55 protein-coding genes, 3 tRNA genes and 2 pseudogenes (1 of these 60 running past the window's edge) are annotated in these 56,960 nt (G+C 66.4%); 31 read left to right on the top strand and 29 right to left on the bottom strand.

Features of this window, described 5'->3' with window-relative positions:
* The first annotated feature begins 281 nt into the window (after positions 1-281).
* The 14 genes and pseudogenes from QF050_RS09655 to QF050_RS09590 all read left to right on the top strand — a co-directional run bounded on the left by QF050_RS09655 (position 282) and on the right by QF050_RS09590 (position 13,476).
* Positions 282-980, top strand: a complete 699-nt coding sequence (locus tag QF050_RS09655; RefSeq protein WP_308930255.1) for a response regulator transcription factor — start codon at positions 282-284, stop codon at positions 978-980.
* Positions 981-1,013: 33 nt separating this feature from the next.
* Positions 1,014-1,982, top strand: coding sequence for a mycothiol synthase (mshD, locus tag QF050_RS09650; protein WP_308930254.1), 969 nt, complete (start codon positions 1,014-1,016; stop codon positions 1,980-1,982).
* A gap of 132 nt (positions 1,983-2,114) precedes the next feature.
* A pseudogene (locus tag QF050_RS09645) lies at positions 2,115-4,366 on the top strand (RNA degradosome polyphosphate kinase).
* An 8-nt stretch (positions 4,367-4,374) separates the two neighbouring features.
* Positions 4,375-5,343 (top strand): NUDIX hydrolase, encoded by a 969-nt coding sequence (locus QF050_RS09640; protein WP_308930253.1) that lies wholly within the window; start codon positions 4,375-4,377, stop codon positions 5,341-5,343.
* Positions 5,344-5,415: 72 nt separating this feature from the next.
* The gene (locus tag QF050_RS09635) at positions 5,416-6,339 is read left to right on the top strand and encodes a hypothetical protein (RefSeq protein ID WP_308930252.1); all 924 of its coding nucleotides are present in this window, start codon (positions 5,416-5,418) and stop codon (positions 6,337-6,339) included.
* A gap of 103 nt (positions 6,340-6,442) precedes the next feature.
* Positions 6,443-7,246 (top strand): thymidylate synthase, encoded by an 804-nt coding sequence (locus tag QF050_RS09630; protein ID WP_308930251.1) that lies wholly within the window; start codon positions 6,443-6,445, stop codon positions 7,244-7,246.
* Entirely contained in the window at positions 7,243-7,827 is a 585-nt protein-coding gene (locus tag QF050_RS09625; RefSeq protein ID WP_308930250.1) for a dihydrofolate reductase, read from the top strand. The genes QF050_RS09630 and QF050_RS09625 overlap by 4 nt, the downstream gene beginning before the upstream one ends.
* 4 nt (positions 7,828-7,831) lie before the next feature.
* Positions 7,832-8,050, top strand: coding sequence for an NF038396 family protein (locus tag QF050_RS09620; protein ID WP_308930249.1), 219 nt, complete (start codon positions 7,832-7,834; stop codon positions 8,048-8,050).
* Between the two features lie 112 nt (positions 8,051-8,162).
* A complete protein-coding gene (locus QF050_RS09615; protein ID WP_308930248.1) occupies positions 8,163-9,119 on the top strand; it encodes a hypothetical protein in 957 nt (318 codons plus the stop codon).
* The gene (locus QF050_RS09610) at positions 9,107-9,790 is read left to right on the top strand and encodes a hypothetical protein (protein WP_308930247.1); all 684 of its coding nucleotides are present in this window, start codon (positions 9,107-9,109) and stop codon (positions 9,788-9,790) included. The genes QF050_RS09615 and QF050_RS09610 overlap by 13 nt, the downstream gene beginning before the upstream one ends.
* A gap of 8 nt (positions 9,791-9,798) precedes the next feature.
* Positions 9,799-10,185, top strand: a complete 387-nt coding sequence (locus QF050_RS09605) for a hypothetical protein (protein WP_308930246.1) — start codon at positions 9,799-9,801, stop codon at positions 10,183-10,185.
* Between the two features lie 383 nt (positions 10,186-10,568).
* Positions 10,569-10,988 carry a hypothetical protein gene (locus QF050_RS09600; protein ID WP_308930245.1) on the top strand — a complete coding sequence of 140 codons (420 nt, stop codon included), beginning with the start codon at positions 10,569-10,571 and terminating at the stop codon, positions 10,986-10,988.
* A 165-nt stretch (positions 10,989-11,153) separates the two neighbouring features.
* Positions 11,154-12,285: pseudogene (gene asd / locus QF050_RS09595) on the top strand (aspartate-semialdehyde dehydrogenase).
* 30 nt (positions 12,286-12,315) lie between these two features.
* Positions 12,316-13,476, top strand: a complete 1,161-nt coding sequence (locus tag QF050_RS09590; protein ID WP_308930244.1) for a cation:proton antiporter — start codon at positions 12,316-12,318, stop codon at positions 13,474-13,476.
* On the opposite strand, the gene QF050_RS09585 is transcribed toward QF050_RS09590, so the two are convergent.
* Together QF050_RS09585 and QF050_RS09580 are read right to left on the bottom strand one after the other, a co-directional pair.
* Entirely contained in the window at positions 13,473-14,573 is a 1,101-nt protein-coding gene (locus QF050_RS09585) for a winged helix DNA-binding domain-containing protein (RefSeq protein WP_308930243.1), read from the bottom strand. The genes QF050_RS09590 and QF050_RS09585 overlap by 4 nt on opposite strands.
* Before the next feature lie 52 nt (positions 14,574-14,625).
* Positions 14,626-15,693 carry a UDP-N-acetylmuramate dehydrogenase gene (locus QF050_RS09580; RefSeq protein WP_308930242.1) on the bottom strand — a complete coding sequence of 356 codons (1,068 nt, stop codon included), beginning with the start codon at positions 15,691-15,693 and terminating at the stop codon, positions 14,626-14,628.
* A 186-nt stretch (positions 15,694-15,879) separates the two neighbouring features.
* On the opposite strand from QF050_RS09580, the gene QF050_RS09575 reads away from it, so the two are divergent.
* A complete protein-coding gene (locus tag QF050_RS09575) occupies positions 15,880-16,863 on the top strand; it encodes a hypothetical protein (protein WP_308930241.1) in 984 nt (327 codons plus the stop codon).
* A gap of 106 nt (positions 16,864-16,969) precedes the next feature.
* On the opposite strand, the gene QF050_RS09570 is transcribed toward QF050_RS09575, so the two are convergent.
* A complete protein-coding gene (locus QF050_RS09570) occupies positions 16,970-17,407 on the bottom strand; it encodes a MaoC family dehydratase (protein ID WP_308930240.1) in 438 nt (145 codons plus the stop codon).
* A gap of 2 nt (positions 17,408-17,409) precedes the next feature.
* On the bottom strand, positions 17,410-17,871 hold the full coding sequence (locus tag QF050_RS09565; protein ID WP_308930239.1) for a MaoC family dehydratase N-terminal domain-containing protein: 462 nt from the start codon (positions 17,869-17,871) through the stop codon (positions 17,410-17,412).
* 96 nt (positions 17,872-17,967) lie between these two features.
* Here QF050_RS09565 and QF050_RS09560 point away from each other — a divergent pair, with 96 nt between their 5' ends.
* Together QF050_RS09560 and QF050_RS09555 are read left to right on the top strand one after the other, a co-directional pair.
* A complete protein-coding gene (locus QF050_RS09560; RefSeq protein WP_308930238.1) occupies positions 17,968-18,348 on the top strand; it encodes a metalloregulator ArsR/SmtB family transcription factor in 381 nt (126 codons plus the stop codon).
* Positions 18,345-20,036 (top strand): SulP family inorganic anion transporter, encoded by a 1,692-nt coding sequence (locus tag QF050_RS09555; protein ID WP_308930237.1) that lies wholly within the window; start codon positions 18,345-18,347, stop codon positions 20,034-20,036. The genes QF050_RS09560 and QF050_RS09555 overlap by 4 nt, the downstream gene beginning before the upstream one ends.
* Here the strand turns inward: QF050_RS09555 and QF050_RS09550 are convergent.
* The 5 genes from QF050_RS09550 to QF050_RS09530 form a co-directional block, all read right to left on the bottom strand.
* Positions 20,026-20,250 (bottom strand): DUF3188 domain-containing protein, encoded by a 225-nt coding sequence (locus QF050_RS09550; protein WP_308930236.1) that lies wholly within the window; start codon positions 20,248-20,250, stop codon positions 20,026-20,028. The two genes, QF050_RS09555 and QF050_RS09550, sit on opposite strands and share 11 nt — an antisense overlap.
* A 43-nt stretch (positions 20,251-20,293) precedes the next feature.
* A complete protein-coding gene (locus QF050_RS09545) occupies positions 20,294-21,250 on the bottom strand; it encodes a DUF2797 domain-containing protein (RefSeq protein ID WP_308930235.1) in 957 nt (318 codons plus the stop codon).
* A 27-nt stretch (positions 21,251-21,277) separates the two neighbouring features.
* Positions 21,278-22,141 (bottom strand): CoA ester lyase, encoded by an 864-nt coding sequence (locus tag QF050_RS09540; RefSeq protein WP_308930234.1) that lies wholly within the window; start codon positions 22,139-22,141, stop codon positions 21,278-21,280.
* 155 nt (positions 22,142-22,296) lie between these two features.
* A complete protein-coding gene (locus QF050_RS09535; RefSeq protein WP_308930233.1) occupies positions 22,297-23,238 on the bottom strand; it encodes an aldo/keto reductase in 942 nt (313 codons plus the stop codon).
* Between the two features lie 37 nt (positions 23,239-23,275).
* The gene (locus tag QF050_RS09530; RefSeq protein WP_308930232.1) at positions 23,276-24,988 is read right to left on the bottom strand and encodes a glycoside hydrolase family 13 protein; all 1,713 of its coding nucleotides are present in this window, start codon (positions 24,986-24,988) and stop codon (positions 23,276-23,278) included.
* 96 nt (positions 24,989-25,084) lie between these two features.
* Between QF050_RS09530 and QF050_RS09525 the strand changes: the two genes are divergently transcribed.
* Entirely contained in the window at positions 25,085-26,293 is a 1,209-nt protein-coding gene (locus QF050_RS09525; RefSeq protein ID WP_308930231.1) for an ROK family transcriptional regulator, read from the top strand.
* 298 nt (positions 26,294-26,591) lie between these two features.
* Here QF050_RS09525 and QF050_RS09520 read toward each other — a convergent pair whose 3' ends face one another.
* From QF050_RS09520 to QF050_RS09490, 7 genes are all read right to left on the bottom strand, one after another.
* A complete protein-coding gene (locus QF050_RS09520; RefSeq protein WP_308930230.1) occupies positions 26,592-27,248 on the bottom strand; it encodes an SDR family oxidoreductase in 657 nt (218 codons plus the stop codon).
* A 5-nt stretch (positions 27,249-27,253) separates the two neighbouring features.
* Complete coding sequence (locus QF050_RS09515; protein ID WP_308930229.1) at positions 27,254-27,823, bottom strand: dihydrofolate reductase family protein; 570 nt, start codon at positions 27,821-27,823, stop codon at positions 27,254-27,256.
* Between the two features lie 22 nt (positions 27,824-27,845).
* Complete coding sequence (gene yidC, locus QF050_RS09510; RefSeq protein ID WP_308930228.1) at positions 27,846-28,643, bottom strand: membrane protein insertase YidC; 798 nt, start codon at positions 28,641-28,643, stop codon at positions 27,846-27,848.
* 94 nt (positions 28,644-28,737) lie between these two features.
* Positions 28,738-28,811: transfer RNA gene (locus QF050_RS09505), tRNA-Met, on the bottom strand.
* A 61-nt stretch (positions 28,812-28,872) separates the two neighbouring features.
* Positions 28,873-28,944, bottom strand: a tRNA-Thr gene (locus QF050_RS09500).
* A 302-nt stretch (positions 28,945-29,246) separates the two neighbouring features.
* On the bottom strand, positions 29,247-31,358 hold the full coding sequence (locus QF050_RS09495) for a DEAD/DEAH box helicase (protein ID WP_308930227.1): 2,112 nt from the start codon (positions 31,356-31,358) through the stop codon (positions 29,247-29,249).
* 409 nt (positions 31,359-31,767) lie between these two features.
* The gene (locus QF050_RS09490) at positions 31,768-32,421 is read right to left on the bottom strand and encodes an MOSC domain-containing protein (protein ID WP_308930226.1); all 654 of its coding nucleotides are present in this window, start codon (positions 32,419-32,421) and stop codon (positions 31,768-31,770) included.
* Between the two features lie 134 nt (positions 32,422-32,555).
* Here QF050_RS09490 and QF050_RS09485 point away from each other — a divergent pair, with 134 nt between their 5' ends.
* From QF050_RS09485 to QF050_RS09470, 4 genes are read left to right on the top strand one after another with little or no spacing between them, the layout of a single operon-like run.
* The gene (locus tag QF050_RS09485) at positions 32,556-33,146 is read left to right on the top strand and encodes a Tat pathway signal protein (protein ID WP_308930225.1); all 591 of its coding nucleotides are present in this window, start codon (positions 32,556-32,558) and stop codon (positions 33,144-33,146) included.
* Between the two features lie 12 nt (positions 33,147-33,158).
* Positions 33,159-34,361 (top strand): glutathionylspermidine synthase family protein, encoded by a 1,203-nt coding sequence (locus QF050_RS09480; protein ID WP_374121516.1) that lies wholly within the window; start codon positions 33,159-33,161, stop codon positions 34,359-34,361.
* Between the two features lie 13 nt (positions 34,362-34,374).
* Entirely contained in the window at positions 34,375-35,868 is a 1,494-nt protein-coding gene (locus tag QF050_RS09475) for an APC family permease (RefSeq protein ID WP_308930223.1), read from the top strand.
* Positions 35,865-37,040, top strand: coding sequence for an acyl-CoA dehydrogenase family protein (locus QF050_RS09470; protein WP_308930222.1), 1,176 nt, complete (start codon positions 35,865-35,867; stop codon positions 37,038-37,040). The genes QF050_RS09475 and QF050_RS09470 overlap by 4 nt, the downstream gene beginning before the upstream one ends.
* Before the next feature lie 45 nt (positions 37,041-37,085).
* On the opposite strand, the gene QF050_RS09465 is transcribed toward QF050_RS09470, so the two are convergent.
* From QF050_RS09465 to QF050_RS09445, 5 genes are read right to left on the bottom strand one after another with little or no spacing between them, the layout of a single operon-like run.
* Entirely contained in the window at positions 37,086-37,856 is a 771-nt protein-coding gene (locus QF050_RS09465) for an SDR family oxidoreductase (protein WP_308930221.1), read from the bottom strand.
* 35 nt (positions 37,857-37,891) lie between these two features.
* Positions 37,892-39,262, bottom strand: a complete 1,371-nt coding sequence (locus tag QF050_RS09460) for an MFS transporter (protein ID WP_374121515.1) — start codon at positions 39,260-39,262, stop codon at positions 37,892-37,894.
* On the bottom strand, positions 39,259-39,765 hold the full coding sequence (locus QF050_RS09455) for a helix-turn-helix domain-containing protein (protein ID WP_308930220.1): 507 nt from the start codon (positions 39,763-39,765) through the stop codon (positions 39,259-39,261). Before QF050_RS09455 ends, QF050_RS09460 begins: the two co-directional genes overlap by 4 nt.
* 52 nt (positions 39,766-39,817) lie before the next feature.
* The gene (locus QF050_RS09450; protein ID WP_308930219.1) at positions 39,818-40,981 is read right to left on the bottom strand and encodes a cystathionine gamma-synthase; all 1,164 of its coding nucleotides are present in this window, start codon (positions 40,979-40,981) and stop codon (positions 39,818-39,820) included.
* A gap of 11 nt (positions 40,982-40,992) precedes the next feature.
* Entirely contained in the window at positions 40,993-42,378 is a 1,386-nt protein-coding gene (locus tag QF050_RS09445) for a cystathionine beta-synthase (RefSeq protein WP_308930218.1), read from the bottom strand.
* 59 nt (positions 42,379-42,437) lie between these two features.
* On the opposite strand from QF050_RS09445, the gene QF050_RS09440 reads away from it, so the two are divergent.
* The 5 genes from QF050_RS09440 (at position 42,438) to QF050_RS09420 (ending at position 47,435) form a co-directional block, all read left to right on the top strand.
* On the top strand, positions 42,438-43,625 hold the full coding sequence (locus tag QF050_RS09440; RefSeq protein ID WP_308930217.1) for an SLC13 family permease: 1,188 nt from the start codon (positions 42,438-42,440) through the stop codon (positions 43,623-43,625).
* Positions 43,626-43,760: 135 nt separating this feature from the next.
* The gene (locus QF050_RS09435) at positions 43,761-44,744 is read left to right on the top strand and encodes a 3-methyladenine DNA glycosylase (RefSeq protein ID WP_308930216.1); all 984 of its coding nucleotides are present in this window, start codon (positions 43,761-43,763) and stop codon (positions 44,742-44,744) included.
* A 107-nt stretch (positions 44,745-44,851) separates the two neighbouring features.
* Positions 44,852-45,445 carry a hypothetical protein gene (locus tag QF050_RS09430; RefSeq protein ID WP_308930215.1) on the top strand — a complete coding sequence of 198 codons (594 nt, stop codon included), beginning with the start codon at positions 44,852-44,854 and terminating at the stop codon, positions 45,443-45,445.
* 76 nt (positions 45,446-45,521) lie between these two features.
* Positions 45,522-46,898 carry a C2 family cysteine protease gene (locus QF050_RS09425; protein WP_308930214.1) on the top strand — a complete coding sequence of 459 codons (1,377 nt, stop codon included), beginning with the start codon at positions 45,522-45,524 and terminating at the stop codon, positions 46,896-46,898.
* A gap of 105 nt (positions 46,899-47,003) precedes the next feature.
* Positions 47,004-47,435, top strand: a complete 432-nt coding sequence (locus tag QF050_RS09420; RefSeq protein WP_308930213.1) for a hypothetical protein — start codon at positions 47,004-47,006, stop codon at positions 47,433-47,435.
* A 14-nt stretch (positions 47,436-47,449) separates the two neighbouring features.
* Here the strand turns inward: QF050_RS09420 and QF050_RS09415 are convergent, their stop codons facing one another.
* Positions 47,450-49,126 carry an AMP-binding protein gene (locus QF050_RS09415; RefSeq protein WP_308930212.1) on the bottom strand — a complete coding sequence of 559 codons (1,677 nt, stop codon included), beginning with the start codon at positions 49,124-49,126 and terminating at the stop codon, positions 47,450-47,452.
* 103 nt (positions 49,127-49,229) lie between these two features.
* On the opposite strand from QF050_RS09415, the gene QF050_RS09410 reads away from it, so the two are divergent.
* A complete protein-coding gene (locus tag QF050_RS09410) occupies positions 49,230-49,508 on the top strand; it encodes a putative quinol monooxygenase (protein ID WP_308930211.1) in 279 nt (92 codons plus the stop codon).
* Between the two features lie 65 nt (positions 49,509-49,573).
* Here QF050_RS09410 and QF050_RS09405 read toward each other — a convergent pair whose 3' ends face one another.
* Positions 49,574-50,011, bottom strand: a complete 438-nt coding sequence (locus QF050_RS09405) for a thioredoxin family protein (RefSeq protein WP_308930210.1) — start codon at positions 50,009-50,011, stop codon at positions 49,574-49,576.
* Between the two features lie 93 nt (positions 50,012-50,104).
* Positions 50,105-50,659 carry an acyl-CoA thioesterase gene (locus tag QF050_RS09400; RefSeq protein ID WP_308930209.1) on the bottom strand — a complete coding sequence of 185 codons (555 nt, stop codon included), beginning with the start codon at positions 50,657-50,659 and terminating at the stop codon, positions 50,105-50,107.
* Positions 50,660-50,731: 72 nt separating this feature from the next.
* On the opposite strand from QF050_RS09400, the gene QF050_RS09395 reads away from it, so the two are divergent.
* Entirely contained in the window at positions 50,732-51,466 is a 735-nt protein-coding gene (locus tag QF050_RS09395; RefSeq protein WP_308930208.1) for a potassium channel family protein, read from the top strand.
* Positions 51,467-51,809: 343 nt separating this feature from the next.
* Positions 51,810-52,775 (top strand): LysM domain-containing protein, encoded by a 966-nt coding sequence (locus tag QF050_RS09390; protein ID WP_308930207.1) that lies wholly within the window; start codon positions 51,810-51,812, stop codon positions 52,773-52,775.
* Between the two features lie 88 nt (positions 52,776-52,863).
* Here the strand turns inward: QF050_RS09390 and QF050_RS09385 are convergent, their stop codons facing one another.
* From QF050_RS09385 to QF050_RS09375, 3 genes are all read right to left on the bottom strand, one after another.
* Positions 52,864-53,289 carry a CBS domain-containing protein gene (locus QF050_RS09385; protein WP_308930206.1) on the bottom strand — a complete coding sequence of 142 codons (426 nt, stop codon included), beginning with the start codon at positions 53,287-53,289 and terminating at the stop codon, positions 52,864-52,866.
* A 186-nt stretch (positions 53,290-53,475) separates the two neighbouring features.
* Positions 53,476-53,557 (bottom strand) — tRNA-Tyr (locus tag QF050_RS09380).
* A gap of 167 nt (positions 53,558-53,724) precedes the next feature.
* Positions 53,725-53,979, bottom strand: coding sequence for a hypothetical protein (locus tag QF050_RS09375; protein WP_308930205.1), 255 nt, complete (start codon positions 53,977-53,979; stop codon positions 53,725-53,727).
* A gap of 186 nt (positions 53,980-54,165) precedes the next feature.
* Between QF050_RS09375 and QF050_RS09370 the strand changes: the two genes are divergently transcribed.
* Positions 54,166-54,657, top strand: a complete 492-nt coding sequence (locus QF050_RS09370) for a YajQ family cyclic di-GMP-binding protein (protein WP_308930204.1) — start codon at positions 54,166-54,168, stop codon at positions 54,655-54,657.
* A gap of 216 nt (positions 54,658-54,873) precedes the next feature.
* On the opposite strand, the gene htpX is transcribed toward QF050_RS09370, so the two are convergent.
* Both htpX and QF050_RS09360 read right to left on the bottom strand, forming a co-directional pair.
* Positions 54,874-55,740: a zinc metalloprotease HtpX gene (htpX, locus tag QF050_RS09365; protein WP_308930203.1), complete on the bottom strand. Its 867-nt coding sequence runs from the start codon at positions 55,738-55,740 to the stop codon at positions 54,874-54,876.
* A 28-nt stretch (positions 55,741-55,768) separates the two neighbouring features.
* On the bottom strand, positions 55,769-56,960 hold the 3' portion of the coding sequence (locus QF050_RS09360) for an MFS transporter (RefSeq protein WP_308930202.1). The gene runs 80 nt beyond the window's last position; 1,192 of the gene's 1,272 nt are visible here — the last part of the coding sequence; its start codon lies beyond the right edge, outside the window; its stop codon occupies positions 55,769-55,771.

Below are 56,960 nucleotides of genomic sequence, written 5' to 3'. Positions count from 1 at the left end.
TCGGTTGGAAGGCTGGTCCGCCCCCTCATGGCAGGGCTGGTCCGCCCTGGTCCAATCCTGCCCTATGTGAACGGCTTATGTCGCAAAACGTACCTGTCCAAGGCCCGAATCTGTGGCTTGGACAGGGGTGCCGGGTATACTCAAGGTTCAGCTACGCTCCCTGCTGAGGTGGCTGGCCGGCGGCGTGCTGACGGACCAAAACCTCCCGCAGGAAGCCAGTACCGGCCGGTGAGAATCCGGTTCAGTCGCCCAATGATGCGCGGACGGCCCTTGGAGGAACAATGTCGCACATCCTGTTACTGACGAACAGCACCGGTTCTTCGGTGGACATCCTGCCTGCCTTGGAGCTGCTGAACCACCGGGTCCATATCCTGCCTGCGGAACCCACTGCCCTCCTGGAAACGGACCCGTGCGACATCGTCCTGCTGGATGCCCGCAAGGACCTGGTAGGTGCACGTTCCCTCACCCAGCTCCTGAAGGCCACCGGACTCAGTGCGCCGCTTGTTCTTATCCTCACCGAGGGCGGCATGGCAGCGGTTTCCTCGGCGTGGGCCGTTGACGACATCGTCCTTGATTCCGCCGGTCCCGCCGAGGTTGAAGCCCGCATCCGGTTGTCCGTTGCCCGGGCCGTGCCGGAGCAGGACGACGCGCCCAGCGAAATCCGGGCCGCCGGTGTGATTATCGACGAAGCAAGCTATACGGCACGGGTCAACGGCGCACCGCTGAACCTTACCTTCAAGGAATTCGAGCTCCTGAAATACCTGGCGCAGCATCCCGGCCGCGTCTTCACCCGCCAGCAGTTGCTCACGGAAGTCTGGGGCTACGACTACTACGGCGGCACCCGTACCGTTGACGTCCACGTCCGCCGGCTTCGGGCCAAGCTCGGTGCGGACCACGAGAACCTGATCAGCACGGTCAGGAACGTGGGTTACCGCCTCACCCTGGTCAGGCAGCAGGAAGACGAACTCACCGAAGCCTGAGCCTGGCGCGCCATCGCCGTATAGCCTTGGCTCATGACTCCAGCGCATCCGCAGAAGTGGCCCGTCCAAGTTGTCCGGGGCGGGGTTGACCAGCAGCTCCTGAAAGATTGCCGCGACCTCCTGTCCGCGGCCGAGGAATCGGACGGCAATCCTTCGATCTCCGAACAGACCCTGGTCACTATGCGCGCCGGCGACTCCGGGGAGCAAACCCTGCTGACCTTGGCCCTGTACGCACCCGACGAGGATTCCGACCCCGCCACCGGCCAGGACCTGGCCGGATTTGCCGTCGTGGTGGACGAAGCGGATGGCAACGGTGTCCTGGAAATCGCCGTGCATCCCTCCTACCGGAACCAGGGCGTGGCCGACCGACTGCTGGGCGCGCTCAAGGAGGTGCGGGGCTTCGACGGCCTGAAGGCCTGGTCCCACGGGAACCACGAGGCCGCCGCGGACCTCGCCGCCCGCTACGGCTATGCGCCGGTGCGTGAGTTGTGGAAGATGCGGATGACGACGGCGGGAGTGGACCTGCCCGACGCCGGCCTGCCGGACGGCGTGACCATCCGCGCCTTCGTGCCGGGCACGGATGAGGACGCGTGGCTGGCTGCCAACCGGGCGGCGTTCGCGCACCATCCTGAGCAAGGGAACCTGACCCGGGCGGACTTGAATGCCCGGATGGCGGAGGACTGGTTCGATCCTGCGGGGTTCTTCCTGGCCGAGGACCGGGAGGGCCGGTTGCTGGGCTACCACTGGACCAAGGTCCACCCGCGTCACGGCGAGCATCCTGCAATCGGCGAAGTGTATGTGGTGGGCGTGGCGCCGGAGGCACAGGGCCTCGGGCTGGGCAAGGCCCTGACCATCGCCGGCATCAAGCACTTGCGTGACGCCGGCCTGAACGGGGTCATGCTGTACGTGGATGCGGACAATACTGCGGCCGTTGCCCTGTACCGGCGGCTGGGGTTCACCCGTTGGGACATGGACGTCATGTATGGCCCGGTTGCGGGCTAGGTTCAGCGGGCCGGAACAAAGCCCGTCGGCGCGTTAAACACGGCCGTGGGGCCGGTGAATGCTTGTAAGGTTGGAAGGGAGCCGCGCAGGGCGGAAGCGCCGGCTTCACAGCGTCAGCCATAAGGAGAAGCCATGAACCCGGAACCCTCCGGAACAGCCACGTCCCAGGATGTTGCACTGCCTGCGCGGGCCCGTTTTGGCTCCTCCGAGGTCCCCGCGGCAAGGGCAACCCAGGACCGCATCGACATCCCGGAATTCGCACCAAACCTTCAGCCCGAAGGCGACATCCGGCCGGACCGTTTCCTGGACCGCGAACTGAGTTGGCTCGCATTCAATTCCAGGGTGCTGGAACTGGCCGAGGACCCCACCCTGCACCTGCTGGAACGCGTCAGCTTCCTGTCCATCTTCGCCTCCAACCTGGACGAGTTCTTCATGGTCCGCGTGGCCGGCCTCAAGCGCCGCATCGCCACCGGGCTCGCCGTCCCCTCCCCCGCCGGCCTGAGCCCGGTGGAGGTGCTGGAGCGGATCAGCGAGGAAGCCCACCGGCTGCAGGAGCGGCACGCGCAGGTTTTCGCCGACCAGATCCGCCCCGCGCTGGCCTACGAACACATCCACCTCATGCACTGGCAAGAACTGGACGACGCCGCCAAGCAGCAGCTCAGCGTCATGTTCGCGGAAAAAGTCTTCCCCATCTTGACCCCGCTGGCCGTTGATCCGGCCCACCCCTTCCCCTACATTTCCGGGCTCTCGCTGAACCTTGCCGTGGTGGTCCGGAACCCGGTCAGCGACAAGGAACTCTTCGCCCGCCTGAAGGTGCCGGACCAGCTGCCCCGGCTGATCTCCATCGACGGCCCCCGGGCCGGTGCTGTGCCCGGGCGGGTGGCCCGGTTCATCGCGCTGGAGGAAGTCATCGCCGTCCACCTGGACAAGCTCTTCCCGGGCATGGAGGTGCTCGAGCACCACACCTTCCGCGTCACCCGCAACGAGGACCTGGAGGTGGAGGAGGACGACGCCGAGAACCTCCTGCAGGCCCTGGAGAAGGAACTGCTGCGCCGCCGCTTCGGCCCGCCCGTCCGGCTCGAAGTAGCCAACGACATCAACCCCAACATCAGGGCGCTGCTGATCCGCGAGCTGGGCGTTGAGGAGTCCGAGGTGTACTCGGTCCCTGCTCCGCGCTGGACCTGCGAGGCCTGTCGGTGATTGCCGGAATCGACCGCGCCGACCTTCATTACCCCAAGCACATGCCGCACACGTCGCGGTACCTGAACGAATCCGAAACGTCCAAGGCCGCCAACGTTTTCGCCGCCATGCGCCGCCGGGACATCCTGCTGCACCACCCGTATGATTCTTTCTCCACGTCGGTGCAGGCGTTCCTGGAGCAGGCGGCGTCGGACCCGAAGGTCCAGGCGATCAAGCAAACCCTCTACCGCACATCCGGTGACTCCCCCATCGTGGACGCCCTGATCGACGCAGCCGAGGCAGGCAAGCAGGTCCTGGCCCTGGTGGAAATCAAGGCACGCTTCGACGAGCAGGCCAACATCTCCTGGGCCCGGAAACTGGAGCAGGCAGGCGTGCACGTGGTCTACGGCATCGTGGGCCTGAAAACGCACTGCAAGCTTTCGCTGGTGGTCCGCCAGGAGGTTGACGGGCTGCGCCGCTACTGCCACATCGGCACCGGCAACTACCACCCCCGGACCGCCCGCTACTACGAGGACCTGGGCCTCCTGACCGCGAACGACCAGGTGGGCGAGGACCTCTCCAAGCTGTTCAACCAGCTCTCCGGCTACGCCCCCAAGTCCACGTTCAAGCGCCTCCTCGTGGCGCCCCGGTCCGTGCGGTCGGGACTTATCGACCGGATCGAGACGGAGATCCGCAACGCGAGGGCGGGCGTGCCCGGCCAGGTACAGATCAAGGTGAACTCGATGGTGGACGAGGCCATCATCGATTCGCTGTACCGCGCCTCGCAGGCCGGAGTGAAGGTGGACGTCATTGTCCGCGGCATCTGCTCGCTGCGACCCGGCGTCCCGGGACTGAGCGAGAACATCACGGTGCGCTCCATCCTGGGCAGGTTCCTTGAGCACTCGCGGGTATTCGCCTTTGCCAACGGCGGTGACCCGGTGGTGTACATCGGCTCCGCGGACATGATGCACCGCAACCTGGACCGCCGCGTGGAAGCACTGGTCCAGCTGAGCAGTGCCGACGACATCACCTATGTCCTGGATCTACTGCGGCGCTACATGGACCCGGAAACGTCCAGCTGGCACTTGGACAACGAAGGCCGCTGGATACGGCACCACCTTTCCGAGGACGGCAAGCCGCTTGAAGATGTCCAGTCCTGGCTGCTGGCGTCCCGGCCGCGGCAGCGCAGCCTGAGCCGGCGCTAGGCAGCGCATTGTCAAGCGATGCACTCGTAGCTGACCAGACTGACCACCCGGGGGAACCCGTAGCCGTAACGGCTGCGGGCGCCATCCCGTGGCGGGTCAACAAGGACCGGCTGGAAGTCCTGTTGATCCACCGGCCGCGCTATGACGACTGGTCATGGCCGAAGGGAAAGATTGACGACGGCGAGACGGTTCCCGAATGCGCGGTTCGCGAGGTGCGCGAGGAGATCGGCCTCGAGGCACCGCTGGGAATCCCCTTGCCGCCTATCCATTACCACGTCGCTTCGGGCCTCAAGAAGGTCCACTACTGGGCGGTCAAGGTCAACGGCAACGGCCTTGTTCCGGACGGCAAGGAGGTGGACAGCGTGATGTGGTGCGGCCCGGACAAGGCGGCCCGGCTGCTGTCCAACCCGTCCGACGTCGGCCCTTTGGAGTACCTGCGGGACGCGCATGAGCGCGGCAGCCTGGACACGTGGCCCCTGGTGGTGCTCCGCCACGCCAAGGCCAAGCCGCGCTCGTCGTGGAGCAAGGCGGAGGGCGAGCGCCCGCTGGCTGCGACCGGGACCCGGCAGGCGCAGGCCGTGGGAAGGCTCCTGCAGGCATGGAAGCCGATGCGGGTGGTGACCAGCCCGTGGCTGCGCTGCGTTGCCACCGTCGCCCCTTACGCACGGGCCACGGGGGCGAAGGTGAAGCTCGCCGAAGGCCTGACCGAACACAAGCACCAGCGCAACCCCCGAAAGACCGCCGCCGTCATCGAATCCCTCTTTGACAAGCAGCGGCCCGTGGTTGCCTGCACCCACCGGCCGGCCCTGCCGACAGTCCTCAAGCAGCTCGCCGGCCACATGCCTTCACACCTGGCGAAACTATTGCCTGCGGACGAGCCCTTCCTCTCCCCCGGCGAGCTTGTGGTGTGCCATGTAACCCATGGCGGGAAGAAGCGGGTTGTGGCGGTGGAACAGTTCAAGCCGTTTGACGACTAGCCAAACTCCTGCTTGACCCCAGGCCCTTATCCGCTTTGACTGGGTGGACCACGCACTGTTCTGGGGGATAACGTGCACGCTGCCACGATCGCTGTTGTCGACGACGTTCCACGATTGGCCATACTCTGGCCGCTCCTATTAGCCGGCGCTGTGTACTGGCTGCTCTCCCGGGTAATCCGGGGATCCAGGGACAGCCAGCGGACTTCAGCAGCCCGGCACGCGCTCCTGACAGGGCTGATCGGGTGGCTTGCCAGTTCCCTGGCGCCTGCCGCGAATGCAGGAATCATCCCGCTGCCTCAGTCAACGACCGTTCCGGTGGATACCCTTTCTGCCCTTGCATGGCCGGTCCTCGGTTGCCTGACAGTGCATGTCCTCGGCCAGCTGAGCTATCCCAGGCGCCGGTGGACAACAGACACTTCCCGCGGAGAGCGGCGGCGCGCGCGGGACGTCGTTCCGCGCCGCCTTGCCTGGGTGGTCCTGGGCATCTTCGCAGGAGCAGCAGCGCAGATCGGCTGGATGTCCACTTTGCCGGGCTTCTCCCCGCACGCACATGAGGCACGGCCTGACGGTCACGGCGGCTACACCAGTTTTGGCGGGGAAGGCCGCATACCCGGCCAGGATCTGGCACCGTATCTGGGCGGCGCCCTGGTCTTCCTGGCGGCGGGAACACTGCTGGTCCTGGTGCTGATTGCCCGCCGGCCGCCGCTGAGCGGACTCTCGCCCACAGAAGACGGCCTTCTGCGGACCATTACCAGCAACCGCCTTCTCCGAACGGTGGCAACTGTCGCGTCCGGTCTGGGGGCCATCGCCGGAAACCACGCAGCGAGGCCTGATCCGGCGGCCGGAATGAGCAGCTGGATCAACCCTTCCGGGGCCCTGAACCTGGCTGTCCTGCTGGTGATGCTCCTGTGGCCCCCTCCCAGACTGGCGGCCCCGCAGCCACACCCCGGAGACAGCCTCCGCCTCGGGTCTGGCTCAAAGCGGCTGCAGCGGTGACCGCCGTGGAACCCTGTCAAAGCAATCCCAGTGAAGGGCAATGGCTCCCGGCGCGGCGGCGTATCACCGCCGGCCGAACTTCTTCAGACAGTAGACTTGGGGCGTGAGCATCCCTACGCCTTATGAAGACCTTCTGCGCGATGTCCTGGCCTCCGGCACCCATAAATCGGACCGCACCGGCACCGGAACCACCAGCGTTTTCGGCCGCCAGATGCGCTTTGACCTGGCCAAGGGCTTCCCGCTGATCACCACCAAGCGGGTCCATTTCAAGTCCGTGGCGGTGGAACTGCTGTGGTTCCTGCGCGGCGAGACCAACATCAAGTGGATGACGGACCAGGGCGTCACCATCTGGAACGAATGGGCCGATGCAGACGGCGACCTTGGCCCGGTCTACGGCGTGCAGTGGCGGAGTTGGCCCACCCCCGACGGCGGCCACATCGACCAGATCGCCGAACTTATCGAAAACCTGAAGTCCACACCGGACTCGCGCCGGCACATCGTCTCGGCCTGGAATGTCTCCGAACTCGACGACATGGCGCTGCCGCCGTGCCACGCGTTCTTCCAGTTCTACGTGGCCAACGGCAAGCTCTCCTGCCAGCTCTACCAGCGCTCCGCCGACATGTTCCTGGGCGTGCCGTTCAACATCGCCTCCTACGCGCTGCTCACCTGCATGGTGGCCCAGCAGGTGGGGCTCGAACCCGGCGAGTTCGTATGGACCGGCGGGGACGTCCACATCTATGAGAACCACATGGACCAGGTCCTCAAGCAGTTGGAACGCGAGCCGTACGAGTACCCGCAGTTGAAGATCACCCGCAAGCCGGCGTCGATCTTCGACTACACGCTCGAGGACTTCGAAGTGGTGGGCTACCAGCACCACCCCACCATCAAGGCACCGATCGCCGTATGAGCACCGAAAACTTCACCGATCCCCAGTCCTTCACGGAGGAACTGGCTGCCTCCGTCACCGGAGTTGGTCTCGTGTGGGCCCAAACCTCCGACGGCGTCATCGGCAAAGCCGGGGACATGCCCTGGCACCTGCCCGAGGACCTCAAGCACTTCACCCGGCTCACCACCGGGCACCCGGTCATCATGGGCCGCAAGACCTGGCTCTCCTTTCCGGACAAGTACCGTCCCCTGCCCGGCCGCACGAACATCGTCATCACCAGGCAGAAAAGCTGGGCCAATACGCCTGAGGCGGAGGGAGCCGTCGTGGTTCCTTCCCTGGACGACGCGCTCCTTGAGTCGCAGTTTGTCGACGGCGGCGAGACGGTGTGGATCCTGGGCGGCGGCGACGTTTTCCGCCAGTCCACGGATCTCGCCAACGTCGCCGTGGTCACCACTATCGACGTGAAGGCCGACGGCGACACGTTCGCTCCCGAGCTTGGCCCCAGTTGGGAGGCGTCCGCCTCTGTCCCGCCGGACGGGTGGCTGACCGCCGTCAACGGCACGCGCTACCGATTCACCAAATGGTCACGGACCGAGGGCTAGGAACATGCTGAAGAAACCCGAAACCCTGTTCGTCCTGGGCTACATGCTGCTTCCCTTGCTCGCGCTGCTGTCCGCGATCGTGGGGCTGACCATGATCCTGGGCGGCAACAAGATCGCCGGTGCCATCGTGCTGGTGGTGGTCACACAGGTTTTCACCTTCGGCGCATTCTTTGCGCTGCGCGCGCGCAAGGCGGCCGTGCTGGAGGAGTCCAAGCGGAGCTAGTTAGCGGGAGTGCATGGGGAGGCCACCCCATCGCGCCCGTCGATATCCTGTTCTAGGCTGGGCACGCCCATCACGCCGGGGGCTGATGGATGAATATTGGGGGGAGATCCTGGTGGCAGGAACTTTGTGGGGTGCCGACGTCGATCAACTGCGCCCCCTCGCACAGCAGTTCAGCAAGACCGCGGACCTGCTGCAGCAGCAGTCGACGCAGCTGAGCAGCCAAATCAACAACAATCCGGCCTGGAAGGGCGCGGACGCCCAGCGCTTCCGCTCTGACTGGAACAGCAACCACCGGACGCTCCTTCAGCAGACGGTCACGAGGCTGCAGCAGGAGTCGAAAGCTCTCCTCAAGAATGCCGAGGAGCAGGAAAAGGCCAGTACCGCAGGTACCGGCGGGCAAGTGGCTGGAGGGTATGGCCCGGCAACGCAAACAGGGGACGCCACTGCCGTTCCCGTCACTGGCGGTCCTGGCCGGGATCCCTACTTTTGGGAGCACGAAAAAGATGACACTTGGTGGGATTCCTACGTTTCAACGCCATGGGATGTCTATAAAGCAGTGCCCGATACGCTGAGAACGGTTGAGCTGCCTTTTAGAGCGGGTACGGAATTCACTCGCTGGCACAATGAGTTCAGTTTCGCCGGAACCGGTAGCAAATATTTGGACGTGCTCGAGTCTCCGCAATTCACCCAGACGGCCAGGGCGCTCGACAATGCAGCAACCCTCGCCGAGGGTGGCGATAAAGTGTTCGCTGCGCTGAAGGGTCTCAAGACTTTCGGAAACGTGCTTGGTGGTGTGGGGGCAGTTATCGATGCCGGCAGCGCCATCAATAGTTTGGCCAAGGGCGATGAGGAGGCAGCGCTGTGGAGCGGAGGAAAGGCAATTCTCGGTGCAGCTGCACTTTTTCCTGGTCCCCAGCAACCTTTCCTCATAGCTGCAAACGTCGGCATTGCAGTGTGGGAGAACCGGGAAAAGATCGCGGACGGCGCTGACTGGGTAGCTGACAGAGTAAACGAGGGGGTGAGTGCCGTGGTGAAGGATCCTGCGAAGCTCCTCCCTTGGAATTGGTAGAAAATGGCGTCGACAGGAAGATTAGATGCACCATGACCACAGGGATAACCGAAGACACTGGCCCTTCGGCAGCAGGCTTTGGAATTGCGGAGCTGTTGTACCTGCTTGGCTGCTACAACACCCCGAGCACAGCCAAGACGGCGGATTTTCTGATGCTGCCTTGGCCGTCCACGAGCGATGACATGCGAGTTGCCGCTACATCGTCGTTGATGGCCAGGGACCAGCTTAAGCTCAGCGATGACGAACTTGTACCTACCGGGCTGGCTCTAGCGCTGGCATATGCCTTCGGGCACGCCGTTCGTTGGATCAACGTCTCTTTCCTTTCCGACGACGCGCCTCAAGCGGCGGTCTTCCTCCAGGCGCCGGATCTGGCGGCGTTCCTCCAGCCTCGTGGATTGGGCGGCTGGTTTGCACAGATCCAGATGCCAGATCACAGCATGGCTGCGACGCTGGCTCATTTGGCTGCCCAGCACTGCTCCCAATCCGGAAATTCCAAGGTAGTGCTTTCGTCCGTTGCCGACGGTTCCCCCGCCCGGAACGTCGTTCTCCGACCTGCAGGGAAGAATTGGGAAGCGGCATTGAGCAACGGCGATGATCGCGCCGTACCGCTGGCCAGCACTCTTACCACTGAGGAAGTGGAAGCAATGCTTAACGAACAACTGCTGGGATAGGAAAACTCGTGGAACCCGAACGCCCCGTCTTTCGCCGCGCTGACGGCGCACCTTATGACCCGAACCCTGTCAACGTGCGCCAATACGAGGAAGAGTACGGTCCCGGGGGCGTGCCCGAGGGATATTCGATGGCCGCCACCACGCCCTTGCAAAACCCTGGGGCAATCATCGGCGCCGGGATTTTCGTGGTAGCGGTATCGGGTTTCATGTTCCTGCTTGCATTCACAGCAGCGGGTTCAGGATCGGCACCCCACGTCCCCGTCGTGGCTACCATAGTTGGCGTGTTGGGACTGCTCAGTGCCGCCTGGGCTTTTGTTATCGCTGGGCGTCGCCGCCGCTGGTTGCGTGACAGGGCAAAAGGTTCCGAAGGACAGGCACAAACAAAGATTCGGTGACCAGACCTGAGGCGTGACATCTCCATGGTTGGTTCCCCGATGGCCTGTCGCTTACGCCCCCGCGCCAGGTGCCGTCAAGCCCATCAATTCCGCGGGCGGTCTGCTGTTCCTGGCCATCCTTATCACTCTGATCATGACTGTCGTGGCAGCATTCCTCGTCAAGTTGTTCCTCGATGGGACGGAGGACCCTGACCGGGGCCAAATCCTGTTCGTAGTCGCCTTCGGACTGTGGATCATCCCCACCAGTTGGGCTTACTACTTCAAGGAGCGCAAAGCAGCGCGGTTGAGAAAGGGGCTGGAAAGACACTTGAACCTCCTACGCGCCGCTCGAGAATCCAGGACTGGTAGCAATGCCGAACCCTAAAGGACCGGATAGTCGGCGAATGAAAAGTTACAACGTCGAGCGAGAGCGGGGCAACGATGACGTGTACGCCGAGCACAAGGCCGCCCTCGCCCGGGGCGAAAAGCGGGTGCTGCGCCAGACTGATACCGGCGAACTGCATAGCTATCCCACCGAAGAAATTGGATTCTCCCCGGGCCGTGGACACGTGCAGGTGCAAACTTGGTGGGGTATGGGTATCCTCACGGGAGCCATGGTGCTCTTGGTCATTCTTTCCCTTGGAATACTCCTGAGGCCCCTACCTGACGGCGGCCAGCCGTTCTGGGGCGCCTTGGTCCTAACCGCGTTGGGCGTTTTTGGAGCCTGGTACACGTTCGGCATGGCCAGGGACGAGTGCCGAGCCAAAAAGCTGCGCAAGGAACGGCACGCCCCCGAACCAGGAGCCGGACATGTCAACCAGTGATTCAACGTAGGAACCTGTAGTTGCGGTGAAAGCTGCGCGGTCCAGGAACCTCCCGCGGACCTGCCAATAGCGCCTCAGGTGCTGGCCGTCGTCGTACTTCCCTTAACCTTTGAGCCGTGACGTAACCGACTGCGCCCTGCCGGATGCGAAGTCTAAACTGGACGAATGACTACAGCAGCTACCCCTTCCGTCGGCCTGGTCGGATGGCGCGGCATGGTCGGTTCCGTCCTCATGCAGCGCATGCAGGACGAGGGCGACTTCGCCAACATCAACCCGGTGTTCTTCTCCACGTCCAACGCGGGAGGTGCCGCGCCTTCCTTCGCTGAAGGCGCAGGCAAGCTCGAGGACGCGTTCGACGTCGACACGCTGGCCAAGCTGCCAATTATCGTCACCGCCCAGGGCGGCGACTACACCAAGCAGGTCCACGGCGAACTGCGCAGCCGCGGCTGGGACGGCCTCTGGATCGACGCCGCCTCCACCCTGCGCATGAGCGACGATTCCATCATCGTGCTGGACCCCATCAACCGCGACGTCATCGACAAGGGCCTCGTCAACGGCACCAAGGACTTCATCGGCGGCAACTGCACCGTGTCCTGCATGCTCATGGGCCTCGGCGGCCTGTTCAAGAACAACCTGGTGGAGTGGGGTACCTCCATGACCTACCAGGCGCGCCTCCGGCGGCGGCGCCCGGCACATGCGTGAGCTCCTCAGCCAGTTCGGCACGCTCAACGCCGAGGTCAGCACGGAACTGGATGACCCGGCGTCGGCCATCCTGGACATCGACCGCAAGGTCCTGGCCCACCAGCGCACGGACATCGACGCCACCCAGTTCGGCGTCCCCCTGGCCGGCTCCCTGATCCCCTGGATCGATGCCGACCTGGGGAACGGACAGTCCAAGGAAGAGTGGAAAGCCGGGGTGGAGACCAACAAGATCCTGGGCACCTCCGAGGAAAGCCGCGTGATCATGGATGGCCTCTGCGTCCGCATTGGCGCTATGCGTTCCCACTCCCAGGCTCTGACCCTCAAGCTCCGCGAGGACCTCTCCGTCGCCGAGATCGAGAAGCTGCTGGACGAGGACAACGAGTGGGCCAAGGTGGTTCCGAACACCAAGGAAGCCTCCATGGCGGAGCTGACCCCGGTGGCCGCTTCCGGCACCCTGGACATCCCGGTGGGCCGTATCCGCAAGATGGAGATGGGCCCGCAGTACATCAGCGCCTTCACCGTGGGCGACCAGCTCCTCTGGGGCGCCGCCGAGCCGCTGCGCCGCATGCTCAACATCGCCACCGGCAACCTGTAACATCCGGCCCGGCCGCCGCGCAGGCAGATCATGGCATTCCTGGCCCTCGCCCTGATCACCGTGGTTGCCATGGCCGGCCCGCTGCTGGCGTTGCCCGCCAAATGGCGGGTGCCAGTGGTGGCCGGCGAGTTGTTCGCCGGCGTCGCCATTGGCCGGAGCGGGCTGAACCTGATCGACCCCTCCGATCCCACGCTGAGGCTCCTTTCGGACGTCGGCTTTGCCCTGCTGATGTTCGTCGTAGGTACCCATGTGCCCGTACGGGACGCCCGGCTCCGTTCAGCCTTGGGCCACGGTGCCGTGCAGGCCGTGGTGGCAGCGGCCTTGGCTGCCGCCACCGGCGTTGCCGTGGCGGCCGCCTTCGGTACCGGCCACGCCCCGCTCTACGCGGTCCTGCTCGCGTCCTCGTCAGCGGCGATGGTCCTGCCAATTATTGACTCACTGCACCTCAGCGGCCCTCCCGTGCTGGCCATGACGGCGCAGGTAGCCATCGCGGACGTAGCCTGCATCGTGGCACTCCCCCTTGCCCTGGATCCCGTGAACGCCGGCCGGGCGGCGGTGGGATCCCTCGCAGTCGCGCTCTGTGCCGCCGTGCTGTTCCTGCTGCTGCGACGCGCTGAGCAGTCAGGAGCCCGGGCCAGGCTGCACAAACTTTCGGAAAACCGGAGGTTCGCCCTGGAGCTCCGCATCCAGCTGGCAATCCTCTTCGCCCTGGCCGGGCTGGCCGTCCTCAACAACGTGTCCATCATGCTGGCCGGCTTCGCCTTCGGCCTGGTGGTGGCTGCGGTGGGTGAGCCCCGGCGCCTCGCCCACCAGTTGTTCGCGGTCAGCGACGGGTTCCTGGGCCCCGTCTTCTTTGTCTGCCTCGGTGCCTCGCTTAACCTGAGCGAGCTGGCGGCGCACCCGGGCATGATCCTGCTGGGGCTGTGCCTCGGAGGCGGATCCCTTCTCATCCATGCGATCCTTCGCATCCTCGGCGTGCCGGCCACCCTCGGCGTCCTGTCGGCGGCCCAGCTTGGCATCCCGGTGGCTGCGGCCAGCATCGGAGCCCGGACGGGGGTCCTGCTCCCCGGTGAGGGCGCCGCAGTGCTCCTCGGAGCCCTGGTCACGATCGCCGCGAGTGCCTTTGCAGGGCAGCGGGCCGCCCGGCGGTGGACACCGCCCGCGGCCGTCAAGCCACTCCCGAAAACCTAGCGGCCCAGAAACTTCAGATACTCCTCGGCGGCCTTCGCGAGCGCTTTTTGGGCGGCCGGGCCAAGGGGCGAGGTTGCGTCGAACATTTCGGGTACGACGACTGCGCTGCGGCCCGTGCCCTGGACAACCCAGGTGCCGGCAACCTTTCCCGCGGCCACGACGGTTTTCTTGAAGACGCCGTTGCCGCCCGGAACGATCAGGTCGAAGTGCTCCGGTGCCAGGACGGGCGTGCGGTCAGTGTAGCCGAGGACGAATTCGTCAAAACCGGGCAGCAGGTGCACGGAGCGGGCGCCCGGCAGGCCGGTATCGAGGAGGGCCGCCGTCTCGGGCGACATCCAGTACGTGGTGCCCTCAAACTCCACATCCTCCAGCTGCCCGCACACCTCCTGGAGCGCGGCCCTCACCTCGGTCAGCGGCAGCTGCGTCCACCAGGCGAAGTCCCGGAGGGTGGCCGGCCCGTGGCTGCGGAGGTAGCGCAGCAGGAATTCCGCGACTGCCTCTTCCCGTCCCAGGCTGCGGGATGAGGGTATCCACTGGTCGAAGGCGGCGATCAGCTGCTGGTTCCCGGCCAAGGGGCCGAGCACCAGCCAGCCGTGCCGGCAGAGCGAGCCGAGGAGGTGGATGCCCCGCTGCCCGGTGGTTGGCTGGCCGCCGGCGTCGAAAACCCGGAACAATTCGGGGCGGCTGACGGGGCCCTCCGCCAGAATCCGGTCGAGGGCGATGTCCCGCGCCTTCTCAACGTCCGCCCACGCGATGTCCAGCTGGCGGTGCCGGGCAGCGATGCTGCGGGTAAGCCGCTCGGCGGTCAGATCGAGCATCCAGCGCAAGTCCTCGGGGGCCACCAGATGCAGCGTTCCGCGCATCGGCCACGACCGTACCACCGTGCCGTTGTCGATGGCAGCCCGCACATCGGTGATTCCGGCGCCCTGTACCCGCACCCCCACCGCCCACAGCGCGGCGGGCAGGTCCTGGGCCTGCATGGCAGTCATCCACCGGACCAGTTCCGGCACGGAGCCGCCGCCGACCGCAAGCCGTTGCGACGCGAGCCGGAGCCTGCCTATCATCCTGCGGTCGCGCAGGGCACCTCGTGCAGCCATGGCCCCATCCTAGGCCGGGTGACGGCTGCTGCCGGGCCCGCACACCCGTCGGCTAGAGTTCCAGCCCGATGAGCAGCGGCTCGGGGTGCAGCTGGATGCCAAATTGGCGTTCGACGCCGGCCCGCACCTCCCGCGCCACGGCCACCATGTCCGCCGCGCTGGCCGAGCCGCGGTTGGTGACGGCGAGCGTGTGCTTGGTGGACAGCGAGGCACGGCCAGCCGATACGCTTCCCTGTTCCAGCCCGAATCCCTTGCCGAACCCGGCCTGGTCGATCAGCCACGCTGCGGAGAGTTTCACCAGCCCATCGCCGCCGGCCGGGTAGCGGGGAGCTGATTCCGGCAGCGTATCGGCAACGTCGGCCGGAACGATCGGGTTGGTGAAGAACGAGCCGGTGGAATAGGTATCCCTGTCAGCGGCGTCCCATACCATCCCCTTGGACGCGCGCAGCCGCAGCACCTCCCGGCGGACGTCGTTGGCGTACGCGCGCTTGCCCACGTCCACGCCGAGGGAACGGGCAAGTTCGGCGTACCGGATGGGCGCGCTCATGCGCCCCAGCGGCAGCTGGAATTCAACGGTGAGGACCACGTACCGGGGGGAACCGTGAACGGTGGTCCGCTTAAGGACGGAGTCCCGGTATCCGAATTCCAGTTCGGAACTGGTGAACGTCTGCACGGCGTTCCGCTCCCGGTCCCATGTGCGGACGGCGGCGATGGTCTGGGACACTTCGGCGCCGTAGGCACCCACGTTTTGGACGGGGGTGGCGCCCGTTGAACCTGGGATACCGGATAACGCCTCAATCCCGGACCAGGCATGGCGTACGGCGTACTCCACCAGCCGGTCCCAGTTGTGGCCTGCCTGAACCACAACGGCCACCCCGCCGCAGGAGTCCTCCGCGTTCACGGTGAAGCCCTCCGAGGCGATCCTGACGACGGTCCCGGGGAATCCGTCGTCGGACACCAGGAGGTTGGAGCCGCCGCTGATGATCAGGAGCCGATCCCCTGCGGCGTCCGCCGACCTGACGGCGTCGATGATCTCCTCCTCGGTCCGGGCCTCGATGAAGGTGCCGGCGGGGCCGCCGACGGCGGACGTGGTCAGCTGGGAAAGCATGGTGGAAGTCACCCGTCAACAATACTCGGGAACACCACAGGCTCCCCGGCGTCGCAGTGCCCGGCCCCCCAGTAACAGATTCATCAGTTAACTAACAAGTTCAGTGTTGGATATTTACAAATCTGTCATATATGCGTATTTTCGAGCCAGCGGATCACAGACCTGGGTCCGCTTTCCCCGAAACCGCATAGGACAGCTATGACTTTTACCAGGACTCTGGCCACGAGCCTCATGAGCCTATCGACAGCCGCATTGTTCGCCTTTTCATCGGCCGGAGGCGTCGCCACAGCGGCACCCTCTGCCCCAGGAAACGACGCGGCTCCCGGGATCAGCAGCAACAGGACCGAGGGCGGCAGCGCGGACTACTGGACTCCAGAGCGCATGCGGGCGGCAGTGCCGGGCGATGTTCTTGCCAAGAAGGCGCTGCAGCGGCACAAGGGCAATGCTGCCCCGGCCGGGGAAGCCGTCGGCAAGGGAACGGAAACCAAAATCAAGGGGTCGGATCCGGCGGTCCAGCCGTTGGCGAACGCCAGCGAAAACCCCGTCCCGCACATCGGCAAGGTGTTCTTTACCCTGGGCGGAACAGACTACGTGTGCTCGGCCAACTCGGTAGCTTCCACGAACCGAAGCACTGTCTCCACGGCGGGCCACTGCCTCAATGAAGGTCCCGGCGCCTTCGCAACGCGGTTCACATTCGTCCCTGCCTACCTCAACGGGGCAGCGCCCTACGGCAAGTGGACGGCCCGCGCCCTCTACGCACCAACCGAGTGGAGCTCATCAGGCAACATGCAGTACGACACCGGGTTCGCCGTGATGTCGCCGCTGAACGGGCGCAACCTCGCAGACGTCGTGGGCGCCTCCGGGGTACGGTTCAACGCCGCCCGAGGCCTCAGCTACAAGGCGTTCGGTTACCCGGCCGCGCCACCCTTCAACGGAGAATCCCTCAAGAGTTGCTCGGGGACCGCCGCCAACGATCCCTACAACCCGCAGTTCAACACCCAAGGCATTCCCTGCAACATGACCGGTGGTTCCTCCGGCGGTCCCTGGTTCATTGGCACCTCCTCGGGCGGATACCAGAACTCGGTCAACAGCTATGGCTACGGAAGCAATTCCACCACCATGTACGGCCCGTACTGGGGTTCGGTCATCCAGTCGGCCTACAACGCTGCCGCGGCTTCCTGACCCATACGTGCCATAAACGGTTGAGGGAGGATGCCCGCGGGGGCGCCCTCCCTCAACCGTGTCAAAAACCCAAGGCCGACAGTCGGACCATGGTGCCAGCGGGGCGTCAGGCCAGCTTGACCACTGCCTGCGCCTTAATCAGCACTTTCTGCCCGGCGGCGACGACGGTGAGGTCGATCCGCGCCGTGTTGGCCTCGGCGTCGAGCTTTCCGATCATGCCGCTGACCTCGATCGTGGCGCCGGGCTCAGCGATGCCGGTGGTATCGGCGACCAGGACGGGCTTGGTGAAGCGGGTCTGGAAATCGACGACGGCGGCGGGGTCGCCTGCCCAGTCCGTGACAACCTGCACGGCAGAACCCATGGTGAACATCCCGTGCGCGATGACGCCGGGCAGCTCCACACTGGTGGCGAAGGCCTCGTTCCAGTGGATCGGGTTGAAGTCGCCGGATGCGCCGGCGTATTTGACCAGGTCGGTGCGGGTGACCGCGATGGTGCGGCTGCCGATCTCCTGGCCCGGGCTGAGTTCGTGGATGCTTGGGCTCATGGCTACTGTCCCTCTCCGCGGACCAGGATGGATGACGTGGTGGTGGTGACCTGCTCGCGGGAGTCCCCGTCGCCAAGGGCGAAGATCTCCGAACGGGTGGTGATCATGGCGCCACCGCCCATGGCCCGGACACCGTCAACGTGGAGTTCCGCGACGAGACGGTCTCCAGCCACGATGGCGCGGTGGTGGATGAAGCGCTGGTCGGCGTGGACCACACGGGAGAAGTCGATACCGGCTTCCGGATCCTCGATGAGCTGGGCATCGGCACGCTGGGCGATGATGATGGCGAACGTTGGCGGGGCTACGAGATCGCGGTGGCCCAGGGCCTTCGCTGCCTCGACGTCGAAGTGCGCAGCGTGGGTGGCCTTGACGGCGCGGGCGAACTCGCGGATTTTCTCCCGGCCAACGTCATACACCTCTGCGGCAGGGTAGCTTCGGCCCTGCAGATCCGGATTGATAGTCATGGATTCCAGCCTATCGCTGGCCTGAGCTGAACAAGTTGCGCAACCCGCTGGTATGATGGATTCATCATTCCATCAATCCGCTAGGAGTTCCCTCCTTTGCTGTCTTCAGCCCAAGCCCCGCTGTACGAGATCAAGGCAAACCTCTTCAAGGGCCTGGCGCACCCGGCTCGTATCCGGATCCTTGAACTTCTTGCGGCAGCTCCGGAAGAAACCGCGGCGGTCAGTTACCTCCTGGCCGAGACCGGCCTCGAAGCCTCGCACCTCTCCCAGCACCTTGCCACGCTTCGCAGGCACAGGGTGGTGACCTCCGTACGCACCGCCAACGCCGTGACTTACCAACTGGCGCACCCAGGGGTTTCGCAGCTGCTCGCCATCGCCCGGACCTTCCTCCTGGACAGCCTGTCCGAATCGAACGAACAGCTCCGGCTGGCACAGCAGCTGCCGGCGGAGCACCTGTCCCGCGGATCAGCCTCGTGACGGCCACCGCCGCCACCCGCCGCGCCACTGCCAGGGCCGCCCAGAGTCTTACCCGGTTCCTCCCGTCCCGGCAGGATTACGCCGGTCTCCACTCATCGTGGCGCACAGACCTGCTGGCCGGCATTACCGTGGGCATTGTGGCCCTGCCGCTGGCCCTCGCATTCGGGGTCAGCTCCGGGGTGGGCGCCGAGGCCGGACTTATCACCGCCATCGTGGCCGGCATGGTGGCAGCCCTCATGGGCGGGTCATCAGTGCAGGTTTCTGGGCCCACCGGCGCCATGGTGGTGGTCCTGGCACCCGTCGTGGCCGTCCACGGCCCCGGCAGCGTAGCCCCGCTGTCACTGATGGCAGGGTTGCTGGTCTGCATTATGGGATTCAGCGGCTTGGGCCGGGCAGTAGCCTTCATCCCCTGGCCGGTGGTGGAGGGCTTCACACTGGGGATCGCGGCCATTATCTTCCTCCAGCAGGTTCCGCTCGCAACGGGCACGTCCGGCGTCCCGGGACACAACACCGTTGTCGCCGCCATCGAAGCAGCCTCAGCCGCGCAGGCGCCCACAGTCCTGCTGACGCTGGCGCTCGTGGTGATGGTTGCCGTCGTGATGGTCCTGCTGCAAAAGCTGTTCCGGGCCATCCCGGCAAGCCTGGTGGCGGTCCTCCTGGCCACGGCGTCGGCCGAACTCCTGCAGCTGGATGTCCCGCGGATCGGTGCGCTGCCCCATTCCCTTCCCGCGCCGGCACTGCCCGCCGTGGACATGGCCACCTTGGGAAGCCTTGCCATGCCCGCAGTCGCCATCGCCGTCCTGGCCGCCATCGAATCGCTGCTCTCCGCAAGGGTGGCCGCGGGGATGGCCGGCCCCGACGGCAGGCCCACCGGACCCTACAGCCCGGACCGTGAGCTGACCGGCCAGGGTCTGGCTTCTATCGCCGCCGGACTGTTCGGCGGCATGCCCGCCACCGGAGCCATTGCCAGGACCGCGGTCAACGTGCGTTCCGGGGCCCGGACCCGCCTTGCCGCAGCCGTTCACGCCGTCGTGTTGCTGGGCATCACTTACCTGGCGTCCGGAATGGTCAGCAGCATCCCGCTGGCAGCACTGGGCGGGATCCTTATGGTTACGGCTACACGGATGGTTTCCCGGCGCACTGTTGCCGCCATCCTCCGCTCCACCCGGGCAGACGCAGCAGTGTTCGTCCTCACGGCGATCATCACCGTGGCCTTCGACCTGATCGTCGCCATCCAGATCGGGCTGGCCGCGGCGGCGCTCTTCGCGCTGCGGAAATTCGCCTCCCTGAGCGGCGTCCAGCGCGAGCCGGTCCCCGGTCCATCCGCCGACGGCGATGAGCACATTGCGGTGCTTCGGCTGGACGGGGCGATGTTCTTCGGCGCCGCCGAGCGTATCCTCCAGGAGATCAGCCGGGTGAAGGACGTCCAGGTGGCGATCATCAGGCTCTCGCAGCTGCGGATGCTTGACGCCACCGGCGCCCACGCGCTGGTAGAGGTCATCGCTGCGCTGGAACTGCGCGGCATCACGGTGCTGCTCAAGGGTGTGCGGCCGGACCACCTGGACCTGGTGACCAACGTGGGCGTGATCCGTTCGCTGCGGCACCACAAACACCTGTTCCAGCACCTTCCCGATGCCGTGGAGCACGCCCGCAGCCATGTCCTGCGGAACGCAGCAGCTAGCGCCTGAGGTTCTTGCGGATCGACTGGCCGCGGACCACCATGCCCACGACGTGCAGGACAAGGCCCAGCCCGATCAGCGGAAGTGAAGCCATGGCCAGTCCCTGGTTGCCGCCGGTGTTGCCGATGAGGTTGAGGATAATGCCGACGGCGATCAGTCCCATCGCGCTGAAAACCAGGACTTTGTAGCGGGTTGGCGCGGTGGCCCAAAATTCGTTCAGCACCAGCCAAGTCTACCGAGCCCGGCGGCGCCGCGAATCCGGCGGCTCAGAACAAGGCCTCCTGCAATACGGGCACATCTGAGGTGTACTCGCCCAGCACGATGGTCCGGGCCGACAGCTGGGACAGATTGACCACGAATCCGGCGTCCGTGCCGTCGAGCCGGGCCAGCACGTTCGCCCCGCTCAGCGCCGCGATCCCGAAGCCGTGCTGCCCCTGGTCCAGCGCATGCGGGTAGGGATGCCGCTGGCCGGGCGCGTGCAGGGCGTCAGCCTGTGCCGGCCGGACCCACTGCTCCTCCATGGTGTCGAAGTCCTCGACGGCGGTACGGGCCAGCAGCGCCCGCACCCTGCCTGCGGCGCGGGTATTGACGGCTGTCAGCTCCGTGGCCGGAAGTGGGTACAACAGGGCGTCCGCTTTGGCAGCGGACCGGACCTGCTGGGTCAGGCCGGCCTGGGCCGTCACCAGGTCCTCGAGGACGCGCACCACCTTTCCATCCCGCGCCCTGGCAACATAGCTGGCCGCCGCGGCTCCCTGTTCGGCCAGCCGGTTCCACTTTCGTGGTCCGGAGGCCGTTCCCACCTTCGTGGCACCGCCTGCGAAGGTGGCAATGTACAGCCAGTGCTCCTGCATCAGGTAGTCCCGCAGACCAGGCGTGACCCGGCCGCCACGGTGGAAGTCATGCATCAGCCGGGACTCATCCAGCACGAAGCACCGCTCGCACTGCTTCCCGCGGGCGGCGGGCGCAGCGGCGGCGCAGGGGATGTGGTCCCGCCGCGTTGACGAGTGAACCACCGTATGCCCAAGGCAGGATTTGCCGGGGCGGACCACTTTGAAGCCCAGCCGTGCCTGCGGGTGGAGGCTGAGCTGCCGGAAGTTCCCGTCCGGTGACTGCAGGCGCAAAACCGGACTGCCGGCGTCGTGCGCTGCTGTGGACGCCTGCGCTGCCGGGGCGGGCGCCCCATCCCAAAAGACCCCGTGGACCAGATATGGGGTATCGGTCAAGGGGTCTCCTGAGGAACGGGGGTGGCGCTAGAGTGCGGGCTGGACCCCGAAGGCTACGGCGAGCTTCATGATCTTCTCGGCGCGGCCCAGGCGGGGCAAGTCGGAGCCGTCACGGATGACGCGGCCGTTTGCTTCGAAGTCGTTCATGAAGTCGGTGGCCCAGGCGACGTCCGACGGGGTGGGGCTGATGACCTCGTTGATCACCGGGGTCTGGTCAATGGCCAGGCAAAGCTTGCCGGTCATGCCCATCATCACCGTGATGCCGGTCTGCTCGCGCAGGATGGGGTGGTTGGTGCCGACGGTGGGGCCGTCGATGGGGCCGGGCAGGTTGCCCACGCGGCTGGCGACGACCAGCTTGGCGCGCGGGTAGGCCATCGCTTCCGGGGTGGCGGCCATGCCGGTATCGCGGCGGAAGTCACCGGACCCGAACGCCAGCCGGAACGCACCCTGCGCCTTGGCAATGTTGTTGGCTTCCTCGATGCCGACGGCGGATTCCACCAGCGGGATCACGGGGGTCTTGCCGTCCATGCGGTGGAAGCTCTCGGTCACCTGGTCAGCCGATTCGGTCTTGGCGAGCATGACACCGAGCAGGCCCGGGGTGCCGCGCAGGCCCGCGAGGTCATCGGCCCAGAACGGGCTGGTGGCATCGTTGATCCGGACCCAGGCCTGGCCGCCGGCGGTCAGCCAGTCCACCACGTTGGTCCTGGCCTTGTCCTTCTGCGACGGGTCCACGGCATCTTCAATATCCAGGATGATCGAATCGGCGCGGGACACGGCCGACTGGTCGAAGAGCTCCGGCTTCATGGCATTGACCAGCAGCCAGGAACGTGCGATCTCTGCGGGGATATTGCGTTCCGGCCTTACGGTTTCGGCGGCGATGGTAGACGTCATGGTTTCTACAGTATCCGCCCGGCAAGCGGCACGGCGAAGAAAACGGCCGGCTTGTGAGGATCAATACGAACTAAACGCGTTATGACTGGATTTGGGTGGCAGCAGGTGCCTTGAGGGCGTCCATCACGACACTTGCTGCCACCCTAGGAAAAAGGTCAGGGGATGTTGCTGCCCCGTGCCGTTACCCAGAGCCGGTACCAGTCCGCCCGGGTCAAGGCACCGGCCACCCGGGCGGCGTCCGCGCAGGCGCGAATGCGGCCGGGGTTGGCCGTCCCGACCACCGGCGCGATGCCGGCCGGGTGCTTCATCAACCAGCCCAGCAGGACCGCCTCGCCGGACGCGCCGTACTCCGCCGCGAGTTCAGCCACCAGCTCGGCGGTGGCAGCCTCGGCGGTGGTGGGGCTTTCCAGCTCCGCCCCCGTGTAAGCGCCGCGGGCCAGGGAGCCGTATGCCTGCAGGGTGATGTTGTTGCGGGCGCAGTACTCCAGCGTGCCGTGCGGGAAGCTGTAGTCAAGGTGCTCCGGGTGGTTGACCAGGACCTGGCTTTCCAGCCAGGCCCGCTTGAGCAGGCTCATCTCCAGCTGGTTGGCCACCACCGGTGTCTCCAAACGGTCCTGCAAGACCTCGATCTGGGCAGCGGACATGTTGGACACACCCAGCTGGCGGACCTTGCCTTCGGCCATCAACTGCCCGACGGCGGACGCCACCTCCGCAGGGTCCGCCAACGGATCGGGGCGGTGCAGCAGCAGGACATCCACGTAGTCCGTCCGCAGCCTTTTGAGGCTGCCTTCCACCCGCTCCAGGATTGCCTCCCGGCTCAGGTCGTAGTGCGTCTGGAGGCCGCGTTCGTTCAGCCTTATTCCGCACTTGGTCTGCAGCCGGATCTGCTCCCGCAGGCCCGGAGTGCGGGCCAGCACCTCGCCGAACACGGCTTCCGACTTGCCGTTCCGGTAAATGTCCGCATGATCAAACAGTGTGATCCCGGCGTCCACGGCAGCCTGGACGGCAGCAGCGGCCTGGTCCACATCCTCTGCATGATGCGGTTCCTCGGACCAGCTGCCGCCCAGCCCCATGCATCCGTAGATGAGCTCCTGCATCAAAAGCGCCCGCGCCCGCGTCGGCGGAATGCCGGCATCAGCGCAGCCACGCGGTGGTGTTGGCCGGCAGCTTGCCGGCCTCCAGCGGCGCGCTGCTGACCAGCACCTCACCGGCGGGGAGGTCGACGGCAGTGCTCCCAAAGTTGGTCACGGACTGCCAGCCGTTTGGGCGCTTGAAGTGCAGCACGTCCGGGGCGCCGGCATCAATCCACTCCAGTTCTTCGCCCGTGAGCAGCTCGCGGCGCAGCTTCAGGGCCTTGCGGTAGAGCTCCAGGGTGGAGCCTTCGGTGCCGTCCTGGGCCTCAACGGCGTACTTGCTGAACCAGTCCGGCTGCGGCAGGTGGGAGCCGCCCTCGCCGAAGCCGAAGGAGGTGCCTTCCACCTTCCAGGGCAGCGGAACACGGCAGCCGTCGCGGCCCACCTCCACGCCCTTGTTGCGGAAGAAGGACGGGTCCTGGCGCTCGGATTCGGGAATGTCGGCCACTTCCTGAAGGCCCAGTTCCTCACCCTGGTAAAGGTACGCAGAGCCGGGAACGGCGAGCATCAGGAGGGTAGCGGCCCGCGCGCGGCGCTCGCCCAGTTCAACGTCCAGCTGGTCCTTGGGGCCCCCGGCCAGCAGCCAGTCCTTGCCGTCCTGGCCCTTGGCACCGGCCTTTTCCTTGGCCATCCGGGGCAGGCCGTAGCGGGTGGCGTGCCGGACGACGTCGTGGTTGGAGAACACCCAGGTGGAGGAGGCGCCGGTGGCAGCGGCCTCGGCGAGGTTGCGGGTAATGGTCTCCTTGTACTCGGCGGCATCGAAATCGGCCTGCAGCAGGTCGAAGTTGAACGCCTGGCCCAAGCCCTGCGGGCTGGCGTAGCGGGCACGCCGGGTGGCGTGCACCCAGGCCTCCGCCACGGCGGTGCGCGGCGGGTTGTACTCGTTGAACACCTCACGCCATTCGGCGTAGATCTCGTGGACTTCGTCGCGGTCCCAGAAGGGGTGCGAGCCGTCGTCGAATCCGTCCACACCGGTGTTGGCCGCGCTCAGTTCGAGCTTGGACAGCAGCGGTTCGGTGAGGTCCTTGGTGAGGGCGTGTGCCACGTCGACGCGGAAGCCGTCCACGCCGCGGTCGGACCAGAAGCGCAGGGTCTTGAGGAAGTCGTCGCGGATCTCGCGGTTGGACCAGTTCAGGTCAGGCTGCTCCTTGGCGAAGATGTGCATGTACCACTGGCCGGGGGTGCCGTCCGGTTCGGTGATCCGTTCCCAGGCGGGTCCGCCGAACACCGAATCCCAGTCCGACGGCGGGAACTCGCCGTTGGGGCCCTTGCCGTCGCGGAAGATGTAGCGGTCGCGTTCCGGGGACCCCTTGGGCGAGGCCAGCGCTTCCTGGAACCACTTGTGCCGGTTGGAGGAGTGGTTGGGGACGATGTCGGCAATCAGCTTGATCCCGGCGTCGTGCAGAGCCTTGGCCATTTCGTCGAAGTCGTCCAGCGTCCCCAGCTTGGGATCGACGTCGCGGTAGTCGTCCACGTCGTAGCCCCCGTCCGCCAGTGCGGACGGGTAGAACGGGCTCAGCCACACGGCGTCGATTCCCAGCGACTTAAGGTATGGCACCTTGGCGGTGATGCCCTTCAGGTCGCCGATCCCGTCGCCATTGGAGTCCGCGAAGCTGCGGGGGTAGATCTGGTAGACCGAGGCCTGGCGCCACCAGTTGGGGTCAGCCAGACGGCCGGAGTCGGACAGGGTTGCCAGCGTGGCAGTGGTGGACAAGGGGTGGTCCTTTTCTTTGCAGCAGGTACATTTATATTGAATCTAAATTTACTTCCTCAAATATTATCTGGTGCTTTGGACAGGAAGGTCAACAGCATGGCTGAACTGGTTCCGGCGACTCCCCAGCTGCTGCGGCGGGTCAGTGCCGGCGCGGTCTTGGAGTACCTGCGCGCCGCGGCGGCAGTGACGGTCACGGACGTCATGGCGGCCACGGGCCTGACCCGCGCCACCACCATCGCCGTCTGCGAGGACCTGGTCCGGCGGGGCTGGGTCCTGGAGCGGGAGAACCAGCGCGAGTTCGGCGGCTACCAAAAGGGCCGCCCTGCCCGCCGGTTCGAACTCAACGAACGTGCGGGCGTGGTCCTGGGCATGGACATCGGATACGCCAAGGTCACCGTGGTGGTTTCGGACCTCCGCGGCAAGACCGTGGGGCGGGCCAGCCGTCCCTTCCAAGCCGGTGACGTCGGCTCCCGGGAGCGCATAGCTTTCATTGACGGCGTGGCCATGGCGGCGCTTCGCTCAGCTGTTGCCGCACCGCACCAGGTCCTGGCGGTCTGCGCCGGAGTGGCCGCGCCGGTGGACCGGCACGGGGACGTGGTGGCCACACAGAAGTTCTGGGGGCTTTTTGACCTGGGACTGCGGCCGGCCCTCAAGGAAACCCGGGGATGGACGGTACTCGTTGAAAACGACGCCAACCTTGCGGCCTTGGGCGAACGGTGGCAGGGCGCAGCTGCGGGGATCGACGACGTCGTGGTGATCCTGGCGAGCGAACGGCTGGGATCCGGGATCGTGGAAGGGGGGCGGCTGGTGCATGGCACCCGCGGCAGCGCCGGGGAGCTTGCGTACCTGGACCTGGTGGAGGGCGTGGGCGACACCTACGGCATCGCCCACCTGGCCCGGACCTGGGCCGCCGAGGCCTTGGCCGGGGCAGCCCCCACCGCCCTCCGGGCCGTCCAGCCGGGCAGGGTCGAGGCCGAGCAGGTCTTCGCGGCTGCGGCCGACGGCGACGCCGTGGCGCAGGACATCCTGGACCGGCTGGCGGACAGGATGGCCCGGGTGGTGGGGACTGTAGCCACCTTTCTCAACCCGGAACTGGTGGTGATCGGCGGCGGCGTGGCCAATTCCGCGCATGTGCTGCTGGGCCCCATCACCGCTCGGCTGGACAACTTTACGGCCACCCCCGCGCGGGTGGCCGTCTCCCCGTTGGGAGACTCGATCGTGACGGTGGGTGCGGTGCGCTGTGCCCTGGACTACGTGGAAAAGCATTCCTTGGATCTGGAGTTGGCCCCGCCGGCCGAGGCCTAGCTATTCCGGCATGATCATGGTGCGCAGGTCCAGCTGCCGCAACACCCGGTCCGCCACCTTTGGGTCCATGTCCGGCTCGTTGCGGGCCGCTACCACTTCCTGCCGCGCAGCATCCAACGCGATCGTTTGGACCGCGACCGCTCAGAACGCGTTCGACAAGGATTCGTCTACCGGTCGGGGTCAGGCGGGCATCACGGTGGACCATGAAGACCTCTTGGTCGTTGGCTGTGTGTGGCAACCACCAACCTAAGAGGTCTTCACCTATTCACGATGTAACCAACGTCCTGACCCAGTACGCCTAGGCGCGCGGTCCCAATGCTGCTGACACCGGCAGGGTGCCGTCGCGGAACTCGATGGTGCGGCCTGCGGTCTGGGGCAGGTCCAGCACTGCCGCCGCCACGATTGCCGTGTTGGCCCGCGACGTGTCACGGTCCCCGTCGGGTGACGGGTCGACGTCGATCAGGCCTGTTCCGGGTTTGTCCGTCAGGGCGCCGGGACCAAGGATGGTCCACTCCAGTTCGGTGCCGCGCAGGTACTCGTCCGCGGCTGCCTTGGCCTCCGCGTAGGCAAAGAAGCTGTTGCTTTCGGGCACGCCATGGTCCTTGCCTGCGCCGAAGTAGGACACCATGACGTACCGGTTAACGCCGGCCTGTGCGGCGGCATCGATGGAGCGGATGGCGGCATCCCGGTCCACGGCGTAGGTCCGCTCGGGGTTGCCGCCGCCGGCGCCGGCAGACCAGACCACGGCGTCGTGGCCCTGGAGGGCGTCGGCGATGTCCGTCGTGGCGGCATTCTCGACGTCCAGGATCAACGGCGCGGCACCGGTCTCAGTGACATCCGCGGCGTGGTCCGGATTCCTGATGAACGAGGTGACGCTGTGGCCCTCCCCGGTCAAGAGGGCGGACAGGAGGAGGGCCACTTTCCCGTGGCCGCCAATGATGGCGATGCGTGTCATGCCCCTCATTCTGCCTGCTGGGCCAGACATCTGTAACGCAAGTACACCGCCCCGGCCTCGAAGCGGCGCACATCGACCAGTTCCAGCCGGGATTCGAGGCCGTCCGGCAGGAAACGCAGCCCGCCGCCCACGGCCACCGGGGTGATGAACAGCCGGCACTCGTCAACGAGGCCGGCTTTCAGGGCGTGCTCGGCGATGGTGGGGCCGCCGATGCTGATGTCCTTGTCACTGGAGGACTTCAGGTTCCGCACGGCATCCGGCAGGAATTGGCGTTCCAGCCGGGTCCGTGGCGTTGCGGCGGCGTCCAGCGACGTCGAGTACACCACCTTGTCCGCCCCCTGCCAGATGCGGGCGTAGTCCTGGATCACGGCAGGTTCATCCGATGTATCCATCGTTTCCCAAACCGACATGACCTGGTACATCCTGCGGCCGAACAGGTAGGTGCCCACGTCCCGTTCGAGGTCGTTGATGAAGGCATGGACCTCCTCGTCGGGGGCGGACCAGGCAAAGTTGCCGTCCCGGTCCGCTGTGTAGCCGTCGAGGGACATGATTCCGGAGTAGATCAGCTGCGCCATGGGCCCATTCTGCCGGTGGAACTCAGGCCCGCATAGGACTTCGTGCCACCAGGACCTGCTGCCCCAGGGTCCAGAGGTTGGAGACGGTCCAGTAGACCAGCACGCCAATGGGGAAGAAGATGCCGCCCACACCGAAGACCAGCGGCAGCACGTACAGCAGGACCTGCTGCTGGCGGACCAGCGGACTGCCGGGATCCTGCCCGCTGACGGATCGGGCGGCCACGAGTTTCTGTGTCAGGAACTGGCACGCGATCATCACCAGGATCATGGCGACGGCGAGCACGGCCGCGGCGGCCGGGTCGCCGCCGCCGTGGACCAAGGAGGCGGACAAGGGTGCACCGAAAATGCTGGACGAGTCGAATTGGACCACCTGCGCCCGGCCCATGGCTCCGATGCCATCGCCCTGTTGCGAGGCGTTGGAGATCCCCGACAGGACCTGAAACAGGGCGAGGAAGAACGGTGCCTGGATCAGCAGGGGCAAGCATGCCGAGAATGGATTGGTGCCGTGCTTCCGGTACAGGGCCATTTGTTCCTGGGCCATGGCCTGCCGTGAGCCCTGGTCTGTCCTGCCCTTGTACCTGTCCTGCAGTTCCTTCAGGTCGGGCTGCAGGAGGCCCATCCTGCGCTGGGCCCGGACCTGCGCCAGGAACACCGGGATGAGGGCCGCACGGATCACCAGGACCAGGCCCACGATGGCCAGGGTCCAAGTCCAGCCTGACGCTGCAGGCATTCCCGCAGAGCTCAGGCCGTCGTGGAAGGCCACCATGATGACGGACACCAGCCACCGGAATGGTTCCATGACCGCTGCAACAACATCCACCGAGTCCCCCATCCGCCAGTTGCTGCAAAGCTACTGCCGATCCGGGAAACAGGAAAGCCCCCGGAATCTCGGGGGATTCCGGGGGCTTAGCCTGTAGCGGTGGGGAGGCTCGATCTCCCGACCTCACGATTATGAGTCGTGCGCTCTAACCAACTGAGCTACACCGCCACGAATGAGAAAAACCTGCGTCAAGCCGGTCAAAACCGCCTTGACACAGGCCCTCATTCAGAGCCCCCCACCGGAATCGATCCGGTGACCTCGTTCTTACCAAGAACGCGCTCTACCACTGAGCTAGGGGGGCAACGAGTAAATACTCTACCGGAAGATTTACGCACCAACAAATCGGGATCGACGCCGGGCGGGAGCGATCGAAACAGCTGCGTGGGCGCCGGGCGATGGCGCGGTATTCCGCGTCATTCCGCGGTTTCCGGGCATCGAAAAGACAAAGCGGACGACGCCGGGAAGCGGCTTGGGCGGCCACCCTCCAACGCCTCGGCGGGCAAATGTGGTGAGGCCCACACCTTGCTGGTGGTTAAGCGCCGGTGGGCCGGCTCAAAAGAGCCGGCCCACCGTCGTCGTCAATTTTTCACACCCGCAGGAGGCTTACCACTTGCCCTTGCGGTTGAAGTCGCGGTGTCCGCTGTCGCCGCCGTGGCGGGGCTTGCGGGAGCCGTCACCGTGGCCACCGAAGCGTGAATCGCCGGCCTGGCCGCGGTCGCTGAAGGAGCGCTCGGACCGCTCACTGTACGAACGTCCGCCGCGCTCAGCGGAGGACCGCTCGCCGTCATTCTTGCGGAATTCCTTCTTGAACCCGCCGTTGCCCTTGAAATTGCCGCCACGGTCGCCGCCACGGTTGCCTTGGTAGGCGCCGCGGTCGCCCGAGGGCTTGCGGCCGTTGTCCAGCTCAAGGTGGATCAGCTCGCCGCCGATCCGGGTGCGGGACAGGGCCCGCAGCTGCTCGGGGCTCAGGTCCGCCGGGAGCTCCACCAGGGAGTGGTCCGAGCGGATGTCGATGCCGCCGATCTGGGCCGAGGAAATGCCGCCCTCGTTGGCAATGGCGCCGACGATGGAACCGGGCATGACGCGCTGGCGGCGGCCCACCGCGATGCGGTAGGTGGCGTTGCCCTCGGTCAGCGCACGGGTAGGCCCACGGGAGCCGAAGCCGTCCTTGGAGCGTTCACGCTTCTGGAATTCGGGAGCAGCGGGCAGTTCCTTGACCAGCAGCGGCTGTCCGCCCTGGGCCATGACTGCCAGTGCCGCAGCGATTTCTGCTGCCGGCACCTTGTGCTCTTCCTCGTAGGAGGCGATCAGGTCGCGGAACGCCGCGACGTCCTCGGACTCAAGGGTCTCGGTGATGCGCTCGGCGAACTTGCCCAGGCGCAGCGTGTTCACGGTCTCGGCGGTGGGCAGGTGCATCTGCTCCACCGGCTGGCGGGTGGCCTTTTCGATGGCGCGCAGCAGGTACTTCTCGCGCGGCGTCATGAACAGGATCGCGTCACCACTGCGGCCCGCACGGCCCGTGCGGCCGATGCGGTGCACATAGGACTCGGTGTCGTGCGGGATGTCGTAGTTGACCACGTGGCTGATGCGCTCTACGTCCAGGCCACGGGCGGCGACATCGGTGGCCACCAGGATGTCGATCCGGCCTTCCTTCAACGCGTCCACAGTGCGCTCGCGCTGCTGCTGCGGGATGTCGCCGTTGATGGCGGCGGCCTGGAAACCGCGGGACTTCAGCTTGTCAGCCAGGTCCTCGGTGGCCATCTTGGTGCGCACGAAGGCGATGACGCCGTCGAAATCTTCCACTTCGAGGATGCGGGTCATGGCATCGAGCTTGTGCGGGCCCATGACCTGCAGGTACCGCTGGCGGGTGTTGGCGCCGGTAGTGGTCTTGGACTTGACGGAGATCTCGGCCGGGTTGTTCAGGTATTGCTTGGACATGCGGCGGATCTGGCTCGGCATCGTGGCCGAGAACAGTGCAACCTGGCGGTCAGACGGGGTCTGCTGGAAGATCTGCTCCACGTCTTCGGCGAAGCCCATGCGCAGCATCTCGTCGGCCTCGTCCAGGACCAGGTACTGGAGTTCGGACAGGTCCAGGGAACCCTTGGAGATGTGGTCGATCACGCGGCCCGGGGTACCGACAACAACCTGGGCACCGCGGCGCAGGCCGGCGAGCTGGGGACCGTAGGCGGAGCCGCCGTAGACGGGAAGGACCGTGAAGTCATCGATGTGCTTGGCGTACGAGGTGAAGGCCTCGGCAACCTGGAGCGCGAGCTCGCGGGTCGGGGCCAGAACCAGGGCCTGGGTCTTGCGTGACGGGCCGTTGAGGTCGTGGAGTTCGGCCAGGCGGGACAGTGCCGGTACTGCGAATGCTGCAGTCTTACCGGTTCCGGTCTGGGCGAGGCCCACAACGTCGCGGCCTTCGAGCAGCAGCGGTATGGTGGCGGCCTGGATGGGGGACGGCTTTTCGTACCCGACATCCTGCAGGGCGGCCAGGACACGGCCATCGATGCCGAGATCGGCGAAGCGGACGCCGTCTTCGTCGTCCTCGTCAGCCTTGGCTGCGGGGGCTTCTTCCGCTTTCGCGGCGGGAGCAACCGGGGCGGTTTCGGGAGCCTCAGCGGTTTCAGCGGCAGCCTCTGCTGCGGGCGCAGCGGGCTCGGTGAATTCGATGCTGACGTTTGCTTCGGGGGTGGTTTCGTTCTGGTTTTCGGGCATAGGGAGATATTCCTCATCCATAGGGGGCCAGGCGGCACTACCCGAGGTGAGCGGAGCCGCAGTACGCGTGCCGATGGTGCCGGGCAAACATTGACCGGCCGGTCACAGAAGTCCGGCGCTTTCGCAATCCCGTGGCAGGACTTCGCGCTGCATCTCTTGGCTGCTATCCCAGCAGTCTGTACAGCGTTTTCTTTAGCCGGCTCTCCCTATGAAAATGCCCGCATCGCTTGCGCGGGCCCCAACACTTGCCAGTCCTGCCTCAAAAATTGGGCAGGAATAAGGGATTTCCGGAGTGGGGGATATTTCAAGTGTAGGGCACGGACACCGCCGACGGGAAATTAAGGGCCCGACGACGGCGGTGAGCTTGCGCACACAGCGAACGGACAGCGCGCCACGGGGTGCGCCGGGGCTACTCCCCCAGCCGCCGCAGCAGTACCTCGAACCTGGTGTGGTACTCCTCCTGGAGCCTGATCTCGCCGTCGGCCTCTGCATCGCGCAGGGCCTCGACAGCCTCCGCGTCCGGCGCACTGAACCATCTGCCGATGGTCACTCCGTGGCGCGGCACGAACGTGCGGTGGATGTAGTCGCCCGACTGGATGGTGCCCGTACGGATGACGCGCAGGTAGGCTCCCACGCGCCCTTCCTCGGTGAAGCGCTTCACCCATTGGGGTTCTTTCATCCGGCGCTGGAAGGTGGCGCAGGGGACGCGCGGGGAGGTGACCTCGAGGACGACGTCGGCCCCCACCTGCCAGCGCTCCCCGATCACCGCGTTGGTTGGTTCAATGCCGGAAACCCGCAGGTTTTCGCCGAAAATGCCCGGCGGCAGCTCACGGCCCAGCGTGCCGGCCCAGAAATCCGCGTCGGACTGGGAGTAGGCGTAGATGGCCTGGTCCTCGCCGCCGTGGTGGACCCGGTTGGCCTGGATATCCCCGTGCACACCCAGCTTGTGGACCTTCACGGGACCGTCAGACGGGCGTTTGTCGATCGCCGTGACGCCAACATTTCCCTGGTCTCCCAGGAGTTGGTGGACGCGGCAGACGGCGAGGACAGAAGCTGGTTCCATGGCTTCAGTCTAGGGTTCCTGCCAGCCGTACCAATCTCGTCAACGGACTCTTGCAGGGACTACGCTGGGTCGAGACTTGCATGTGGGGGTGCAGCGCTGCGCCCAAATAGTGTGGACAACTGAGGGGGACGGCCGTGGAGTCGAATGAAAAAGACCCGAAAGCGGACCCGGAAAAAGGGCCTCCGGAGGGAAGCGGAACCGCCAAGCCCCCGCCTTGGCAGGTCCCCAAGCCTGAGCTGCGTCCCGACCTCCCCAAGGAGCCTGTCCCCCTGGTGGACCCGTTTGCCCGTGAGCGCGAAAAGCAGCTCAACTCGGCGGCGGCGCGGAAGAAGCGCTCCCAGCGCCGCACGGTGGTGGTAGGCCTGGGCGTGACCGCGCTCCTGGCCGGGACCATCACGGCTGTGGTGGCCAGCAACGAGGACGACCCCGAGTACGCGCAGGTCTGCTTCAACGACGACACCGGCGAGCGCGTTGAGGACACCAACTGCGACAGCTCCGCCGGCCGCAGCGGCGGCGTTTACGCCTGGTATTTCTACTCCCGCGGGGCCAGCGTCCCGTCGGTGGGCCAGAACAGGTCCACCGCGCCCGGCTACACGCGGACCATCCCCAGCGGGGCAAAGGCCTCCACCGGTTACAGCAGCAAGGGCGGCACGGTCAGCCGCGGAGGCTTCGGCTCCAGCGCCAAGAGCGGCTCAAGCGGCGGCGGCAAGGTTTCGGGGGGCTGACCGGTGAAAAGAATGTTGTCTGAGCCCCGGCCGGGCTGGAAGCAGAAGATCGAAGAGCAGGGCCTGGTCTTCTCCGCCACCACCATGGATGACGGCCGCCGCATTGAGTACTGGAACGAATCGGCGTACTACGAATTCACCATGGACGAGGTGGAAACCCTTGAGGTCGTCGCGGAGGACATGCACCGGATGTGCCTGGAAGCGGCAAAGTTCCTGGCTACCGGTGCAATGGGGAGCATCGGCATCGGCCCCCAGGCATTGGAGCTGGCTGCCGAATCCCTGCAGGCCGCCGACGTGGACGTCTACGGCCGGTTCGACTTCATCTACGACGGCCGGGGCGGGCCGGCCAAGATGCTCGAATACAACGCCGACACCCCCACCGGACTCATCGAAGCCGCCGTCGCCCAATGGTTCTGGCTGCAGGACGTCCACCCGGAGAAGGACCAGTGGAACGGCATCCACGAGGCCCTGATCCGGCAGTGGAAGAAGTTCCAGTACCGCACGGGCATGAGCACCCTCCATGTGGCCCACTCCGAGGTGGAGGAATCCGGCGAGGACTGGATGACCGCCGCGTACATGCGCGACGTCGCCAGCCAGGCGGGGTGGACCACCATCGGGATCAACATGTCCGATATCGGCTGGGACCCCAACCTGAACCGGTTCGTGGACCTGGACAACTTCATGATCAGCACCATCTTCAAGCTGTACCCCTGGGAGCTGATGATGAGGGAGGAGTTCGGGCCCCGCCTCCTGGAACGGGCGCATAACCCACGCTGGGTTGAGCCGGCCTGGAAGATGCTGCTCTCCAACAAGGCCCTGCTGGCCGCGTTGTGGCACCTCTACCCGGACCACCCCAACCTGCTGCCCGCGTACCTCAGCAGCCCGGGGCCGCTGAAGGAATGGGTGGCCAAGCCCCTGCACGGCCGCGAAGGCGACAACATCCGGATCCACGCGGACGGCATCAACCTGGAGCAGCCCGGCGGTTACGGACGCGAGGGCTGGTGCTACCAGCAGTACCACGCCCTTCCCGACTTCGACGGCAACCGTCCTGTGCTGGGCCTCTGGGTGGTGGACGGCGAATCCGTGGGCTGCGGCATCCGGGAATCCGACGGGCCGGTCACTGACTACTTCTGCCGCTTCGTGCCCAACACCATCGACGCACCGGCCCCCCTTTCGGCGCTGGCCAACTCCAGCAAGGCAGGTATCGCCCTATGAACCCGGAGACAGCATGAGCACGGACATTACGACGAAGGGAGGTCCCGGCGGCGGACCCGGCACCCCGGTGCCTGGCAAGGGCTTGCGGGCCGGGATCCTGGACCTGGGCGACTCGGTGATGCTGGGGCTGGCCTCCACCGCCCCGGTGTACTCGCTGGCCGCCACCCTCGGCCTGATCGTTGCCGTCAACGGCAACTACACTCCCCTGATCCTGCTGCTGGGGTTCGTCCCGGTCCTGTTCATCGCCTACGCCTTCCGCGAGCTCAACAGTGCCATCCCGGACTGCGGCACCACCTTCACCTGGTCCCGCCAGGCCTTCGGCCCGTGGGCGGGCTGGCTGGGCGGCTGGGGCGTGGCGCTGGCCGGGATCGTGGTCCTGGCCAACCTCGCCCAAGTGGCCGGCCAGTATGTTTGGCTGCTGGTGGGTGACGGGTCGCTTGCGCAGAACAAGGTGGTGGTCACCGCCACGGGGCTGCTGTTCATCGTGTTGATGACCTTGGTGAACTACCGCGGGATCCGGCTGGGCGAACACGTCCAGCGGGTGCTGACCTACGTCCAGTACATTGCCCTGGGCATCTTCGCGCTGGCGCTCGTCATGCGCATCGTGGGCGGTGCGCCGGAGGGCCAGGCCTTCGATATCGAGTGGTTCAACCCGGCGGGTGCCTTTGCCGACCCCGGTGCCGTGGTCCATGGAACCCTCCTTGCCCTGTTCATCTACTGGGGCTGGGACACCTGCCTTGCCGTGAACGAGGAAACCGAGAACCCCACCAAGACTCCCGGCCGCGGAGCCGTGATCTCGGCTTTCGTCCTGATGGCGATCTATGTTTCGGTGGCGCTGCTGGTGATGATGTACGCCACCGTGGGGTCCGAGGGCATCGGCCTGGGCAATGAGGCCAACAAGGACGATGTCTTCCTCGCCATGAAGGACGTGGTCCTGGGGCCCTGGGGCTGGCTGATCGTCGTCGCGGTCCTCGCCTCCGTCCTGTCCTCCACGCAGACCACCATCCTCCCGACCGCCCGCGGCACCCTGTCCATGGGCGTCCACGGAGCTCTTCCGGCGAAGTTCGCCGAGGTCCACGAGCGGAACCAGACGCCCGGTTTCTCCACCCAGGTGATGGGCGGCGCGGCGGCTGCCTACTACGTGGCCATGAGCTTCCTGAGCGAGAACCTGCTGGCGGACTCCATCAGCGCCATCAGCCTGTTCATAGCGTTCTACTACGCCCTCACCGGATACGCCTGCTTCTGGTACTTCCGGGCCACCCTGCGGGGCTCTGCACGGAACCTCTGGTTCCGCGGCATCCTGCCGCTTCTCGGGGCACTGCTGCTGACCGCTGCGTTCTTCGTCTCCGCCGTGCAAATGTGGGACCCGGCGTACGGCGATACCCAGATCCTCGGCGTCGGCGGTGCCTTTGTCAGCGGCGTGGTGCTGCTGGCGCTTGGGGTGGTCCTGGCAGCCGTGTGCCGGTTCCTCCCGGCCACCCGCGGCTACTTCGAGGTGAAGCGTTGAGCGCCGGCCCGTCCGACGTCCTGGACCTGGACTCCCTGCTGTCAGCGGAGGAACTGGAGCTCCGCGAGCACATCCGCGACTTCACCCGCCAGCGGCTCAAACCGGAGATTGCCCGCTGGTACGAGGACGCCGTGTTCCCGCTGGAGCTGGCGACAGAACTCGGTGAGCTGGGTGTCCTGGGGATGCACCTGGACGGCTATGGTTGCCCGGGCCGGTCCGCCGTCGAATACGGGCTGGCGGCCATGGAGCTGGAGGCCGGGGACTCCGGCATCCGCACGTTCGTCTCCGTGCAGGGCTCCCTGGCCATGACCGCCATCCACACCTGGGGCTCGGAGGAGCAGAAACAGCAGTGGCTGCCCCGGATGGCCGCCGGCGAGGTGATCGGCTGCTTCGCCCTGACGGAGCCCACCGCAGGTTCAGACCCCGCCTCCATGGCCACCTTTGCGCAGCGGGACGGCACCGGAGACGGCGCCGGCTGGGTGCTGAACGGGGCCAAGCGCTGGATCGGGCTGGCCTCCGTGGCGGGCGTCATGGTGGCCTGGGCCATGACGAACGACGGCGTGCACGGCTTCCTGGTGCCGGCCCGAACCCCCGGCGTGACGGCCACGCCCATCCGGCAGAAGCTGTCCATGCGCGCGTCCATCCAATGCGACGTGGTGTTCGACGACGTCCGGCTCGGTCCGGAGGCGCTCTTGCCGGCGGCCCGCGGGCTGCGCGGGCCGTTCACCTGCCTGAACGAGGCCAGGTACGGCATCGCCTGGGGCGCCATGGGCGCGGCCCGCGACTCCTACGAGGCCGCACTGGCCTACTCGCAGGACCGGTTGCAGTTCGGCAAGCCGCTGGCCGGATACCAGCTCACCCAGGAAAAGCTGGTGAACATGCTGGTGGAGATCCAGAAAGGCACCCTGCTGGCGCTGCACCTGGGCCGGCTGAAAGATGCCGGGACCATCCGGCCGGAGCAGATCTCCCTGGCCAAGCTGAACAACGTCCGCGAGGCCATTGCGGTGGCACGGGAAGCCCGGACCATCCTGGGCGGCAACGGCATCACCGGCGACTATTCACCGCTCCGGCACGCCGCGAACCTTGAGTCCGTCCGGACCTACGAGGGCACCGACGAGGTGCACACCCTGATCCTCGGCCGGCATATCACCGGCTTGGACGCCTTCCACTGACCCCGCTCCCCCAACCAGCCGGGAGGGCGCCGGGGTCACAACGGATTACGCGGAGAAGCCGCCGTCGACCTTGATCAGCTGCCCGGACACCCAGCGGCCGGCCGGCGAGAGCAGGAACGCGACGGTCCCTGCGACGTCGGCCGGGGTACCGAGGCGGCCTGTCGGCTGCTTTGCCGTGAGCTCGTCCTTTATCTCGGGAGTCATCCAGCCGGTATCCACCGGGCCCGGGTTCAGGACGTTCGCGGAGATCCCCTGTGGACCCAGTTCGCGGGCGGCGGCAATCACGATCCTGTCCAGGGCACCCTTCGAGGCCCCGTACGGCAGGTTGAACGCTGTGTGGTCGCTGGTCAGCGCCACGATCGCGCCGCCGTCGTCCGTGGCCTGGCGGGCGAAGGCTGCAATCAGCTGCCAGCTGGCGCGCGTGTTGACGGCGAAGTGCCGGTCGAAGGACTCAACGGTGGTGTCCAGCACCCCTGAGTCCACCGATTCGGCGTGGCTGAGCACCAGGGCCTGCAGCGGGCCGGCAAGCTGCCCGGCCTCGGCCACCAGCCGCTCCGGCACGGCGGGATCCTGCAGGTCTGCGGGGAGGGCGTGGACCTTGGCGCCGATGGCTTCGAGCTCGGCCGTGAGGCGGAGGACATCGTCCGGCTCGCTCCCCCACGGCATCCGGGCGTCGTAGCCGGCCCAATAGGAGAGGACAAGGTCCCAGCCATCGGCGGCAAGCTGCCGGGCAATACCGGCGCCGATATTCCCGGTCCGCCCGGCGCCGGTGACCAACGCAACGGGGCGGGCAGCTGCGGGTTCGAGTGGTTCCATCCGACCAGCCTAGCGGCGGCCCGTGATGCGCTGGTTCAGGCCGCCGCTGGCTCCGCGTCCCGCGAACTGCGGTTCCGGCGGATCGTGGCGCTGATGACCGCGGCGATGGTGCACATTGCCGCGGCGCCAAGCCAGGCGTAGGTGTAGTGCCCGGTGGCATCACGCAAGGCCCCGGCGGCGATGGCGGCCGCGGCGGCTCCCAGCTGGTGCGCCGCGAACACCCAGCCGAAGACCACGCTGCCGTCCGCGCCGAACGTCTCGCGGCAGATGGCGGCCGTGGGGGGAACGGTGGCCACCCAGTCCAGTCCGTAGATCACCACGAAGACGATCATGCTGGGCTGCACCTCGGCATTCAGCAGCAACGGCAGCACCAGCAGGCCGATGCCGCGGAACTGGTAGTAGACGGCCAGCAGCACGCGCGGATTGAACCGGTCGGTCAGCCAGCCGGAGGCGATGGTGCCGATGATGTCGAAGATCCCGACGACGGCGAGCAGCCCTGCGGCGGTGGTTTCGGGCATGCCGTGATCGTGCGCGGAGGGGATGAAGTGGGTGCCGATCAGGCCGTTGGTGGTGGCGCCGCAGATGGCGAAGCCGGCTGCGAGCGCCCAGAAGGTCCGGACTTTGCTGGCCCGGCGGAGTACCTGGAGGGCGCGGACAGCGGCGTTGGCGCGTGGTCCGTCCGGGGCGGCGGCGGTTGTGGTTGCCTCCTGCTCCACGGCCTCAACCTCCACCGCGGGGGCCGCACCATACGGCAGCACCCCGACGTCGGCGGGCGAGTTCTTGAGGAACTTCAACACCAGCGGGACCACCGCGAGGGCGCCGGCGGCAATCAGCAGGGAGGCCTGCCGCCAGCCGGGATCCTGCGCGAGCAGGGCGATGAACGGCAGGAAGACCAGCTGGCCGGCCGCACTGCCTGCGGTGAGGATCCCAATGACCAGCCCGCGGCTCCTGGTAAACCAGGTGTTGGCGATGGTGGCGGCGAAGACCAGCGCCATGGAACCGGTGCCGAGCCCGATCAGCAGGCCCCAGGTCAGCAGGATCTGCCAGGACTGGTTCACCAGCACCGTCAAGGCGCTGCCCAGGCCGATCAGGACCAGGGCCGTGGCCGTGACCGCCCGTACGCCGAACCGTTCCATCAGGGCGGCGGCGAACGGCGCGGTCAGGCCGAAGAGCACCAGGTTGATGCTGACAGCCGCGGAAAGGACCGTGGTGGACCAGCCGAATTCCTGCTGGAGCGGGACCATGAGGACTCCCGGTGCCGCCCGGAATCCGGCCGCCCCGACGAGTGCCAGGAACGCCACGGCGGCGACGATCCATGCCGGATGCAGCCGGCGGCGCTGTACTGTGCCCGGCCCGGTGGCGGTTGCCGCCGAAGTCTTGGCTGCTTCCTCGGGCAGGGTGCTCACGCTGCCGTTCCTTTCCCGGCTGCAGTGGACAACCGGATGGGCTGCTCGGACCGTGACCGGCTGTGCCAGCTGGTGTTGGCCGCGGTGAGGCGTTCTCCGCATTCGGTGCAGGTATCGGCTGAGGTGGTGGGTTTCCCGCAGCCCGAATGGATGACGTACAGGTGTGCCTTGTCCGAGGGCGCGGCCAGGTGCTTTTCCGCCCAGATGGTGACCGCATTCAGGACCGGGAGTGCGTCTTCGCCCATAGGTGTCAGCACGTACTCCTGGCGGGTGCGGCCGCCGTCATCGTACGCCTTCTTCTCCAGCAGCCCGGACTCGACCAGACCTGCGAGCCGCTTGGTGAGCACGGAGTCGGCCACCTCGAGGCGCGCTTTCATGGCATCGAAGCGCCCGTTCCCGAAGAAAACCTCGCGCAGGACAAGGATGGACCAGGGGTCCCCCAGGATGTCCAGGCCGCGGGCCATGCTGCAGGTGCGTTGGGACCAGTCGGATCGGAGAGGCATACGGGAACCCTAGCTGACTTTCTTCAAGAAAGCCAGGGTTCCCGTATGGCCGCTAGGGAATTGCGGTGAAGGCCTGGTCCAGGTCGGCGATCAGGTCCTCAACATCCTCGATGCCGCAGGACAGGCGCAGCAGGTTCACCGGAACGGCCAGCTCGGTGCCCTTGACCGAGGCGTGGGTCATCTCGGACGGGTAGTTCATGAGTGATTCGATCCCGCCCAGCGACTCGGCCAGGGTGAACACCGACGTGGACTCGGCCACCTTCCGGGCAGCCGCTTCACCGCCCTTGAACTGCACGGATACCATGCCGCCGAATTTGCGCATCTGCTTCCTGGCCAGCTCGTGGCCGGGGTGCGACGGCAGGCCCGGGAACAGGACAGCCTCAACCTCGGGCCGTTCCAGCAGCCACTCGGCCACCGCCTGGCCATTTTCGCTGTGCCGGTCCATCCGCACGCCAAGCGTCTTCAGCCCGCGGGTGGTCAGGAACGCGTCCATGGGTCCGGACACCGCCCCCACCGCGAACTGCACGAACCCGATCTTCTCCGCCAGTTCCGCGTCTTTGACCACCACGGCGCCGCCCACCACATCCGAGTGTCCGCCGATGTACTTGGTGGTGGAGTGGACCACGACGTCGGCACCGAGGGCGAGCGGGTTCTGCAGGTAGGGCGAGGCAAAGGTGTTGTCGACCACCAGGAGGGCCCCGGCGTCGTGCGCGATGTCCGCGAGCGCGGCGATGTCAGTGATCTTCATCAGCGGGTTGGAGGGCGTCTCCACCCACACGAACCTGGTCTTGTGCGCGGCGACGGCGTTCCTGACAGTGTCCAGGTTGGCCATGTCCACGGGTGTGTTGCCAATCCCCCAGTCCCCCAGCACGCGGCTGATCAGCCGGTAGGTGCCGCCGTAGGCGTCATTGCCGAGCACGATGTGGTCGCCCGGGCGGGTGAGCGCGCGGATGAGCGCGTCTTCCGCGGCCAACCCGGAACTGAAGCTGTAGGCGTGCGTGCCAAGTTCCAGGGCGGCGAGCTGTTCCTGCAGGGCATCCCTGGTGGGGTTGCCGCCGCGGCCGTACTCGTAGCCGCTGCGCAGGCCGCCGATGCCGTCCTGGGCATAGGTGGAGCTGAAGTGCAGCGGCGGTACCACGGCGCCGGTACGGGGCTCGAAGGCCTGGCCGGCGTGCACGGCGCGGGTGTTGAAACCCTGGTTCTCAGAGGCAGTCATGGGTGCTCCTTTTAGTTACTGAGGTAGGCCAGCAGGTCGTGCCGGGTGAGGATTCCCACGGGCGCGCCCACGAAGGTGACCATCAGGGTGTCCGTGTCCGAGAGCAGCTCCCTGGCGGCGGAGATGGTCTCCAGTGATCCGATCACGGGCAGCTTGGGTCCCATATGTTCGGAGATCTTGTCCGTCAGCTTCGCCTCGCCGCGGAACAGCTTTGCGGTCAGCGTGCGCTCATCCACAGCGCCCAGGACCTCGCCCATTACCACGGGCGGCTCCTGCGAGAGGACCGGGATGTGGCTGACGCCGAACTCGGTCATGATGTTGATGACATCGCGCACGGACTCGTTGGGATGGATGTGCACCAGGTCCGGCAGCTCGCCGTTCTTGGACTTGATAACCTCCCCCACTGACGTTTCCTCTCCGCCGGAGAGGAAGCCGTAGGAGCGCATCCACTGGTCGTTGAAGATCTTGGCCAGGTAGCCTCGCCCGGAATCGGGCAGGATGACGACGACGACGGCACTTTCCGGCAGGTCCCGGGCGGCTTTGAGGGCTGCCACGACGGCCATCCCGGAGGAACCGCCCACCAGCAGGCCTTCCTCCCGTGCAAGGCGCCGGGTCATGGCGAAGGAGTCAGCGTCGTTGACGGCGATCACGTCGTCGGGGACGGTCTTGTCATAGTTGGCGGGCCACATGTCCTCGCCCACGCCCTCAACAAAGTAGGGGCGCCCGGTCCCACCTGAGTAGACCGAGCCCTCGGGGTCGGCGCCGATGATCCGGACCACGCCGCCGTCGGACTCCGGCCGGTCCGCCGATACTTCCTTCAGGTAGCGCCCGGTGCCGGTGATGGTGCCGCCGGTGCCGGCGCCGATGACGCAGTGCGTGACCCTGCCGTCCGTATCGCGCCAAATCTCCGGACCGGTGGTCTTGTAGTGGCTGCCCGGAGCTGCCGGATTGGAGAACTGGTCCGGTTTGTAGGCACCGGGTGTTTCGCGGGTAATCCGGTCCGAGACGCCATAGTAGCTTTGCGGGCTGTCCGGCGGGACAGACGTGGGGGTTACCACTACTTCGGCACCGTAAGCCTGCAGCACGGCACGCTTGTCCTCGCCCACCTTGTCCGGAACCACGAAGATGCATTTGTAGCCCTTTTGCTGGGCCACCAGGGCCAGGCCCACGCCGGTGTTGCCGGACGTCGGCTCCACTATGGTGCCGCCGGGCTTCAGCTTTCCGTCGCGCTCGGCGTCCTCGATCATCTGCGCCGCAATACGGTCCTTGATGGAGCCGCCGGGGTTCAGGTACTCCAGCTTGACCAAAACGGTGGCCTTGATGCCCTCGGTCACGTGGTTGAGTTTGATGAGCGGCGTATTGCCGATGAGATCCAGGATGGACTGGGCGTACTTCATAGGTACAAAGCTACCGCTTCCTGCGCGGCCGTCCCTGCCCGGGATGCGAGGATAGGCCGGTGAAGCAGTTCGCATGGCTGAAAGCCGCCCGGAGCTACCTGCTGCCCGGCGCAACCCTGGCGGCAGGCTTGGCCGCCCTCGCTGTCGGCGCCCTCCCCATCCCGGCCTTCGGCGAGTTGGCCGGGCGAACCATTCCCATCCTTGCGTTCGTGCTGGCAATGTCCCTGGTAACCGAGCTGGTGGACGAGGCAGGGCTGTTCCGGGTAGTGACGGACCGCCTGGCTGCGATGGGCCGGGGCCGCGTTTTCACCCTGTGGCTGCTGGTGGTTGCCGTGGCCACAGTGGCCACGGTATTCCTGTCCCTGGACACGACGGCGGTGCTGGTGACACCGGTGGTTGTCCTCCTGGCCGTCCACGCCCGGATCCCACCGCTGCCGTTCGCGCTGACCAGCATCTGGTTGGCAAACACCGCATCACTGCTGCTGCCCGTTTCCAACCTGACGAACCTCCTGGCCCAGGACCGCCTTGGCCTGACCCCCTGGCGCTTCGCGGGACTGGTGTGGGCCCCCGCCGTCGTGGGCCTGCTGGTCCCCCTCATCCTGCTGTGGCTGGCGTTCCGCCGGGAACTGCGCGGCCGCTACGGGCCGCAGCCCGTGCATCCCGTGCGAGACCGCACCCTGCTGAAGGCCGCCGCCGTGACGCTCCTGGTCCTGCTGCCGGCGCTGGTGTCAGGAGTTCCGGTCCAGTACCCCGCCCTTGCCGCGGCGGCGGTCCTGCTGGCGGTCTTCCTGCGCCGCAGGCCCTCGGTTTTGCGGTGGTCCATGGTCCCCTGGCGGCCGCTGATGCTGACGGTGGGCCTGTTCATGCTCATGGAAACCCTGCACGCACATGGGCTCACCACGTTGCTGGCCGGCATTGCCGGGTCGGGCGACGGCTTGCCGGCGCTCCTGCAACTGGCCGGGCTGGGCGCGGGCGCGGCCAACGCTGCGAACAACCTTCCCGCCTACCTGGCCCTGGAGCCGGTGGCTGGTTCACCGGCCAGGCTTGCCGCGCTGCTCATCGGCGTGAACCTCGGCCCGCTGGTGAGCCCGTGGGCTTCGCTGGCCACGCTGCTGTGGCATGAGCGGCTGCGGGTGCTGAACGTCCCGGTCAGATGGGGCGGGTTTGCCGTTGCAGGACTCGTGGCCGTCGTGCTGACGGTGCCTCTGGCAGTGCTGGCGCTGTGGCTGGTTTCAGGGATGCCCTGACGCTCAGGCGCCGTCCGGGGTCGTCCCGGCCTGAGGGGCCTGCGGGGCCAGGTTCTCCCAGAGCCCCATCACGTTGCCCTCGGAGAAGGGCCGATGGTCCCGCCGTTGTCGGCGGCCCGTGGGACGATGGAAGACATGACGATCGCAGAGGCACCTCCCCGGCTGGCGGCCGCTGCGGACGTTTCCCTGCGCTGGTATCCGGAGGCTCCCTACAGCCTTTCCCGGACTTTGGGGCCGCTCCTGCGCGGCAACAGTGATCCTTCGTTCTGCGTCCAGGGCGACGTCATTTGGAACGCTTTTACGGCTCCCACCGGGCCGGCCACCCTGCGGCTGGCCCCCGCGGGCGGCGAAGCGGGCGGGCCCTGGGTGGACGTCCAGGCGTGGGGCCCGGGGGCCGCAGCCGCCGTCCAGGCAGCGCCCCGGCTCTTGGGGGCCGACGACGACTGGCAGGGTTTCGACGAGCCCTCCTTCCATGCCACATTGCCCCGCATGGTCAGGGAGGCACGCAGGCGCAGCCAGTCGCTGCGCCTGCCCGCGAGCGGCCGTATGGTGGATCAGCTGGTGCCCATCATCCTTGAGCAGAAGGTGACGGTCATTGAGGCCCGGCGCGCCTACCGGTACCTGGCGCACCGCTTCGGAACACCCGCGCCCCCGGCAGGGCTGTCCACTCCGGCCGGCCTTGTCGTAGCGCCAACGGCCGCGCAGTGGCTGCAGATCCCCAGCTGGGAGTGGCACAACGCCGGCGTGGGGCCCCAGCGCTCCGCCACCGTCATGCGTGCGCTGCGCTCCGCCGTCGCACTTGAACGGCTCGCAGCGCTGCCCGCCGCTGAAGCCGCGGAAAAGATGCAGGTGATTCCCGGGATCGGTGTCTGGACCGCCGCGGAAGTGGTGCAGCGCACCCACGGCTGCCCTGACTCGATTTCCGTGGGCGACTACCACCTGGCGGCCTACGTCGGGGCGGCGCTCACCGGCCGCAGGACCGACGACGCCGGCATGCTCCGGCTGCTGGAACCCTGGCGGGGGCACCGGCAACGCGTTGTGAGGATGATCCAGAGCACCGGTTACCGCAAGCCTACGTTCGGCCCGCGGATGACCATCCAGGACCACCGCCGGCACTGACGTCCCGGACTGCCAGACCGCCCGTGCTTGATCCGGATCGCAATGGGTACGGCTACGGTGTGGCGTCCAGCCAGCCCGACGGCTGGACCACGACTGAGAGGACCCCCATGAGCTCCAATCCAGGCAGCACCAACCAGGCCGGCGGGGAACCCCTGGACGTGGATCCAACCGGGCAGGACCCGGCCGCCGTGGACCCGGGCGAGGACTGGAAGATGCAGCTCCAGCTGGCAATCTTCGACGTCGCACCGAACGCAGAGGGCAAGAACGAGGACGAGATCCGGGACATGCTCCTGGCTGAGTTCCGCCGCAGGGGCATCGAATCCCCGCCCGGCACCTGGCTGGACTCGGTGGCATCGTCGGCGTTCTACGGTGAGCCCTACATCGTTGACCTTCCGGCGGCAGTGGCCGCGGACGCCGTGGAGCCCGCCCCCACCGAGGACGTCCGGGAACGGCTCGCCTCCCGGCGGGAGCTCCAGCAGGAGAAGCTGCCGGCGGGAATCCTCCCCGCACCGTCCGAGTGGAACATCCCGGCCAACGAGGTCACCGGCGGCAGCACCCCAAGCCTGCCGCTAAAGTCACGGGCCGGATCGAACCGTGCAACCGTCCTGGCGCTGGCGGCAGCAGGGCTCGCTGCGGCTGTCCTGGCGGTTGTGGCGGCGCGGGTGTCCCGCCGTCCGACCTCGGACAGCCGCAGGAGCTAGCAGGCAGTTCTCCCCATCGAGCCCTTTGCTCCCCTTCGCATAGGCTGTTGGAAGCTTGTACTGATATGGGGGAACCGTGGCAGGCATCTATGGGGCGGACGTCGCCCAACTCCGTGCGTTGGGGAAGGCTTTGACGGCCTCCTCAACCCGTCTGACATCCACCAGGGCGGCGCTTTCCAGGGATGTGCGCGACGCAAGCCGGTGGAAAGGCTCCGACGCCGAGAGATTCCGGAGTGACTGGGACGGCACGCACAGCCTCACGCTGGGCAAAGTCATTGAGGCGCTGGCGGAGGCAGGGCGGGCAGCTGCACGGCACGCGGACGAGCAGGAGCTCGCCAGCGGCGCCCGTGACACGGCAGGCAGGACCAGTACATCAGCGCCCGACGCCCGCAAAGGGTCAGGGAACATCGGCTTCCTTGGCGAAGACCGCTCCAGTCCACGCTATCCGGACCGGGGAGAACCCAACCTGACGCCCGCTGAGCTCGACCGGCTCCGCAACAAGGTCAGTGCTGCTGCCTCCGGCGGCAACTTCCTCGCGGGCAATGACGCTGAGGTGAACGGGCTGCGTGAGGCCTTGGCTGCGCTCAAGCCCGCGCAGCTGAACCAACTGCTGGCATCGCTGTCCGACGACGAACTCCGCGACCTGGGCGCCGGCGCCGCCGGCGACGGCAAGGGATGGTTCAACTCCGAGGGAACCACCCCGTTCGAACGGCAGCAACTGCTGGACCAGCTGTTGTCCAAAGCCTCAGCGGACCAAGTGCACAGGCTGAAAGACCTCATCCCCTGGGCCCAGCCGAACGGAACGGCAATGGGCGACGCCGCCAGGCCTGGAGGTCCGGACCCAAGCACCACCAACCAGTGGATGCAACCTGCAGGACCGGTCATCGGTGAGCGCCCCAGTGCGAATGACATCAGGCAAGGTCAGTACGGTGACTGCGTTGTCCTCGCTGCCGCCGGGGCCCTGATCGATTCCAATTCCGGTTGGGCTCGGGAGCACGTCACGGACAACGGCAACGGGACCGTTTCCGTCCTGCTGTTCGACAAGAACGGGCAGGAGCAGTGGGTCACCGTCACCTCGGACCTGCCGGCGAACGCCTACGGAGGGCAGCTGGGTGCCAAAGCCGGCTTCGGCGGCAACTGGCCGGCCTATGTCGAGAAAGCACTGGCACAGGTGTACACCGAGGACGACAACAACGACGGAACCAAGAGAAGGGGCACCCCCGGACCAGGCTTGGCCGCCGGGCCACTACCGCGCCATCGAAGGCAACTGGGGCCCGGACGCTTTCCAGTACCTTGCAGGACCGGATGTGGAGCGGACCAAGGACGCGGACGTGCTGTGGGGTGCAGCCTCCGGGGGCAAGCCAGCCCTGGTGACGACGCTGGGCGAGACACCGAATGGCGCCCCGAACGGTTACCACGCCAACCATGCGTACTTTGTCACCGGAACCGATGAACGGGGAAACATCATCCTGCAGAACCCATGGGGCGCATTCGAGCCTTCCATGGTCATTTCCAAGGAGGACTTCCGCCGCCTCTTCAGTGATGCGACGGTGACCCATTGAGACCTCAACCGCTGCGGACAGCCGCCTGGGTCTTCATGCCGGCGCTCCTGTGCCTCGCGGCCTGTTCCACCCCGGCACCCAGTTCCCCCGACCCCACGAAAGACCCGGACATGACCAAGAGCGCCAGCTGCACCAATGCCGGTTCCTACCGGCTCGTCCCCTCCGTCAACGGATCGTTCCCGCTGCTTCCGGTAGCCCCCGGCGGTGCCGACGCCACACCGCTCGTGCGGTTATCCAGCACGCACCTGAAGAATGAACCGGTGACGGCGGACCTTTCGGTTGCCCTCTTCGCCAGCGGCGGTCCCGCGTCCCGGGAGTTCCGCGGCCTCGCCCTGGGCCAGGAAGCCACCTTTGACGGCTACACCATCCGGATCACGTCGATCTGCGACGGCGAAGTCCTCTTCGACCTGGTGAAGCAGCCCGAATAGAAACGCAGGGGTGGTCAAAGCCCCAGTCTGGCCACTGCTTCCTCGCGCATCTGAACCTTGCGGATTTTCCCTGAAACCGTCATCGGGAAGCTGTCGCGAACCTCCACGTAGCGGGGAATCTTGTAGTGCGCCAGCTTGCCACGGCAGTATTCGGCGACTGCCGCCGCGTCCAGCGGTTCAGCACCCGGTTTGAGGATGATGCACGCCATTAACTCCTCACCGTATTGGGCATCCGGGACCCCGATGACCTGGACATCCTGGATGGCAGGATGGGTGTACAGGAACTCCTCAATCTCCCGCGGGTAGATGTTTTCGCCGCCCCGGATCACCATGTCCTTGATCCGGCCTTCGACCACCACGTACCCGTCCTGGTCCATCCGGGCAAGGTCACCGGTGTGCATCCAGCCGTCGGCATCGATCGCTTCGGCCGTCTTGTCCGGCTGGTTCCAATATCCGGACATCACGGCGTAACCCCGGGTGCAGAGTTCACCGATCTGCCCGCGCTCCAGATCCTCCCCCGTGGCCGGGTCCACGATCCGGCTTTCCAGCTGTGGCATGGTCCGGCCCACGGTCTCGGTGCGCTGCCGGAGCGTGTCACCCTTGCGGGTCATGGTGGACACCGGAGACGTTTCTGTCATGCCGTAGCAGATGGCCACATCCACCATGTTCATCTCGGAGATCACCCGGTTCATGACCTCGATGGGACACAGCGAACCGGCCATCACCCCGGTCCGGAGCGTGGAGAGGTCATAGGAGCCAAAATCGGGGAGCGCCAGCTCGGCGATGAACATGGTGGGGACGCCATAGAGCGATGTGCCGGCAAAGTCCTGCACGGCCTCAAGCGCGGCGGCAGGCGAAAAACCGCGCCCGGGGATGATGGTGGCAGCGCCGTGGCTGAGCGCGTTCAGGTTGCCGATCACCATGCCGAAGCAGTGATAGAACGGCACCGGGATGACCACACGGTCGTGTTCGGTGTACCCGAGCAACTCGCCGATCGCGTAGCCGTTGTTCAGGATGTTGTGATGGGTCAGCGTGGCGCCTTTGGGGAATCCCGTCGTGCCGGAGGTGTACTGCAGGTTGATGGGATCGTGCGGGCTGAGCTCGGCCATGCGGGCCAACAGGTGCGCATGCGTCACGTCGTCCGCCCGTTTGAGCAGTTCGGCGTACGTGAGTTCGGCGTCCGTTTGGGGGCTGCCGGCGTTCAAGGCGTCCAGGCCGTGGTCCGGCAGGAAGACGAGCTCCTGCAGGTCCGGGCAGGTCAGCAGGGCCTGCCGTGCCATGGCCACGTAGTCGCTGTTGGTGTCCGACGGCGCCGTGACCAGCATGCGCATACCGTTTTGTTTGATGACGAATTCGAGTTCGTGGCTGCGATAGGCGGGGTTGACGTTCACCAGGATCACCCCGGCCTTGGCGGTGGCGTACTGCAGGAGCGTCCACTCGGCGCAGTTGGGGCTCCAGATGCCCACCCGCTCCCCCTTGGAGACGCCCATGGCGAGGAGCGCCCTCGCCAGCCGGTCGACGTCGTCGTTCATCTTGGTGTAGCTCCAGCGCCGCGCATCGGCGCCGGGCACGGGTGCGGCCTCGATCAGTGCGTCATGGAGCGGAAACTGCGCGGCGACGCGCTCGAAGTTGGCGCCAATGGTTTCTTCCAGGAGCGGGACGTCAGTGTCCCCGGCTGTATAAGCACGCATGCTGGAACGCTACCAACAGGATGCCGGGCAGGAGAAGGATGGCAGGGCCGGGCGCGGGCGCAACACAAGGGACGGGCAGTCGGCGCCCGGTATTGTGAAAACCATGAGTTCACCCATTGACCTGATAGCAACGTTCATCCCCAACGACGGCGAGTCCTTCCGCGTCAAGCTGGCCTTGGAAATCGCGATCGACGAGGTGGTGAACGAGCCGGGCTGCATCCGCTACGAGCTGACCGAAGCCACGGAGGAGAAGCTGGTCCTCACCGAGCAGTGGGCGTCCCAGGAAGACCTGGACAAGCACTCCAAGGGCACCGCCGTGCAGGACCTGAATGAATCGTTGAGCGCGCTGCTGGCCGAACCGGTCAAGGTGGAACGCGTCTGAGGCAGCTTTAACGCAAAAATGCGGGACCCCTGTGTGGGGTCCCGCATTTTTGCGTTAATAACGGTCTAGAAGTCGGGAATCTGAGTGCCGTCCTGGGGGCCACTCTGGGTGCCGGCGGGCTTGCCGGCCGCCGCGGCTGCCTCTTCCCGCTGGCGGGCCACATGGGCGTGGACCTCGTCCATGTCCAGCGCCTTTACCGCGTCCACCACCTGCTCCAGTTGCTGGGCGTTCAGCGCGCCGGGCTGCGAGAACACCAGTACCTTTTCGCGGAAGGCCATCAGCGTGGGGATGGAGGAGATGCCTGCCTCCGCCGCGAGCTGCTGTTCCGCTTCGGTGTCCACCTTGGTGAAGAGGACGTCCGGGTGCTTCTCGGAGACGGTGGCGTACGTGGGCCCGAACTGCTTGCAGGGGCCGCACCATTCTGCCCAGAAATCGACCAGGACAATATCGTTGCCTTCGATCGTGGATGCGAACTGTTCACCTGTGATGTCAAGGGTAGCCATAGGTCTACGCTACGCGCCCGGGATTGCCTGTGTCGCGGGTGTTCGCTCCCCGCGTTATCGGGAATACCGGGCGTACGACGACGGGACGCCGGTTCAGCAGTTGGCGTCCCACAGGTGCGGGGCCGGGGTGCGGCTGCCGGGGAGGGCGCTGGTGGCGCGCCATTCGTGGATCCATTCGGGCAGCACCAGGTCCGCCGGCGGGGCACCAAACTCCGCGATGATCTCCTCCTGGCTGACCGGGCCCCCTTTGCTGACCAGCCGGGTGGCGATGTAGGCACGCGCGTAAATCTCGCCGTCGGCCACCATGCGCTGCTCGAAGAAGATCGCCTTGGTGTCCAGCCCGATGACGCGGGTCTCGATGGTGTAGTCCTGCCACAGCTGCAGCGATTTGCGGAACGCGATCGTTTCCGCGGAAACCACGGGACTCCAGCCACGGCGGCGCATCCGCTTCCAGACGCCGCTGCGCACCATCAGGTCGAAGCGGCCAAGGTCCATGAGCGAGAGGTACATGCCGTTGTTGACGTGCATGGCGATGTCGATATCCGTGGGCAGGACGCGAAGCGGCAGGGACGACGCCTCCCACACCGGCACGGGCGCGCGCCGGGAGGAACGGAACAGCAGGAGCAGGGTTCTCAGGAGCAGGTGCATGATCCAATGCTACCCGCGGGTAACATGCTGGTCCCCTGCTGTTGCGGGTGCCGTCGCCGTAGGATTTCCTGCATGACGCAGCAACGCTACCGCGACCTGGCGGAGTGGCCCCTGATGGCAACGGCACTGGTGTTCCTGGCGGCGTACGCGTGGCAGGTCATCGGCCGGCTTGAGGGCCAAGGCGCGGACTGGCTGGAAATGGTCATGTGGGTGACGTGGTGTGTGTTCGTCCTGGACTACGCGGCGAACCTGTGGCTGGCGGAGAACCGCCGGCAGTGGTTCATCCGCAACCTCCACGAACTGGTCATTGTGGCGCTCCCCTTCTTCCGGCCCTTGCGCCTGCTGCGGCTGGTGACGCTGTTGTCGGTAGTGCACCGAACTGTGGGCGAAACGCTGCGGGGCCGGGTGGTGACCTATGTGGCGGGCTCTGCCGCCCTGCTGGTGTTCGTGGGCGCGCTGGCAGTCCTGGACGTGGAACAGTGGGCGCCCGACGCCAAGATCCTCACGTTCGGCGACGCCCTGTGGTGGGCCACGTCCACCATCACCACCGTGGGCTACGGGGACATGTATCCGGTCACGCCCATTGGGCGGCTGGTGGCGACGGCGCTGATGATGAGCGGCATCGCCGTGCTGGGCGTGGTCACCGCGTCCATCGCATCCTGGCTGGTCCAGCGGGTGGAGGACACCGCGGAATCAGTGGCCGAAGCCGTTGAAGAACCCATGCGGGTGGAAGTGGCTGAGCTGGTGGCCGAGATTGCCCTGCTGCGCCGGGAAATCGCGGAACTGCGGGACCGCCGGCCGTTGTAGCGGCAAGTACCGGACGCACCGGGCCTGAGTAGGCGCGCTGCCGGGGACGAGTACCGGGACCGAAAACTCGGGTAACTCCTACTGGTGCACGCGCCGTGGCCGGATTCCTAAACTCAGGATTCCTAGGACCACCACGCACTGGCAGGTGCACCGGGTTGCTTCCGGACGTTCCTGCCGTCACGCGGAGAGCTCCGCATTTTCTGGGTATGCGGATGCCTCCATCTTGCGCCGCCCGCGGCTCCGGCAACTGCCGAGGCCCGCGGCGCAATGGCATCTCGATGCGTCCTTCGCCAAGGGCCTGCGCCGCATGTCCTGGCTGGACCGAACCCAGATGGGCCCTTCCATGAACCAGCCGCTCCCCCCTTCCGACGGCACCAGCCGAAGCTTTGTCACCGACGAACCCCGGACGGACCTCATCACCGGCCGTCCGGCCATCAGCAACAAATTATGGGCCGGCATGGCCACGGCGGCCGTTGTGGCCGCGATGGGCGTCGGCGCGATGGCGGCACCGCCTGCCTCCGTCAGCGGGGGCACACCTGCTGCGGTTGTCCAGGTTGCGGAGGCCGCCGCGCCGTCGCCGGGTCCCGCCGTTGAATCCGGCGCCGCGGCCGACGCGGCCGGGCAAAACGCACCCGATGCGGGAGCCGCCGTCGCCGCGCCGGCACCGGCGGCCGCTCCGGCAGAGGAGGCGGCCCCGGCCCCGGCCCCCGAACCGGCCCCCGCGCCGGCAGGTGACCCCAACGTGTACACGGTGGTTTCCGGCGACACTGTGGGTGGGATTGCTGCCAGCCACGGCGTGGACATGAATGCCATGCTCGCGGCCAACGGGCTGGGCACCTACAGCATCATCTACCCGGGCCAGACGCTTCTGCTGACCGGCCCTGCCATGGCAGTGGCCGCCCCGGCTCCAGCCGCGGCACCCGCCCCCGCGCCGGCCCCGGCCCCCGCCGCGGCTCCGGCACCTGCGCCGGCGGCTCCCGCCGTCCGCACCATCTACGTGGCGGGGTCCGGCGGCCAGTCAATGGTGGACGCATGCATCGGCCCCATCCACTTCACCCCAAACGACGGGTACTCGCTGTTCATCACCGAGCACGATTTCTGCGGCGGCTGGGCACGGTTCTCCGGAATCGGCGTGGGTGAGACGGTGAGCATCCCCGGCTACGGAACCTACACCGTGACGGGCCGCGGCACAGTCCCCAATCCCGGAACCACCAACGACGTGATTGCGGTCTTCGGCGGATTCCCGCGGGCCATCCTTCAAACCTGCATCCCGGGCACCAGCACGATGCTTCTGATCGCGTTGAACTGAAGCTGCCCAACCAACACTTCACAAACTTGTCCGCGGGTCCGGGCCCCATGGGGTGGATCCGCGGACAAGGCCACGATGCACCGCCGCGCTACATGCTGTGGCGCTCCGAAATGTGTTCCACCAGTTCGCCCACGCGCTGCTCCGAGTAGTTGCGTGCGATGTCACCCTGGCTGATGATGCCCACGAGCCTGTGATCGGAGATCACCGGAAGCCGGCGGATCTGGTGCTTCTCCATCATGTCGATGGCAGCGTCAATGTTGGCGTCGGCGTCGATGCAGAACGGTTTGCCGGAGGCGAGGTCGCGGGCCGTCATCTGGCCGGGGTCGCGGCCGGCTGCGACACACTTGAGCACAATGTCGCGGTCGGTGATCATGCCCTTCAACTTGCCGTCGTCCCCGCAGATCGGCAGGGCGCCGCAATCGAGGTCCATCATCATGCGGGCCGCGTCCACAAGGGACTCGCTTTCACCGATGCATCGCGCATCCGTGGTCATGAATTCACGTACAGCACTCATTCGCTCCTCCTTCATCGATGGCTTATCGACGCAGGGCATCGGGCGCGTGCGCCGATTCTGCCAGATTACGCCCGCGCCACCACGGTGTCGACGGCGTCTTTCGGCTTAAGAGGCCCGGCCGCAAAGGGTGACAAGAGGAACGAGAAAGCCTCCGGAACCTGATGGTTCCGGAGGCTTTTCCAAGGGTGGCAGATGAGGGATTCGAACCCCCGTAGGCGTTGCCAGCTGATTTACAGTCAGCCCCCTTTGGCCGCTCGGGTAATCTGCCGAACTTCAAAAGAAGTACCCGCCGATGCAGTGTTCGGAGCGTCCGTTTCCGGTCCGTTCCGCTTCCAGTAACCGCGGGCAAGACAACTTTACAGAACTTCCGGCGAAGAATCGAATCGGGCCCTGCACCACCCGAAAACCCTTGAAATAACGGGAAATGACGCCTGATCAAGCCTCACCCAGGATGCGCCCCGCCAGCTTGGCTTCGAAGCTGAGCGCCTGCTCCGCTGTGATCTGGTTCAGCTGCACCGCCCGCTGGAGGTCCGCCCGCACCCCGTCCATCCGGGCGGAAGCATCCGCCACAGGGCTGAAGACGATCGAGGCCGCCACTGCCGCCACCGCCACCGAGGTTGCCGCTGTTGCCACCGCCCCGGCTGCAGCTGAGGTGGTCCGGGTGACGTAACGGGCGGCTTTGCGGTGCATGGTGTTCCCTTCGAGCTTTGGTCCAACTGTTCCAACTCTCGCCAGGGCGCCTTCGTTCCGGCGGTGCGTCCGCTGAGAGGGAACTGTGAATTCATCACCACCCCCGGCCCGGGCATCCGTATTAGGCTTGAACCCAGTGATCCCGGCCCTGTTCCGTGCAGGGCTCCCATCAGCAAAAGGAGAGTCATGGCTGGCGAGTCAACGTTCGACGTCGTAAGCAAAGTGGACAAGCAGGAAGTGGCCAACGCCCTTAACCAGGCCCAGAAGGAACTCACGCAGCGCTACGACTTCAAGGGCGTCGGCGCCGAGGTGGACTTCAGCGGCGAGAAGATCCTCATGAAGGCCAACTCCGAGGAGCGCGTGCTGGCCGTCCTGGACGTCCTGCAGTCCAAGCTGATCCGCCGCGGCATTTCGCTGAAGTCGCTGGACACCGGCGAGCCCTACGCCTCGGGCAAGGAGTTCCGCCTGGAAGCCTCCATCAAGGAGGGCATCGCCCAGGACCTGGCCAAGAAAATCAACAAGCTGATCCGCGACGAGGGCCCCAAGGGCGTCAAATCCCAGATCCAGGGCGACGAACTGCGCGTCTCCTCCAAGTCGCGTGACGACCTTCAGGCCACCATGGCGCTCCTGAAGGACTTCGAGGAAGCCGACCTGCAGTTTGTGAACTTCCGCAGCTAGCCTGCCGCCGCCGTCGTTCTCGACGCGCAACTAATATTCCGCTGCGCAAAACGGCCGGCGCACCCGATATGTAGGGTGCGCCGGCTTTTTTGTGCGTCGACGATGGTTTTGGGGATCGCAGGTGGGTTTGTGCGTCGGGGATGGGCTGGCACGTCGGGGATCGGAAGCCCCACAAAGGACACTTCCGACGCCGGGCCCGGCACCGTCCGGAAGCGGCTACAGTTGCCGGCCGGCAAGCCGCTCCAGCCGGGCGATCCGGTCCTGCATGGGCGGGTGGGTGGCGAACAGCTTGTTGATGGCACCGCCGCGGAACGGGTTGGCAATCATCAGGTGCGAGGCGTTGACCAGGCGCTGGTCCTGCGGCAGCGGTGCAATGCTGACGCCGCGCTCGATCTTGGCCAGGGCCGAGGCGAGCGCCAGCGGATCGCCGGTGAGCTGGGACCCGTCCTCGTCGGCGTCGTACTCCCTGGTGCGGGAGATGGCCATCTGGATCAAGGACGCCGCGAAGGGCGCCAGCAGGGCCATAGCGATCATGGCCAGCGGGTTGGCGTTCCGCCGGTCACCGCCGCCGAAGAACAACAGCATCTGCCCCACGGAGGTGATCACGCCGGCGACGGCGGCAGCCACCGAGGAGGTGAGGATGTCGCGGTTGTAGACGTGCATGAGCTCGTGCCCCAGCACGCCACGGAGCTCTCGCGCATCCAGGAGCTGCAGGATGCCTTCGGTGCAGCAGACGGCGGCGTTGCGGGGGTTGCGTCCGGTGGCGAAGGCGTTGGGGTTCATGGTGGGCGAGACATAGATGCGCGGCATCGGCTGGTTGGCACGGGCCGAGAGCTCACGCACAATCTGGTACAGCTGCGGGGCCTGCGCTTCGGTGACCGGAAAGGCCTGCATGGAGCGGATGGCGATCTTGTCGCTGTTCCAGTAGCCGTAGAACGTGGTGCCGACGCCGATCAGCGCCATGATCATGATGGGCGCCGAGCTGCGGGTTCCCACCCCGATCAGTCCGCCAAGGCCCAGCAGTACCGCCCACAGAACGCCGAACAGGGCCGCCGTCTTCAAGCCGTTGTGATGATTGTGCACGTTTCCTCCTCACTAAGGGAACGGTCCGCTAGGGTACCGGGTTCCGGGCGTCGTACTGGCGGAATCCCGGCTGCAGTTGCGCCGCCAGCCATGCGCCCGCAATGCACAACGCACCGCCAAGCAACAGGACCCAGCCCTCATTCAGAATCCTAGTCGCGCCGCCGGCCAGCAGGTCGCCGATCCGCGGACCGCCGGCCACCACCACGATGAAGACGCCCTGCAGCCGCCCGCGAAGGTGGTCCGGGGCGGCGGCCTGGAGGATGGTGTTACGGAAGACGCTGCTGATGGAGTCCGCGATGCCGGCCAGGGCGCAGCAGATGGCGGCGGCCAGCAACCACAGGGTGATGCCACCGCCCGGCGCGCGGCCGGCCAGCAACACCACCAGTCCGAAGGCTCCGATGGATGCGCCCCAGCCCATCACGGAAATAACGACGGCGGTCCCTTGGCGGCGCACACTGCCCAGCGGCCCGGAGAACAGCCCGGCAAGGAAGGCGCCGACGGCGGTGCAGGCCAGCAGGATGCCCACCGTCGCCTCTCCACCGCCGATCATCACGGCCGCAACAGCGGGCAGCAGCGCCCGCGGCTGGGCGAGGATCATGGCAATGAGGTCGATGATGAACGTCATGCGGAGGTTGGGCCGGGTGCCAAGGAACCTGAATCCCTCAATTACGGAGCGGATTCCCGCCTTGCGGTGGCCCCCGGTGGGCGCCATGGGCGGAAGCCGGTACACAGCCCACAGGACGAACGCGAAGCTCACGAAGTCGATGGTGTAGGTCCAGCTGAACCCCAGCCACGCGACCAGGAGGCCGGCCAACAGTGGCCCGGCAGTCATGGCCAGGCCCAGCGAAAGCATGCTCAGGGCGTTGGCGGCGGGCAGGAGCTCCTTGCGGATGAGCATGGGGATGATGGCGCTGCGGGCCGGCTGGTTGATGGCCTGCGCACCGCTTTGCAGTGCCACCAGCAGGTACAGCACCCATACGTTGCCCAGCTGCACCCAGGCCTGCAGGGCAATGAGGCCGGTGGTCAGCCAGAGCACGGTGGTGGCCAGCAGGGCGATGCGCCTGCGGTCGTGGGCATCGGCGATGGAGCCGCCCATCAGGCCACCGAATACCAGGGGAACCAATGCGAAGACGCCCAGCAGGCCCACATAAAAGCTGTCCTGGGTCAGCCGGTACACCTCGAGGCTCACCGCCACCAGCGTGAGTTGGCTGCCGACGGCG

Origin of the sequence: Arthrobacter sp. SLBN-112 (assembly GCF_030944625.1) — a bacterium.
Taxonomy (GTDB): domain Bacteria; phylum Actinomycetota; class Actinomycetes; order Actinomycetales; family Micrococcaceae; genus Arthrobacter.
The sequence above is the reverse complement of the archived record's forward strand: the minus strand, read 5'-3'. Positions and strand labels throughout refer to the sequence as shown.

Coding starts and splice junctions, on each gene's coding strand:
- QF050_RS09655 (WP_308930255.1), top strand. CDS start 282: ATGTCGCACATCCTGTTACTGACGAACAGCACCGGTTCTTCGGTGGAC.
- mshD (WP_308930254.1), top strand. CDS start 1,014: ATGACTCCAGCGCATCCGCAGAAGTGGCCCGTCCAAGTTGTCCGGGGC.
- QF050_RS09625 (WP_308930250.1), top strand. CDS start 7,243: ATGAGCACCGAAAACTTCACCGATCCCCAGTCCTTCACGGAGGAACTG.
- QF050_RS09620 (WP_308930249.1), top strand. CDS start 7,832: ATGCTGAAGAAACCCGAAACCCTGTTCGTCCTGGGCTACATGCTGCTT.
- QF050_RS09600 (WP_308930245.1), top strand. CDS start 10,569: ATGAAAAGTTACAACGTCGAGCGAGAGCGGGGCAACGATGACGTGTAC.
- QF050_RS09590 (WP_308930244.1), top strand. CDS start 12,316: ATGGCATTCCTGGCCCTCGCCCTGATCACCGTGGTTGCCATGGCCGGC.
- QF050_RS09585 (WP_308930243.1), bottom strand. CDS start 14,573: ATGGCTGCACGAGGTGCCCTGCGCGACCGCAGGATGATAGGCAGGCTC.
- QF050_RS09575 (WP_308930241.1), top strand. CDS start 15,880: ATGACTTTTACCAGGACTCTGGCCACGAGCCTCATGAGCCTATCGACA.
- QF050_RS09570 (WP_308930240.1), bottom strand. CDS start 17,407: ATGAGCCCAAGCATCCACGAACTCAGCCCGGGCCAGGAGATCGGCAGC.
- QF050_RS09565 (WP_308930239.1), bottom strand. CDS start 17,871: ATGACTATCAATCCGGATCTGCAGGGCCGAAGCTACCCTGCCGCAGAG.
- QF050_RS09540 (WP_308930234.1), bottom strand. CDS start 22,141: ATGACGTCTACCATCGCCGCCGAAACCGTAAGGCCGGAACGCAATATC.
- QF050_RS09535 (WP_308930233.1), bottom strand. CDS start 23,238: ATGCAGGAGCTCATCTACGGATGCATGGGGCTGGGCGGCAGCTGGTCC.
- QF050_RS09525 (WP_308930231.1), top strand. CDS start 25,085: ATGGCTGAACTGGTTCCGGCGACTCCCCAGCTGCTGCGGCGGGTCAGT.
- QF050_RS09520 (WP_308930230.1), bottom strand. CDS start 27,248: ATGACACGCATCGCCATCATTGGCGGCCACGGGAAAGTGGCCCTCCTC.
- QF050_RS09515 (WP_308930229.1), bottom strand. CDS start 27,823: ATGGCGCAGCTGATCTACTCCGGAATCATGTCCCTCGACGGCTACACA.
- QF050_RS09495 (WP_308930227.1), bottom strand. CDS start 31,358: ATGCCCGAAAACCAGAACGAAACCACCCCCGAAGCAAACGTCAGCATC.
- QF050_RS09490 (WP_308930226.1), bottom strand. CDS start 32,421: ATGGAACCAGCTTCTGTCCTCGCCGTCTGCCGCGTCCACCAACTCCTG.
- QF050_RS09480 (WP_374121516.1), top strand. CDS start 33,159: ATGTTGTCTGAGCCCCGGCCGGGCTGGAAGCAGAAGATCGAAGAGCAG.
- QF050_RS09475 (WP_308930223.1), top strand. CDS start 34,375: ATGAGCACGGACATTACGACGAAGGGAGGTCCCGGCGGCGGACCCGGC.
- QF050_RS09465 (WP_308930221.1), bottom strand. CDS start 37,856: ATGGAACCACTCGAACCCGCAGCTGCCCGCCCCGTTGCGTTGGTCACC.
- QF050_RS09455 (WP_308930220.1), bottom strand. CDS start 39,765: ATGCCTCTCCGATCCGACTGGTCCCAACGCACCTGCAGCATGGCCCGC.
- QF050_RS09450 (WP_308930219.1), bottom strand. CDS start 40,981: ATGACTGCCTCTGAGAACCAGGGTTTCAACACCCGCGCCGTGCACGCC.
- QF050_RS09445 (WP_308930218.1), bottom strand. CDS start 42,378: ATGAAGTACGCCCAGTCCATCCTGGATCTCATCGGCAATACGCCGCTC.
- QF050_RS09435 (WP_308930216.1), top strand. CDS start 43,761: ATGACGATCGCAGAGGCACCTCCCCGGCTGGCGGCCGCTGCGGACGTT.
- QF050_RS09430 (WP_308930215.1), top strand. CDS start 44,852: ATGAGCTCCAATCCAGGCAGCACCAACCAGGCCGGCGGGGAACCCCTG.
- QF050_RS09415 (WP_308930212.1), bottom strand. CDS start 49,126: ATGCGTGCTTATACAGCCGGGGACACTGACGTCCCGCTCCTGGAAGAA.
- QF050_RS09410 (WP_308930211.1), top strand. CDS start 49,230: ATGAGTTCACCCATTGACCTGATAGCAACGTTCATCCCCAACGACGGC.
- QF050_RS09405 (WP_308930210.1), bottom strand. CDS start 50,011: ATGGCTACCCTTGACATCACAGGTGAACAGTTCGCATCCACGATCGAA.
- QF050_RS09400 (WP_308930209.1), bottom strand. CDS start 50,659: ATGCACCTGCTCCTGAGAACCCTGCTCCTGCTGTTCCGTTCCTCCCGG.
- QF050_RS09395 (WP_308930208.1), top strand. CDS start 50,732: ATGACGCAGCAACGCTACCGCGACCTGGCGGAGTGGCCCCTGATGGCA.
- QF050_RS09390 (WP_308930207.1), top strand. CDS start 51,810: ATGAACCAGCCGCTCCCCCCTTCCGACGGCACCAGCCGAAGCTTTGTC.
- QF050_RS09385 (WP_308930206.1), bottom strand. CDS start 53,289: ATGAGTGCTGTACGTGAATTCATGACCACGGATGCGCGATGCATCGGT.
- QF050_RS09375 (WP_308930205.1), bottom strand. CDS start 53,979: ATGCACCGCAAAGCCGCCCGTTACGTCACCCGGACCACCTCAGCTGCA.
- QF050_RS09370 (WP_308930204.1), top strand. CDS start 54,166: ATGGCTGGCGAGTCAACGTTCGACGTCGTAAGCAAAGTGGACAAGCAG.